Raw genomic sequence first — 57,671 nt, forward strand, 5'->3', positions numbered from 1 at the left:
AAGAGCAAGCTCTTCTGTGCTGCCGTTCGACTTGCATGTGTTAGGCCTGCCGCCAGCGTTCAATCTGAGCCATGATCAAACTCTTCAATTTAAGTTTGATTTGCTTAAACAAGTTAAGCGGTGCTCATCTGTAAAACGTCATAATGAATGTCATTATGTGTCCACTCGTGAGGCTTGATATTTTTTAAGCCCGAAGGCTTTGATATCTGCTCTCGAGTGCCCACACAGATTGTCTGATAAATTGTTAAAGAGCGGTGCAGTCAGCGGCGGAGCCTGCTGCTGCGAGGTGGCGTATATTACGCTACTCTCCTTCGGAGTCAACCCCTTTTTTCAGGGATTTTATCCGGCGACTCAGCGAACCGAATCTCCTGAACACCGCATTCCGTAAGCCGTTGTGCCGTGTCAGTGGAGGCGCATTATAGGGAGTTCTTCCGGGCTGACAAGCATTTCTTTGAAAATAATTGCCGGATGCCTTTTTTTTAATCGAACGGGTTAAAAGCAGACATTTCCGGGCGAAAAAGCGCACAGAAACAGCCTTTCGCCGTGGAAAATTGCCAACCAGCCCTTTTATGCCGATGCTATGCTGTCACTTCGGTTTCTTGCCAGCTACTGACACCTATATAGAAGGATTTTCGATGATACGATCCGCGCGCAGTATGGCCGGTCTGCCATGGATAGCCGCCATGGCGTTTTTTATGCAGGCTCTGGATGCCACCATTCTTAATACTGCGCTACCCGCTATCGCGACCAGCCTCGACCGCTCTCCTCTGGCCATGCAGTCCGCCGTTATCAGCTACACCCTTACCGTCGCCATGTTGATTCCTGTGAGCGGCTGGCTTGCCGACCGCTTCGGCACGCGCAAAGTCTTTATTATCGCAGTGTCGCTATTTACCTTTGGCTCGCTGGCCTGTGCTTTATCGCAATCGCTGACGATGCTGGTGATCTCGCGCATCGTTCAGGGCGTAGGCGGCGCGATGATGATGCCGGTGGCGCGCCTGGCGTTGCTGCGCGCCTATCCGCGTAGCGAACTCCTGCCGGTGCTGAACTTCGTCACCATGCCCGGCCTGGTAGGGCCGATACTGGGGCCACTGCTCGGCGGGTTACTGGTCACCTATGCCACCTGGCACTGGATATTCCTGATTAACATTCCCGTCGGCATCCTTGGCATTTTTTATGCGCGCAAATATATGCCGGACTTTACCTTGCCCAAGCGCCGCTTCGACTTTCTCGGCTTCCTGCTGTTTGGTGCCGGATTAGTCTTGCTGTCGATCGGCATCGAGCTGTTCGGCGAGCGTATCGTCTCCGCATGGCTGGCGTCTGGCGTACTGGCGGCAGGCGTAATATTGCTGCTTCTTTATATCCTTCATGCGCGCCGCCACCCAGCGCCGCTAATCAGCCTGCCGTTGTTCAAGACCCGCACCTTTTCGGTCGGCATTATCGGTAATATTGCGTCGCGCCTCGGCACCGGCTGCGTCCCTTTCCTGATGCCGTTAATGCTGCAGGTTGGTTTTGGTTTCTCGGCGGTGGTGGCGGGCTGTATGATGGCGCCGACGGCCATCGGCTCGATTCTGGCCAAATCCACGGTAACTCAGGTGCTGCGCCTGTTCGGCTATCGCCGTACGCTGATCGGCATTACCGTCGTCATCGGCATTCTGATCGCCAGCTTTGCGCTGCAGTCGCCGTCTGAAAGCATTATTCTGCTGCTGCTGCCGCTGTTTATTCTCGGCATGTCGATGTCAACGCAGTTCACCGCGATGAACACCATCACGCTGGCGGATTTGAATGATGATAACGCCAGCGGTGGTAATAGCGTGCTGGCGGTGACGCAGCAGCTGTCGATTAGCTTTGGCGTGGCGGTAAGCGCCGCGGTGCTGCGCTTTTATCAGGCGTTCGAAACCGGCACCGTCGAGCAGTTCCATGCGACCTTCCTGACGATGGGCATCGTCACGGTGATTTCGGCCTTTACCTTTGCGCTGCTGCGGCCGGGCGACGGCCGCCATCTGATCACCAATCGCGATAAAAAGAAGAAAAGCGCTTAAGTCGAGGCGCGCACCACCAGTTCCGGCGTCAGCACCAGCGTTTGCTGGCTGGCGTCGGGATCGTTCAGGCGATGGATTAAGGTATCGATCGCCAGCTGGCCCAGCTCATCTTTCGGCTGATGAATCGTGGTCAGCGGCGGCGTCAGATAGCGCGCCAGCTCGATATCGTCATATCCCATCACCGCTATATCCTGCGGAATACGCAATCCCGCCTCAAACAACGCGTGATAAACGCCGACCGCCATGGCGTCGTTGCTGGTGAAAACCGCCTGTGGCGGCGACGCCAGCGCCAGCAGTTCTTTCATGGCGCTGTAGCCGCCCTGAAATTCGAAGTCGCTGTTAATCACGTAGCCGGCCGGAATTGCCAGCCCGTTTTTCTCCATCGCATGGTAATAGCCCTGCAGACGCATCCGTCCCGGAGTTTTATCCAGCGGGCCGGAAATACAGGCGATGCGGGTATAGCCGCTATCAATCAGATGTTGCGTCGCCAGTTCGCCGCCCAGCAGCGCATTGTCCTGAATAATATCGCCTTGCCCTTCAAACGGCGCCCAGTCCATCATCACGGCAGGAATAGAAGGATAGCGATTAAGGATGGCTGCCGAGGGCAGATGACTTTCGGTGCACATGATCAGCAGGCCGTCGACGCGCTTTTGCAGCAGCGTTTCCAGGCTGCGGTTCATGCGCTCCTCGTCGCCCGCCGTATTGCAGAGGATCAGGCTGTAGCCGCGCTCGTAACAGCTGTCTTCGACGCCGCGTACCACTTCGGCGTAAAAAGGGTTGCTGCTGGTCGTCAGCAGCATGCCGATGGTGTGCGTCTGGTTAAGCTTGAGGCTGCGCGCCAGCGCTGAAGGCGCGTAGTTCAGCGTGCTGATCGCCCGATCGACCTTCTCGCGCACCGCTTCGCTAACAAAGCGGTTGTTGTTGATAACGTGCGAGACGGTGGAGGTGGAGACGCCCGCCATGCGGGCGACATCTTTCATGGTAGCCAAGGCTTAACCCTGCTGAAGTAGAAAATCGTCGATTTCCGCGCGCCAGGGCACGGAGGGCTGCGCGCCCGGACGCGTGACGGCGATTGCCGCCGCCGCATGGGCGAAGCGTACCGCCTCATGCAGGCTTTTGCCTTCCAGCCGCGCCGTAATAAATGCGCCGTTAAAGGTGTCACCTGCCGCAATGGTATCGACTGCCTTCACCGTAAAGCCGGCAATGCGCTCGCCTTTTTCGCCCTGCTCGCTCAGCCAGACGCCGCGACGTCCCAGAGTGATCAGCACGGTGCCGATGCCTTTAGCGTGCAGCGCCTCAGCGGCGCGCGCAGCGTCCTCGTCGCTGGAGACGGCGATGCCGGTCAGGCTTTCCGCTTCGGTTTCATTAGGCGTAATGATATCCACCAGCGCCAGCAGCTCATCGTCGAGCGGCGTCGCCGGCGCGGGATTGAGGATCACCTGCGTCTGATGAGCGCGCGCGATCTTCGCCGCAGCCAGCACGCTCTCCAGCGGCGACTCCAGCTGCATCAGCAACGCCGAGGCGTTGACGATGACCTGCTGATGACGCGCCACGCAGTCAGGCGTTAACGCCGCATTGGCACCCGCGCAGATGCCGATGCTGTTTTCCCCTTCGCCGTTGACGAAAATCATCGCCACGCCGGTGGGTTCGCCGCTCACGGTTTCAACCGCGGCGGTCTCGACGCTGTCCCGCGCCAGCTGCGCGCGAATACGCTCGCCGATGGCGTCATCGCCAAGGCAGGCGATAAAGGCGATATCTGCGCCAGCTCGCCCGGCGGCGACCGCCTGGTTCGCCCCTTTGCCGCCAAACGCAACGGTATACTGCTCCCCGATCACCGTTTCGCCGGGACGAGGAAAGTGCGTCAGGTTAAGAATGTGGTCAGCATTAATGCTGCCGAGAACGGCCAGTTTTGCGCTTTTGCTCATAGGGTGTGATCCAGAAAGAGTGCGCCACCGGATTAGGGTGGCGCATTGCCCTGCTTTTCTTTGAGTTATTTGGTGACCAGTTTCAGGTCAACGGGATTGATGGCCTGCACTTTTTCACCTTTCAGCACTTTATCGGCGGTATCGACGCCAATCATGCCGATCTTATCCGGCATCTGAGCGACCGTCGCCGCCAGTTTGCCGCCTTCGACCGCTTTCACGCCGTCGGCGGTGCCGTCAAAGCCGACTACCACGACATCAGATTTCCCGGCGGTTTGCAATGCGCGTAACGCGCCAAGCGCCATTTCATCATTTTGCGCAAATACCGCCTGCACGTCCGGGTGCGCCTGCAGCAGGTTCTGCATCACGTTCAGACCCTTAGTGCGATCGAAGTCCGCTGGCTGGCTCGCCAGCACCTGGAATTTATGCGCGTCCGAGGCCTGTTTAAAGCCTTCGCCGCGCTCACGCGCCGCAGAGGTGCCGGCAATACCCTGCAGTTCAATAATTTTGGCGCTGTCGCCCAGACGTTTAGCGATGTAGTCGCCCGCCATTTTACCGCCGAAACGGTTGTCGGAGGCGACATGGCTCACCACTTTGCCCTGTGCCGCGACGCGGTCCAGCGTGATCACCGGAATATTGGCCTGGTTGGCCATTTTTACTGCGTTGCCGACCGCATCGGAATCGGTTGGGTTGATCAGCAGCAGTTTGGCACCGCGCACGGTCAGATCCTGCACGTTTGCCAGTTCTTTCGCCGGGTTGTTCTGCGAATCCAGCACCACCAGGTTATAGCCCAGTTTGTCAGCCTCTTTCTGCGCGCCCTCTTTCAGCGAGACGAAGAAGGGGTTATTCAGCGTCGATACCACCAGCGCGATGGTATCTTTCGCCACTGCGCTGGCGCTTAATGTCGCGCCGAGGATCACAGCCAGTGCGGTCAACTTTTTCATCATTTCATCCTGTGTAAAGGTCAGAGTTATTTACTGCTTTTGTTATCCACCAGTACCGCCAGCAGGATTACCACCGCTTTTACGATCATCTGGTAGTAGGAAGAGACGCCCATCAGGTTCAGGCCGTTATTCAGGAAGCCCAGGATCAGCGCGCCAATCAGGGTGCCCATAATGCGCCCTTTACCGCCCGCCAGACTGGTGCCACCCAGCACCACCGCCGCGATAGCGTCCAGCTCGTAGCCGGTGCCCGCCGTCGGCTGCGCCGAAGAGAGGCGCGCGACTTCAATGGTGCCCGCCAGCGCGGCCAGCATGCCGCTCAGGGCGTAGACAATCACTTTTACGCGGTTAACGTTGATGCCGGAGAGACGAGTAGCCGCTTCATTGCCGCCCAGCGCGTAGATGTAACGGCCAAGGCGCGTATGGTGCAGCATGTACCAGGCGAGCAGGAAGACGACGGCCATCAGCCACACCGGCGTCGGAATCCCCAGCGGACGGCCGATGCCGAACCAGCCGAAGAGATCGGCGTTGTCGTTAAAGCCGGTATTAATCGGGCTGCCGTCGGTGTAGACCATGGTGACGCCGCGCAGCAGCAGCATCATCACCAGCGTGGCGATAAAGGCCTGCACTTTGCCGCGCGCCACGATAGTACCGGTTACGGCGCCGATCGCCGCCCCCAGCGCCAGCGCGCCCGCGACCGCCACCAGCGCGTTGACTTCCATGCCCACCAGCGAGGCGGCCACCGCACCCGTCAGCGCCAGCAGCGATCCCACCGAGAGATCGATGCCGGAGGTGAGGATCACCAGCGTCATGCCGACCGCCATAATGGCGTTGACCGAGGTCTGCTGCAGAATATTGAACAGGTTCGCTACGGTGAAAAAGTTAGGGCTCTGGCTCGCCACCACCGCGATCAGCACGATGAGCGCAATCAGCGATTTTTGCTCCATCAGCCAGGCTTTGCTGAACCAGCGACGGCTGGACGGTAAGGTTTGGGTGCTCATACAACTAAATCCTCGCTGTGTTGCTTGCCTACGGCTGCCGCCATTAAAGATTCCTGCGTCGCCTGCTCGCGGGTAAATTCGCCGCCGGAACGGCCTTCATGCATCACCAGAATGCGGTCGCTCATGCCAAGCACTTCCGGCATCTCTGATGAGACGAGAATGATGCTTAGCCCTTCGGCCTTGAACTGATTGATAAGCTGGTAAATCTCTTTCTTCGCCCCGACGTCGACGCCGCGCGTCGGTTCGTCCAGGATCAGCACGTTGGGACGCGTCATCAGCCCGCGCGCGATGGCCACTTTCTGCTGATTGCCGCCGGAGAGCAGGCCGATCGCCTGTTCCATTGACGGCGTTTTGATATTGAAAAGACGGATAAAATCGCCCACTGCCAGCTGCTCGGCGGCATGTTTCAGCGTGCCGCTGCCGTTGCTGAAATAGCGCAGCGCCGTCAGCGACATGTTCTCTTTTACCGACATGCCCAGCACCAGCCCGTCGCGCTTGCGATCCTCGGAGATATAGACGATGCCGTTGGCCAGGCCATCCTGGGGCGCGCGCGTCACTACTTCGCGGCCGTCGAGCCAGACGCGGCCTTTGCTGCGCGGCAGGGCGCCGTAAAGCAGCTTCATCAGCTCGGTGCGTCCGGCGCCCATCAGCCCGGAGACGCCAAGGATCTCGCCTTTGCGCAGCGTAAAGCTGACGTCATGCACGCCCGGTCCGCTAAGGTTTTCGACCTTGAGGCGAACGTCTCCCGGCGCCTGGTCGAGGCGCGGGTATTGATCTTCCAGCTTGCGCCCGACCATCATCTCGATCAGGCTCTCTTCGCTGAGCTCCTTCACCGGACGTTCGGCAATAAACTGGCCGTCGCGGAAAACCGTCACGTCGTCGCAAATCTCGAAGATCTCTTTCATACGGTGGGAGATATAGACAATGCCGCAGCCCTGCGCCTTCAGCTCGTTGATCACGCGAAACAGCGACAGCGTTTCGGTATCGGTTAGCGCGTCGGTCGGCTCATCCATAATGATCACCTGCGACTTAAAGCTCAGGACTTTGGCGATCTCCACCATCTGCTGATCGCCGATTGAAAGATCGCCCACCAGCTTGTGGCTGTTAAAACGCAGGTTAAGACGCTTCAGCAGCGCGTCCGCCTCGGCGTACATCCGTTTCCAGTCGATACGGCCGAAACGGTTAACGAACTCGCGCCCCAGAAAAATATTTTCCGCCACGGTCAGCTGCGGGATGAGGTTCAGTTCCTGATGAATAATGCCGATACCCGCTTCCTGCGACGCTTTCGGGCCGCTGAAGGTGGTCTCTTCGCCAAGCCAGCGCAGCGAACCCGCGTCGCGGCTGTAGATGCCGGTCAGCACCTTCATCATGGTGGATTTGCCGGCGCCGTTCTCGCCTACCAGCGCCATCACGCGTCCTGGATAGACCGCCAGCGACGCGCTCTTTAACGCCTTAACACCGGGAAAGGATTTCTCAATCCCCTGGAGCTGTAATAAGGGTTGCATAACGGCCTCAGAAGGTGACGCCAGCGCTCAGGATGACATTCGCAAACGGAGAGCACTCTCCGCTGCGAATGACCGCCTGACTGCGTTGAGTCTGTTGTTTGAACTGTTCATGACTGGTGTAACGCACTGCAATAGTGTTTCCCTGGTGCTGTTGCAAGGCTTCGAGCACGGCGAGAAGCTCGCTATGGAGCTGCGGATTGTGCTGCTTAATCTCTTCCGCAATCAGGGCGCTTTCCACCTGCATCTCCATCGTGACGGCTTTTACCACCTGCATAAAATCGGGCGTGCCCGGCGTCAGCGCCAGATCGATGCGCTGCGGTCCTGCCGGGATCGGCAAACCGGCATCGGCAATGGTCAGCATATCCGTATGGCCCAGACGGGCAATCACGTAAGAGAGTTCAGCGTTTAACAGGCGACCTTTTTTCATTTTCTGCTCCAGAGCGAAACGTTTCGCTAGCGGCAGTGTATGAAATGGCGGCAGTAACTCAACGGGGGAAATCGAGAAGTGTGATCGTTATCGAAACGTTTCGCTCGCGCGAAGGCGAATTTGACTTAGGCGATAAAAAGGGCCGCTGAAGCGGCCCGGCAGGGAAGGCGTTACGGCGCTTTGCGCACCTGCTTAACGTCAAGTTCGATGCTATTGAAATCTTTATCCAGCTCGCCCGTCAGCTCAACGCGATCTTTCGGCGTAATGGTCAAACCGTCCCAGCGCTTGTGGTCGATCTCAACTTTCATGGTGCCGGTGGCGTCGCGAAACAGATAATCCTCGTCGCCTGTTTGCTTCTCCAGCTGGCCGCGCACGGTGATCCAGCTGTCGTCTTTCATCTCTTCCGCCTGCTTAACGGTCACCACGCTGCTCTGGTCGTTTTGAAAACCTCCCTGTTTCGCCTGAACGGCAGGCGCATTCGCATCGACAAATCCGCCCTGAGTCGCGGCAAAGACCGGCGCAGTGGTCAGCGCCAGGATAGCTAAAAGTGCGGCATGCTTTTTCATATAGTCACCTCGTTTCCATGAATGTGTGTTTGGTACGCTTCCTATTAAAACAGCGACTTCTTAACAGGATCTTAAGAGGTAAAAATAAGCGAAAAGTGGCGATATCGCCTGTACAAGCGTCGTTCTCCTTCGTATAAAGCCTTTGCGAACAAAGGAGGGAAGATGCGCATTTTACTGATTGAGGATGACCGGCTGATTGGCGACGGCATCAAGGCGGGCCTGGGTAAATTAGGTTTCAGCGTCGACTGGTTTGTTTCCGGCGATGAGGGTTTCGCCGCGCTGCATGCGGCGCCCTGGGATGCGGTGATCCTCGATCTTTCGCTGCCGCAGCGCGACGGGCTGGAAATTTTGCGCGACTGGCGACAACAGGGCGCAGACGTGCCGGTGCTGATCCTGACCGCGCGCGATGCCCTCGATCAGCGCGTGGAGGGTTTGCAGCTGGGCGCGGACGATTATCTCTGCAAACCCTTCGCCCTGACAGAAGTCGCCGCGCGGCTACAGGCGCTCATCCGGCGTCGCCACGGCCAGCTGCAGCCGGAGCTGCGTCACGGTAACGTCATTATGCAGCCTGCTAGCCACAGCGTGACGCGCGATGGCGAGCTGGTTCCGCTTAAAAGCCGGGAGCTGGCGCTGCTGGAACTGTTTTTACGCCATCCAGGCCGCGTGCTGACGCGCGCGCAGCTGGAAGAGAAGCTCTACAGCTGGGATGCCGACGTCTCCAGCAACGCGGTAGAAGTGCATATTCATCACCTGCGTAAAAAGCTCGGCGCGACCTTTATCCGTACCGTGCACGGCGTCGGCTATATGCTGGGAGAGCCGCAATGAGCCTGTTTCTCCGGCTTGGCGTCGGCTTCGTGCTGCTGCTCGGCCTCTGCTGGGGCAGCGCCAGCCTGAGCGCCTGGCTACAAACCCGCGACACCATCAACGAGCTTTTCGACACCCAGCAGCTGCTGTTCGCCAAACGCCTGATGGCGCTTGACCTCGCCGCACCCGCTGACGCCACCCTGCCCGAAAACAAGGCGCTGCTGCGCCACCATCGCGGCGATCAGGATGACGACGCGCTCGCCTTTGCTATTTTCACCCGAGACGGCAGACCAGTGCTGAACGACGGCGAAAACGGCAGAATGCTACCGTTCGACGCCGAGGCGCAGGGATTTCACGACGGGCGGTTAATCGACGACGACGACGCCTGGCGGTTTGTCTGGCTGACGACGCCGGACGGCCAGCACCGCATCGTGGTGGGCCAGGAGTGGGAATACCGCGACGATATGGCGAAAGCGCTGGTGCAAAGCAGCATTCTGCCCTGGCTTATCGCGCTGCCGCTGATGCTGTTGCTGCTGCTCGGCCTGGTGTGGCGCGAGCTGCGCCCGCTCAAGCGCATCACGCAGCTGCTGGCGCTGCGCGCGGCGGACGACGACAGGCCGCTGGACGCCGGGCGCGTGCCGCTGGAAGTCAGACCGCTGACGGAAGCGTTGAACGGGCTGTTCAGCCGCATCAGCGCCATGGTGCAGCGCGAGCGCCGCTTTACCTCCGACGCCGCCCATGAGTTACGCAGTCCGCTGGCGGCGCTGCGCGTGCAGAGCGAAGTAGTGCAGCTTGCCGCTGACGACGAGGTGATGCGCCAGCACGCTTTGCGCCAGCTGGACGCCGGCATTCAGCGCGCCACGCGGCTGGTGGATCAGCTGCTGACGCTGTCGCGCGCCGAAGCTGAGGATGCACGCGGGGCGTTTCAGCCTGTCGACCTCCATAACCTGCTGCAGGAGGCGCTGGCCGAGCAGTTGCCGCACGCCGATCGCGCCGGCGTCGCGCTGCGTCTGGAAAGCCTTGCCGAGCCGGTTATTCAGGGTCATCCGCTGTTGCTGTCGCTGCTGGCGCGCAACCTGCTGGACAACGCCATCCGCTACACGCCGGAAGGCAGCAACGTCAGGGTAGTGCTGGAGAGCCGCGGGTTGCGCGTCGAGGATAATGGCGCGGGCCTGAGCGAGGCGGAGATGCAGCGTCTGGGCGAGCGCTTCTGGCGGCCGCCGGGACAGGAGAAGAACGGCAGCGGGCTGGGATTATCGATCGTGCGGAACGTCGCGCAGCTGCACGGTATGCAGCTGCGCTTCAGCCAGAGCGAGGGCGGCGGACTCTGCGTCGCCCTGCGCTGGTAACCATCAGATCTCGACCTGGGTACCAAGTTCGATTACCCGGTTCGGCGGGATCTCAAACTGGTCAGGCGCGCGCAGCGCATTACGCTGCAGCGCCAGGAAGAGCTTGCCGCGCAGGCGCAGATACCAGGGGCGTTTGCCCATAATCAGCGACTCGTGCGACATAAAGAATGAAGTTTCCATCATCCGGCAGTTAAGCCCTTCCAGCCCGCAGCGGTGGAAGATCTCCTCGACATTCGGCGTTTCGCGCCAGCCGTAGCTGGCCACCACGCGCCAGAAAGTCGGCGACAGCTGTTCGATGGCGACGCGGCGCACGTTATGCACGTAAGGCGCATCCTCGGTGCGCAGCGTCAAAAAGACCACGCGCTCGTGCAGCACCTTGTTGTGCTTGAGATTGTGCAGCAGCGCAAAGGGGATCACGTTTAGCGCACGCGACATATAGACGGCGGTGCCCGGCACGCGCACCGGCGGCGATTTCTCCAGCGAGGCGATCATCGCCTCCAGCGAGTTGCCGTGCTCGTGCATCCGGCGCAGCAGGCGAAAGCGTTCGCTCTTCCAGGTCGTCATAATCAGGAACATGATCAGACCCAGACAGATGGGCAGCCAGCCGCCGGAGAAGAGCTTAATCAGGTTGGCAGAGAAGAGCGGCACGTCGATGCAGAGAAACAGCGTCAGGATCAGGCCGACCGCCAGCCGGTTCCAGTGCCAGTTTTTCACTGCGACGGTACAGGAGAGAATCGAGGTCAGCACCATAGTGCCGGTGACCGCGATGCCGTAAGCCGCCGCCAGGTTGCTGGAGTGCTCAAAGCTGATAATCACGATCAGCACGGCGAAATAGAGCACCCAGTTGATCATCGGCACGTAGATCTGACCGGACTCCATCTCCGAGGTATGGATAATGCGCATGCCAGGCAGATAGCCCAGACGCACCGCCTGGCGCGTCAGCGAGAAGACGCCGGAGATCACCGCCTGCGAGGCGATCACCGTCGCCAGCGTCGCCAGAATCAGCAGCGGGATCAGCGCCCAGTCCGGCGCCAGCAGGAAGAAGGGATTTTTTATCGCTTTGGGATCGCTGAGCAGCAGCGCGCCCTGACCGAAATAGTTCAGCACCAGCGAGGGCAGCACTACGATAAACCAGGCGATGCGAATCGGCATTTTGCCGAAGTGGCCCATATCCGCATAGAGCGCTTCCACGCCGGTAATCGCCAGCACCACCGCGCCCAGCGCAAAGAACGAGATGGTTTTGTAGTGCACGAAGAAACTGACCGCCCAGGAGGGATTAAGCGCCTGCAGCACTTCCGGATTCTTCATGATGCCGGTAACACCCAGCACCGCCAGCGTGGCGAACCAGATCAGCATCACCGGGGCGAAGAGTTTGCCCACCATGCCGGTGCCGTGCTTCTGGATCATAAACAGCAGCGTCAGCACCGCGATAGAGAGCGGGACGATAAAGGGATCGAGCGAGGGCGCGGCGATCTCCAGCCCTTCAATCGCCGACATCACGGATATGGCGGGCGTAATCACCACCTCGCCATAAAAGAAGCTGCCGCCGATCAGGCCCATAATGACCAGCACCGCCGTGGCGCGCGCGCCGGTATTGCGGCCCGCCAGCGACATCAGGGTTAAAATGCCGCCCTCGCCGGCGTTGTCCGCGCGCATGACGTAGCTGATATATTTCAGCGACACCACCAGCAGCAGCAGCCAGAAAATCAGCGACAGAAAGCCGAAAACCGCTTCGCGCTCAACGCCGAAACCAAACTGACCGGAGAGGCATTCACGCAAGGTATAGAGCGGGCTGGTGCCGATATCGCCATACACTACGCCAATCGCGGCCAGCGTTAACGCACTAAGTGATTGCTTGTTATCCGAGCTCATAGAGTTATCTTTTGTTGGAGCAGAGAGGCGCAACACCCCATCGCTCTTGCTGTCAAAAAGCGCACAGTATGCACCTGTTTTCTAAAAAACCCATCCCGCACTTTCATCAATGCTATTAGCGCTGACGATTTTTCTGGCGGCATTATGCGATGATTGGATTTTGTGACACAAAAAAAGCGGACGGCAATCAACGCTTTCACGCATCATAATCAGTAGAGTAGTGCGCCTGACACAATAAGACGGCAGCAGTAACAGAAGGACAATGAAGTGATTATGGCTCAACCCCATCTTTTGGCAGAAAGAATTTCTCGTCTCAGCAATGCCCTCGAGAAGGGTCTGTATGAACGCCACGACGCTATTCGCCTCTGCCTGCTGGCGGCGCTGAGCGGTGAAAGCGTGTTTTTGCTTGGCCCGCCGGGCATCGCCAAGAGCCTGATCGCCCGCCGCCTGAAATACGCTTTTCAGCACGCCCGCGCGTTTGAATACCTGATGACGCGCTTCTCGACGCCGGAAGAGGTGTTCGGCCCGCTGTCGATTCAGGCGTTAAAAGATGAAGGCCGCTACCAGCGCCTGACGAAAGGCTATCTGCCTGACGCGGAGATCGTGTTTCTCGACGAAATCTGGAAGGCGGGACCCGCCATCCTCAATACCCTGCTGACCGCCATTAACGAGCGCCGCTTCCGCAATGGCGACAGCGAAGAAAAAATTCCGATGCGCCTGCTGGTCACCGCCTCGAACGAACTGCCGGAAGCGGACAGCGGGCTGGAAGCGCTCTACGACCGCATGCTAATCCGTCTCTGGCTCGACAACGTGCATGAGAAGCAAAACTTTCGCAGCATGCTGACCCACCAGCAGGATGAAAACGCCAATCCGGTCGCGGAATCGCTGCGCATCAGCGACGAGGAATATCATCAGTGGCAGCAGGGCATTAGCCAGGTCAGCCTGCCGGATAACGTCTTCGAGCTGATCTATCAGCTGCGCCAGCATCTGGAAACCCTCCCCGACGCGCCCTACATCTCCGATCGCCGCTGGAAAAAAGCGATTCACCTGCTGCAGGCGAGCGCCTTCTACAGCGGCCGCAGCGCCATCGCGCCAATCGACCTTATCCTGTTGAAAGATTGCCTGTGGCACGACGTCGCCTCTATGCAGGTGCTGGAGCGCGCCATTGACCAGCTGATGACGCAGCAGGCGTGGCAGCAGCAGACGCTGCTGCTCAGGCTGCAGCAGCTCAAGGCGCGACGCCTGGCGCTACAGCAGCAGCAAAGCGTGGCGCAGGCGATCACGCTGGAAAAACACAGCGGCATGTTCAGCCGCAAGCCGCACTACGAGCTGCCAGCCAGCCTGGCGGAGCCGCAGCTGACCCTGATGCTGCAGCAGCCGCTGACGCTGCACGATATGCAGGTTACCCATGTGGTGATCGCCCGCGAGGCGCTGGAGCAGTGGCTGCTGAAGGGCGGCGACGTGCGCGGCAAGCTGAACGGTATCGGTTTCGCCCAGACGCTCGATCTGCTGGTGGACGCGCAGCACTGTCTGGCGCTGCGCGACGTCAGCCTGCAAACGGCGCGCCTGACGCTGCCTGGCGCCGTTGCGCACAGCGAACTGCCGGCTGAAATCAGCGAGGCGCTGGACGAGCTGGATACCCAGCTGCGCGCGCAGCGCCATCAGTTCAGCCAGCATCAGCGCTGCCTGTTTATCAGCGATGACTGGCTGGCGCGCATCGAAACCAGCCTGCAGGACGTGGCCGATCAGCTGAAACAGGCGCGTAAATGATCTCGCTGGAGACGCTCAGCGCGCTGCTCTCCATCGGCGAAGCCGAACTGATTGAAGAGCTGATCCTCGCGCTGCTCGCCTCCCCGCAGCTGGCGATCTTCTTTGAAAAATTCCCCGGTCTGAAGCAGGCGATGTTGCGCGACGTGCCGCGCTGGAAAGCGGAGATCAACGCCGAGCTGAAAGCGACGCCGGTACCGGAAACGCTGGCCGACGAGTTTCAGCTGTTTCAACGCGCGCAGCTGCTCAGCCATCACGACTTCAGCCAGCAGCTGCCCGAGATACTCGAGGCGCTGACTCAGCTGCCTTCGCCCTTCCTGGAAGAAGCGCAGCGCCTGTTGCAGCATACCGACGCGCATCAGCTAAGCGGCGCGCAGCATACGCTGTTTCTGCAGCGCTGGCGTCTCAGCCTGACGCTGCAGACGCTGACGCTTAACGAACAGCTGCTAGAGCAGCAGCGCGAACGCCTGATGGCCGAGCTGCAGCAGCGTATGGCGCTGAGCGGCCAGCTGGCGCCCTTGCTGAGCGACAACGACGAGGCGGCGGCCGGCCGCTTATGGGATATGAGCAAAGCCCCGCTGCAGCACGGCGACTATCAGCTGATGCTGGAGTATGGTGACTTTCTGGCGCAGCAGCCGGAGCTGCTGGCGCTGGCGCAACAGCTGGGCCGCAGCCGCGAGGCGAAATCGGTGCCATCGCAGGATGCGCCGCTGGAGGCTTTCCATCAGCTGGTGCGCGAGCCGGACGCGGTGCCTGAAGAGGTGAGCGGCATTCACCAGAGCGACGACGTGCTGCGTTTGCTGCCGCCGGAGCTGGCGACCATCAGCATCAGCGAGCTGGAGCTGGAATTTTATCGTCGCCTGGTGGAAAAACGGCTGCTGACTTACAAACTGCAGGGCGATGCCTGGCATGAAAAAGTCACGCTGCGCCCGGTCAGCCACCAGCAGCACGAAGAGCAGCCGCGCGGCCCCTTTATCGTCTGCGTCGATACCTCCGGCTCGATGGGCGGCTTTAACGAGCGCTGCGCCAAAGCGTTCTGCCTGGCGCTGCTGAAGGTGGCGCTGGCCGATCGCCGCCGCTGCTACATTATGCTGTTTGCCCACGACGTTATCGGCTACGAGCTCACCGGCGACGACGGGCTGGAGCAGGCGATCCGTTTTCTCAGCCAGCGCTTTCGCGGCGGCACCGACCTCGCTGCCTGTCTGGCAGCCGTGGCAAAGCGTATGGAGGGCGCGCTGTGGCAGGACGCCGACGCCGTGGTGGTCTCCGATTTTATCGCCCAGCGCCTGCCCGACGAGATCGTCAGCCTGATTAAGCTGCGTCAGCTGCAACAGCAGCAGCGCTTTCACGCCGTGGCAATGTCGGCCCACGGCAAACCCGGCATTCTGTGCATCTTCGATCATATCTGGCGCTTCGATACCGGCATGAAAAGCCGCCTGCTGCGCCGCTGGCGGCGTTAGTCACGGGGCAGAAACCCCGATTTGCTATAGTGAATTACCCGCTGTGTTTATTCAGCTAACGGAGTTCACTGTGACAACCGCACAACAACATCAAAATCTACCGGCGCCGACCCGTACGGTACGCCTTTCCGGCAGCAGCGTTGCAGAGAAACGCGCCGAGCTGCTGGCTTACTACACGCAAACCTGGGAATTGTATGAAAGCCTGTTCGATTGCCTTGCCGACGAGCGCGCCTGGTTTACCAAAGCCATTACGCTGCGCCATCCTTTAATCTTCTATTTTGGCCACACCGCCTCTTTCTATATCAATAAGCTGATGGCGGGCCGCTATATCGATGCGCGCGTCGACGATCGCATCGAGGCGATGATGGCGATCGGCGTGGATGAGATGAGCTGGGACGATCTCGATGAGAGCCACTACGCCTGGCCCAGCGTGCAGGAGGTGCGGGACTACCGCGGCAAAGTGAAAAGCCTGGTGACGCGCTTTATCGAAACCATGCCGCTGACGTTGCCGATCGACTGGGAAAGTCCGGCCTGGGTGATCCTGATGGGTATCGAGCATGAGCGTATCCATCTGGAAACCTCCAGCGTGCTGATGCGCCAGCTGCCTGTCGAATGGGTTAAGCCGCAGCCGCAGTGGCCAGCCTGTCAGGAGGCGCGACGCGTACGCGACGCGGTGCCGGCCAACAGCCTGGTCGCCATGCCTGGCGGCGTCGTGACGCAGGGAAAAAGCGACGATACCTACGGCTGGGACAACGAATACGGCAGCCAGACGACAGAACTTCAGCCGTTCAAGGCCAGCAAAATGCTGGTCAGCAATGCCGAATTTTTCGAATTCGTCGCGGCGGGCGGTTACCAGCAGCGCCAGTACTGGGACGACGAAGGCTGGGGCTGGCGCAGCTTTGCCGAGGCGCAGATGCCGACCTTTTGGGTTGGCGATGTGCAACAGCCGGACGCGTTAAAGCTGCGTCTGATGACCGAAGAGGTTGCGATGCCCTGGGACTGGCCGGCGGAAGTCAATCAGCTGGAGGCCGCCGCGTTTTGCCGCTGGAAAGCAGAGCAGACCGGCGCCGCCGTGCAGCTGCCGTGCGAGGCGGAATGGATGCAGCTGCGCGAGCAGGTCGAGGGCGATCAGCCTGAGTGGCAGCAGGCGCCGGGCAACCTTAACCTGGCCTACTGGGCCTCATCCTGCGCCGTCGATCGTTTCGCCCAGGGCGACTTTTTCGACATCGTGGGCAACGTCTGGCAGTGGACCACTACGCCGATCAACGGCTTTGAAGGATTTCGCGTGCATCCGCTCTACGATGACTTCTCTACGCCGACCTTCGACGGCAAGCATTCGATCATCAAGGGCGGCAGCTGGATCTCCACCGGCAACGAGGCGCTGAAGTCGTCGCGCTACGCCTTTCGCCGCCACTTTTTCCAGCATGCGGGATTCCGCTACGTCGTCTCCTCCCATAAAGAATCGATGACGCTCAACCCCTACGAAACCGACGATATGGTGTCGCAGTATCTCGACTTCCAGTACGGCCCGCGCTATTTCGGCGTCGACAACTACGCTGAATCGCTGGTGGCGCTGGCGCTGCCCCACTGCGCGTCACGCGGCAGCGCGCTCGATATCGGCTGCGCCACCGGCCGCGCCAGCTTCGAACTGGCACGCCATTTCGAACGGGTGATCGGGATGGATTATTCGGCGCGTTTTATCGACGTGGCGCTGCAGCTCGCCTCGGGCGAGGATTTCCGCTACGTGGTGCCGGAAGAGGGCGATCTGGTGGACTATCGCCAGGTGCGCCTGAAAGATTTTGGTCTCGACGTCGAACAGGCGCGGCGTATTCAGTTCGTGCAGGGCGACGCCTGCAACCTGAAACCGCAGCCTGCTCAGTACGATCTGGTGCTGGCCGCTAACCTGATCGATCGCCTGCGTCAGCCGCAGCGCTTTCTACAGGATATCGCGCCGATGATACGCTCCGGCGGTCTGCTGCTGCTCGCCTCGCCTTATACCTGGCTGGAAGCCTTCACGCCGAAAGAGAACTGGCTGGGCGGCATCCGCGAAAACGGCGAGGCGCTCACTACCCTGCAGGCGCTGCAACGGCTGCTGGCAGCGGAGTTCGAGCCGATCGGCGCGCCGCAGGACCAGCCTTTCGTGATCCGCGAAACCGCGCGCAAGTATCAGCATTCGCTGGCTCAGGTCACGCTGTGGCGTAAGCGTTAATCCTGACGGCAGCGGCAAACGCCGCTGCCGGAGATTGCCTGACGCCGCTTTTTACTGCACATTCTCCTCTGTTCAAAGAAGAAGAGCTGACATGAGGATGATATGGCCGAATCACTGCAACTGGACAACCTGGATCGCGGGATCCTGAATGCGCTGCTGGACAATGCCCGCACCGCTTACGCCGAGCTGGCGAAACAGTTCAACGTCAGTCCGGGCACCATCCATGTTCGCGTGGAGAAAATGAAACAGGCCGGCATTATTCTCGGCACCCGCGTGGAGATCGATCCGCGTCAGCTGGGATTCGACGTCTGCTGCTTCATCGGCATCATTCTGAAGAGCGCGCGCGACTATCCTGCCGCGCTGAGCAAGCTGGAGGCGCTCGACGAAGTGGTCGAGGCCTGGTACACCACCGGACACTACAGCATCTTTATTAAGGTGATGTGCCGATCCATCGACGCGCTGCAGCAGGTGTTGATCAACAAGATCCAGACCATTGACGAAATCCAGTCCACCGAAACCCTGATCTCGCTGCAAAACCCGATCATGCGCACCATCAAACCCTGATCCTTTTTTTCTGTGCACAACCTTATCCCACGCGAACGCCGCCAGCGCCAACGGCTGCGTTCGCATCCTCATTTCTATTAACCCTGTTTTCCACAGGTGGATCACGGCTTGATCACAGCGTACAATGCTCGCCTTTATTCCAGGAGAGCATCATGGCCGACATTACTTTAATCAGTGGCAGCACGCTGGGCAGCGCCGAATATGTGGCCGAACATCTGGAAGAGAAACTGCAGGAAGCGGGTTTTTCCACGCAGCTGCTGCACGGCCCGGCGCTGGACGAGCTGCCGCAGCAGGGGATCTGGCTGGTGGTGAGCTCTACCCACGGCGCAGGCGAACTGCCGGATAATCTGCAGCCTTTATATAAGGCGATTGTTGACACCCAGCCCGACCTGTCGGCGTTGCGCTTCGGCGCGATTGGTCTCGGCAACCATGAATACGATCTCTTCTGCGGCGCCATTCGTTCGCTGGACGCGCTGTTGATCGCTCGCGGCGCGCAGCGCATCGGCGAGCGGCTGGAAATCGACGTGCTGGAGCATGAGATCCCTGAAGATCCGGCCGAGGCCTGGCTAAGCGGCTGGATGACCCATCTCTGAGCGGATCCTTTGCCACAGGGGATCGGGTATTTCGCAGGATCCCCAGTTAAAACGTCTGTTTTTATTCGATCGCTTTCGCTTTTTTTGTGGATAACTAAGCTTGATTGCTGCGTAAAACCGGTAGTTATCCCAAGAACAACCGCTGGTACTTTTGTGAGCTGTGCATAACTCGCTATATTGATCCCAGCTTATACGGATCAGGATCACCGGTCATTCACAGCAAAGGATCCTTGCTACCTGCCTGATAGTTTTCAGCTTTTGACGCTTATCCACAGGCAGTCGCGGTCCTAATAAAAAGATCTAACAGAAAGATCATATACAGAATAAAGATCCTTTCTTTTAAACCCGCAGATCCCGCCGCTTTCACCCTCGGCGGAATTTCAGTAGAATCCACCGCCCAGGGCAACGATCCCTGCCAGTTCATCAACGAGGTACCACTTCATGTTTTATCCAGATCCTTTTGACGTCATCGTAATCGGTGGTGGTCATGCGGGCACAGAAGCCGCGATGGCCGCTGCCCGAATGGGTCAGCAAACTCTGTTACTCACCCATAACATTGATACGCTTGGACAAATGTCCTGTAACCCGGCGATTGGTGGCATTGGAAAAGGACATCTGGTTAAGGAAGTGGATGCCTTAGGCGGCCTGATGGCCACAGCGATCGACAAGGCGGGCATTCAGTTTAGGATACTAAACAGCAGCAAAGGCCCGGCGGTGCGCGCTACCCGCGCGCAGGCGGATCGCGTGCTGTATCGCCAGGCGGTACGCACCGCGCTAGAGAACCAGCCCAACCTGATGATCTTCCAGCAGGCGGTAGACGATCTTATCGTCGAAAACGATCGCGTCGTGGGCGCCGTCACGCAGATGGGGCTGAAGTTCCGCGCCAAAGCCGTGGTGCTCACCGTTGGAACCTTCCTCGACGGTAAAATTCATATCGGGCTGGATAACTACAGCGGCGGTCGCGCAGGCGATCCGCCGTCGATTCCGCTGGCGAAGCGCCTGCGCGCGCTGCCGCTGCGCGTCAGCCGTCTGAAAACCGGTACGCCGCCGCGCATCGACGCGCGCACTATCGATTTTTCCGTGCTCAGCCCACAGCATGGCGACAACCCGATGCCGGTCTTCTCGTTCATGGGCGATGCCTCGCAGCATCCGCAGCAGGTTCCCTGCTGGATCACCTATACCAACGAGCAGACCCACGAGGTGATCCGCAATAACCTCGATCGGAGCCCAATGTATGCCGGGATTATCGAGGGGATTGGCCCGCGTTACTGCCCGTCGATTGAAGACAAAGTGATGCGTTTTGCCGATCGCAACGCGCATCAGATCTTCCTGGAGCCAGAAGGGCTGACCAGCAACGAAATTTACCCGAACGGCATCTCTACCAGCCTGCCGTTCGACGTGCAGATGCAGATTGTGCGCTCGATGAAGGGTCTGGAGAATGCGAAAATCGTTCGCCCGGGTTATGCGATCGAGTATGACTTTTTCGATCCGCGCGATCTCAAGCCGACGCTGGAGAGCAAATATATTCACGGGCTGTTCTTCGCCGGCCAGATCAACGGCACTACCGGCTATGAAGAAGCCGCGGCGCAGGGGCTGCTGGCGGGACTCAACGCCGGACGTCATTCCGCCGACAAAGAGGGCTGGGCGCCGCGTCGCGATCAAGCCTACCTCGGCGTACTGGTGGACGATCTCTGTACGCTCGGCACCAAAGAGCCGTACCGCATGTTCACCTCGCGCGCCGAGTATCGTCTGATGCTGCGCGAAGATAACGCCGATCTTCGTCTGACCGAAACCGGCCGTGAGCTGGGTCTGGTGGACGACGCCCGCTGGGCGCGCTTCAACCAGAAGCTGGAGGCGATTGAGCAGGAGCGTCAGCGTCTGCGCGATATCTGGGTTCATCCGAAATCGGAAAATGTCGCGGAAGTGAACACGCTGCTCAATAGCGCGCTCACCAAAGAGGCGAGTGGAGAAGATCTGCTGCGTCGTCCGGAGCTCACCTACGCTCAGCTTACTGCGCTGCCGAGCTTCGGCCCGTCGCTGCCTGACGCGCAGGCGGCCGAGCAGGTTGAGATTCAGGTGAAGTACGAAGGCTACATCGCGCGCCAGCAGGAAGAGATCGATCGACAACTGCGCAATGAAAATACGCTGCTGCCGGCCGAGCTGGATTATCGTCAGGTCAACGGCCTGTCGAACGAAGTCATTGCCAAGCTCAACGATCATAAGCCTTCATCGATCGGCCAGGCGTCGCGCATCTCCGGCATCACGCCGGCGGCGATTTCGATTTTGTTGATTTACCTGAAAAAACAAGGGCTGCTGCGCAAAAGCGCCTGACCTGAAACGGGGCGAGGCCGCTCGCCCCCGCTGACTGGATTTATGCTGTGATCACAAAACTCGCTTCGCTGCTTAAGGCAGCCGGTATTTCCCTCTCCGATCAACAAAAAGAGCAGCTGGTCGCCTACGTCGGCCTGCTGGATAAGTGGAATAAAGCCTACAACCTGACGTCGGTGCGCGATCCACAGCAGATGCTGGTGCGCCATATTCTCGACAGCATCGTGGTGGCGCCTCATCTGAAGGGCGAACGCTTTATCGACGTGGGCACCGGACCTGGCCTGCCGGGCATTCCGCTCGCCATCGTGCTGCCGCAGGCGCACTTTACGCTGCTCGACAGCCTGGGCAAACGCGTGCGTTTTCTGCGCCAGGTTCAGCATGAGCTGGGTTTACCCAACATCACGCCGGTGCAGAGCAGGGTAGAGACGTTTCCCTCTGAGCCGCCATTCGACGGCGTTATCAGCCGCGCGTTCGCCTCGCTGCAGGATATGGTGAACTGGTGTCATCATCTGCCTTCCGCGCAGGGACAATTTTATGCGCTGAAAGGGGTACGTCCCGACGATGAAATCGCCAGCCTGCCAGCCGGTTTTCGTCTGATTTCAGTCGAGGCGCTACAGGTTCCTGAGCTGGACGGCGAGCGTCACCTGGTGATCATCGGACGCGAATAGCCCTAAACAGCGCAGGGATTAAGGCGTTCAACGTCATTTGCCTTACTCAATGCGCTGGTCATAAAACCGGCAGTTGATTTCCCAGTACGCTGCGATTTTAAACGTGACGGCAGTAAAATAACGTTAACAGACTTGCCGGAAATTATCCGAAAAGCTCTGTTACATTTAACGATTAATTCACATTTATTTATCAGGAAGATCACTTCCACCGCTTCTGCAGGGCGGGCAGATAATCACGCTGGAAAATATATCAGGGTAATAACTCCGCGTGCGTAATATCAATTTAACGTTCTTGCCACACTCTGTGATGTCAATCAGCTGTTTTTATCGAAAATAAGGTCAGCTTGAGGTGGCGAAAATATTATCCCACTGTTTTTAAAGGCGTTAACGGCGAATTAATAGACGCCACTATTGCTCGTCAGCAAATTTGAATAGTGGGGCAGTGTTTAGAATGTGATCTAAAGCACGCTTTAAACGCAAGCCGGAAGCCAAATTAGCGCGGGGCAGGTCCATAATTTCGCCTGGCAATCTTTGGAAAAATAGCCGTTCGGAAAGAAATTTAAATAATTGTTCACCTTTTGGCTACTTACGGATTGAAATCGCAGGTGCGGCCCGTATAATTTGCACGGCTTTTGCTGCTTGACTCGAGTGAGTAAAGGCAGTCTTATACGACACGCGACATACCCCTTATGGGGCAGGGGAGTAACAGCGCCATGTCAGTGTCTCTTTACAGTGTAAAATTCGCCCGAACCGTGCTGGTTATCCAGCTGGTGACTGTTGTCATCATCGGCGCTCTCTTTGCCCTGAAAGATGTCACCTGGGGCGTCTCTGCGCTGGCTGGCGGAGCGGCAGCCTGGCTGCCGAACGTGTTGTTCATGTTTTTAGCCTGGCGCCTGCAAGGGCAATCCCCGGCTTCCGGACGGGTTGCGTGGAGTTTCGCTCTCGGCGAAATCGGCAAGGTCATCGCAACCATTGTGTTGCTCATTGTGGCGTTGGGTGTTTTCAGGGTGGTTTTCTGGCCGCTCGGGATAACCTGGTTATCGGTGCTGGTGGTTCAGATGTTGGCACCGGCGGTAATTAACAACAAAGGGTAAAAGGCATCATGGCTGCAGGAGAAACTCAAACTCCTCAAGAGTACATCGGTCACCATCTGACGCACCTTCAGTTGGACCTGCGTACCTTCGAGTTAGTGAATGCTCACGACGCTCCCGCGACGTTTTGGGTATTAAATATCGACTCTATGTTTTTCTCTCTGGTGCTGGGATTCATCTTCCTGGTGTTGTTCCGCAAAGTGGCGAAAAGCGTCACCAGCGGCGTGCCAGGGAAAATGCAGGCTGCTATCGAACTGGTTATCGGCTTCGTTGACAGCAACGTGCGCGACATGTACCACGGTAAAAGCAAACTTATCGCCCCGCTGGCTCTGACGATTTTCGTCTGGGTCTTCCTGATGAACTTCATGGATCTGCTGCCTATCGACCTGCTGCCGTACATCGGCGAGCACTGGTTGGGCCTGCCGGCGCTGCGCGTCGTGCCGTCCGCAGACGTGAACATCACGCTGTCTATGGCGTTGGGCGTATTTATTTTGATTCTGTTCTACAGCATCAAAATGAAAGGTGTAGGCGGCTTCGCGAAAGAGCTGACGCTGCAGCCTTTTAATCACCCGATCTTCATCCCCATCAACCTGATCCTTGAAGGTGTTAGCCTGCTGTCCAAACCGGTTTCACTCGGTCTGCGACTGTTCGGCAACATGTATGCGGGTGAGCTGATCTTTATCCTTATTGCCGGTCTGTTGCCGTGGTGGTCGCAGTGGGTGCTGAATGTGCCGTGGGCCATTTTCCACATCCTGATCATCTCGTTGCAGGCTTTCATTTTCATGGTCCTCACGATTGTCTATCTGTCGATGGCATCTGAAGAACATTGATTTTTTTCTCAACACTAAGCGTTTAACTGAAACAAACTGGAGACTGTCATGGAAAACCTGAATATGGATCTGCTGTACATGGCTGCCGCTGTGATGATGGGCCTGGCGGCAATCGGTGCTGCGATCGGTATCGGCATCCTCGGAGGTAAATTCCTGGAAGGCGCCGCGCGCCAGCCGGATCTGATTCCTCTGCTGCGTACGCAGTTCTTTGTTGTAATGGGTCTGGTGGATGCAATCCCGATGATCGCTGTTGGTCTGGGTCTCTATGTGATGTTTGCTGTCGCCTAAAGCCTGTCGCTCCTGGTTCATCATGGCACCGGGTGCGATGATGAACGGTTCTGCCGCTTATCGTTAAGATATCGGCAGAAAAGTTAACAACTTAATTAGAGGCATTGTGCTGTGAACATTAACGCAACAATCCTCGGCCAGGCCATCGCGTTTATCCTGTTCGTCGCGTTCTGCATGAAGTACGTATGGCCGCCGATTATGGCTGCCATCGAAAAGCGCCAGAAAGAAATTGCTGAAGGCCTTGCTTCTGCTGAGCGCGCGAAGAAAGATTTGGATCTCGCGCAGGCCAATGTGACCGACCAGCTGAAAAAAGCTAAAGAAGAAGCTCAGGTCATTATCGAGCAGGCGAACAAACGCCGTACTCAGATTCTGGACGAAGCGAAAACTGAAGCCGAGAACGAACGTAACCGCATCGTGGCGCAGGCGCAGGCTGAAATCGACGCCGAGCGTAAACGTGCTCGCGAAGAGCTGCGTAAGCAAGTCGCGTTGCTGGCAATGGCTGGCGCCGAGAAGATCATCGAACGTTCCGTGGATGAAGCTGCTAACAGCGACATCGTTGATAAACTGGTCGCTGAACTGTAAGGAGGGAGGGGCTGATGTCTGAACTGATTACTGTAGCTCGCCCCTACGCCAAAGCAGCTTTTGACTTTGCTGTTGAGCATCAAAGCATCGAGCGCTGGCAAAATATGCTGGCGTTTGCCGCGACCGTAGCACGCAATGAGCAAATGGCCGATCTTCTCTCTGGCGCGCTGGCGCCGGAAGCGTTATCGGCTTCTTTCATTGCCGTCTGCGGCGATCAATTAGATGAACACGGCCAGAACCTGATTAAGGTTATGGCAGAGAACGGACGTTTGACCGCGCTTCCAGCTGTACTCGAGCAGTTCATTCACCTGCGCGACGCCTATGAGGCGACTGCGGAGGTGGAGGTGATTTCTGCCGGTACGCTGAGTGACAGCCAGCTGACTAAAATCAGCGCCGCGATGGAAAAACGTCTGTCACGCAAAGTTAAGCTGAATTGCAAAATTGATAAGTCTGTCATGGCAGGCGTGATCATCCGTGCGGGTGATCTGGTGATTGATGGCAGCGTGCGCGGCCGTCTCGAGCGTCTGGCAGACGCCTTGCAGTCTTAAGGGGACTGGAGCATATGCAACTGAATTCCACCGAAATCAGCGAACTGATCAAGCAGCGCATTGCTCAGTTCAATGTCGTGAGCGAAGCTCACAACGAAGGTACAATCGTTTCTGTAAGCGACGGTATCATCCGCGTACACGGCCTGGCCGATGTGATGCAGGGTGAGATGATCGCCCTGCCGGGCAACCGTTACGCTATCGCCCTGAACCTCGAGCGCGACTCTGTCGGCGCCGTGGTCATGGGCCCGTACGCTGACCTCGCCGAAGGCATGAAGGTTAAGTGTACCGGTCGTATTCTGGAAGTGCCGGTCGGTCGCGGCCTGCTGGGCCGCGTGGTGAACACCCTGGGTGCGCCAATCGACGGCAAAGGCGCGATCGACAACGACGGCTTCTCGCCGGTTGAAGTGATCGCACCGGGCGTTATCGACCGTCAGTCAGTCGACGAGCCGGTTCAGACCGGTTACAAATCTGTCGATGCGATGATTCCAATCGGTCGTGGCCAGCGTGAGCTGATCATCGGCGACCGTCAGACCGGTAAAACCGCGCTGGCGATCGACGCGATCATCAACCAGCGCGACTCCGGCATTAAGTGCGTGTACGTCGCGATCGGTCAGAAAGCTTCTACCATCGCTAATGTGGTGCGCAAGCTGGAAGAACACAACGCGCTGTCGAACACCATCGTGGTGGTTGCGTCCGCGTCTGAATCCGCTGCACTGCAGTACCTGGCGCCCTACTCCGGCTGTGCCATGGGCGAATACTTCCGCGACCGCGGCGAAGATGCGCTGATCGTATACGATGACCTGTCCAAGCAGGCTGTCGCTTACCGTCAGATTTCTCTGCTGCTGCGCCGTCCGCCGGGCCGTGAAGCGTTCCCGGGCGACGTGTTCTATCTCCACTCTCGTCTGCTGGAGCGTGCGTCACGCGTTAGCGCTGACTACGTTGAGCGTTTCACCAACGGCGAAGTTAAAGGTAAAACCGGTTCACTGACCGCGCTGCCGATCATCGAAACCCAGGCGGGCGACGTTTCTGCGTTCGTTCCGACCAACGTAATCTCGATTACCGATGGTCAGATCTTCCTGGAATCGAACCTGTTCAACTCCGGTATTCGTCCGGCAGTTAACCCAGGTATCTCCGTATCGCGTGTTGGTGGTGCTGCTCAGACCAAGATCATCAAGAAACTGTCCGGCGGCATCCGTACCGCGCTGGCACAGTATCGTGAGCTGGCGGCGTTCTCGCAGTTCGCTTCCGATCTGGATGACGCGACCCGCAAACAGCTGAGCCACGGTCAGAAAGTGACCGAGCTGCTGAAACAGAAACAGTATGCGCCGATGTCCGTCGCGCAACAGGGTCTGGTGCTGTTTGCTGCCGAGCGCGGCTATCTGAACGACGTTGAACTGGCGAAAATCCTTAGCTTCGAAGCTGCACTGCTGGCGTTCGCAGACCGCGACCACGCCGAGCTGATGCAGGAAATCAACCAAACTGGTAACTACAACAACGACATCGAAGCGAAGCTGAAAAGCCTGCTCGACACGTTTAAAGCAACCCAGTCCTGGTAATGTCTGGCGGCTTGTCTGAAAAGACAGGCCGCAAGGCTTTGAGGAGAAGCTAATGGCCGGCGCAAAAGAGATACGTAACAAGATTGGAAGCGTGAAAAACACGCAGAAGATCACCAAAGCGATGGAAATGGTCGCCGCCTCCAAAATGCGTAAAACGCAGGAACGCATGGCGGCCAGCCGTCCGTATGCAGACACCATGCGCAAAGTGATTGGTCACCTTGCGTTAGGGAATCTGGAATACAAGCACCCTTACCTGGAAGAGCGCGACGTTAAGCGCGTCGGCTACCTGGTCGTTTCGACTGACCGCGGGCTTTGTGGTGGTTTGAACATTAACCTGTTCAAAAAATTGCTGGCGGATATGAAAGCCTGGTCCGATAAAGGCGTGCAGAGCGATCTGTCGATCATCGGTTCCAAAGGTCTGGCGTTCTTCGGCTCCGTAGGCGGCAACATCGTGGCGCAGGTCACCGGCATGGGCGATAAACCTGCCCTGTCCGATCTGATCGGCCCGGTAAAAGTGATGCTGCAGGCTTACGACGAAGGTCGCATCGACAAGCTGTATGTCGTCAGCAACAAGTTCAATAACACCATGTCTCAGACTCCGACCATTACCCAACTGCTGCCGTTACCGCCAGCGGAAGGTGAAGAAGAGATGAAGGCGAAGACCTGGGATTACCTGTACGAGCCCGATCCGAAAGCGCTGCTGGATACCCTGCTGCGTCGTTATGTCGAATCGCAGGTTTATCAGGGTGTGGTGGAAAACCTGGCCAGCGAACAGGCCGCGCGTATGGTGGCGATGAAAGCCGCAACCGATAACGGCGGAAATCTGATCAAAGAGCTGCAGTTGGTTTACAACAAAGCTCGTCAGGCCAGCATCACCCAGGAACTCACCGAGATCGTCTCGGGAGCCTCCGCGGTTTAACCAGGTAAGAATTAGGTAGAGGATTCAAGATGGCAGCTGGAAAGATTGTCCAGATTATCGGCGCCGTAGTTGACGTCGAATTCCCTCAGGACGCGGTACCGCAAGTGTACAACGCCCTTGAGGTTCAGAATGGTGATGCTCGTCTGGTGCTGGAAGTTCAGCAGCAGCTGGGCGGCGGCGTGGTTCGTACCATCGCCATGGGTTCTTCTGACGGCCTGAAGCGCGGTCTGGAAGTTGCTGACCTGAAAAAACCGATCCAGGTTCCGGTGGGTAAAGCCACCCTCGGCCGTATCATGAACGTGCTGGGCGAGCCGATCGACATGAAAGGCGACATCAAAGAAGAAGACGGCAGTGCAGTAGAGATCTCCTCTATTCACCGCGCGGCGCCTTCTTATGAAGACCAGTCCAACTCGCAGGAACTGCTGGAAACCGGCATCAAGGTTATCGACCTGATGTGTCCGTTCGCCAAAGGCGGTAAAGTCGGCCTGTTCGGCGGCGCGGGCGTAGGTAAAACCGTAAACATGATGGAGCTGATCCGTAACATCGCGGCTGAGCACTCAGGTTACTCGGTATTTGCCGGCGTGGGCGAGCGTACTCGTGAGGGTAACGACTTCTATCACGAAATGACCGACTCCAACGTAATCGACAAAGTTGCGCTGGTGTATGGCCAGATGAACGAGCCGCCGGGCAACCGTCTGCGCGTGGCACTGACCGGTCTGACCATGGCGGAAAAATTCCGTGATGAAGGCCGCGACGTTCTGCTGTTCATCGACAACATCTATCGTTACACCCTGGCCGGTACGGAAGTTTCCGCACTGCTGGGTCGTATGCCGTCAGCAGTAGGCTACCAGCCGACCCTGGCTGAAGAGATGGGCGTGCTGCAGGAGCGTATTACCTCCACCAAGACCGGTTCAATCACCTCCGTTCAGGCCGTTTACGTTCCTGCGGATGACTTGACTGACCCGTCTCCGGCGACCACCTTCGCCCACCTGGACTCAACTGTTACCCTGAGCCGTCAGATCGCATCTCTGGGTATCTACCCGGCCGTTGACCCGCTGGATTCCACCAGCCGTCAGCTGGATCCGCTGGTGGTTGGCCAGGAGCACTACGACGTTGCGCGCGGCGTGCAGTCTCTGCTGCAGCGTTACCAGGAACTGAAAGACATCATCGCCATCCTCGGTATGGACGAGCTGTCTGAAGACGACAAACTGCTGGTGGCTCGCGCACGTAAGATTCAGCGCTTCCTGTCTCAGCCGTTCTTCGTAGCGGAAGTCTTCACCGGTGCGCCAGGTAAATACGTTACGCTGAAAGACACTATCCGTGGCTTTAAAGGCATTATGGACGGCGAGTTCGACCATCTGCCGGAGCAGGCTTTCTACATGGTCGGCGCTATCGAAGAAGCCGTGGAAAAAGCGAAGAAACTGTAATAACGGTTTCCCGGGAGGACAGATATGGCTATGACTTATCACCTGGACGTCGTCAGCGCAGAGAAACAGCTGTTCTCTGGCCTGGTGCAGAAAATTCAGGTGTCAGGTAGCGAAGGCGAACTGGGTATTTTCCCAGGCCACGCGCCGCTGCTGACTGCCATCAAGCCTGGAATGATCCGTATCGTGAAGCAGCACGGCGAAGAGGAGTTTATCTACCTCTCTGGCGGCGTGCTGGAAGTGCAGCCGGGCAGCACTACCGTTCTGGCCGATACCGCTATCCGCGGTACCGACCTGGACGAAGCGCGTGCGCTGGAAGCGAAACGCAAAGCAGAAGAGCACATGAACAGTAGCCACGGCGACGTGGACTATGCTCAGGCCTCTGCAGAGCTGGCGAAAGCCATTGCTAAACTGCGCGTGATCGAGCTGACCAAAAAAGCGATGTAATCAGGCTTTATGCGTCACGAAATGCCAGCCCTTCGGGCTGGCATTTTTTTTTCCTGCGCTTCAACCTGCGCGCGCCTAATTTCGACCTGAGAAAAATGTAGTAATCTCAGGGGTAAACCGTTTAACTTTCGCATGTCAAAAACTCTGTCAGGATGGTTATGTCTAACAGCGCAATGAGCGTGGTGATCCTTGCTGCCGGCAAGGGAACCCGTATGTATTCCGATCTGCCCAAAGTTCTGCATACCCTTGCAGGCAAACCCATGGTTCAGCACGTGATCGACGCCGCAACCGGCCTCGGCGCGCGCCATATTCACCTGGTGTATGGTCACGGCGGCGACCGGCTGAAGGCCACGCTGACCGAGCCGTCGCTCAACTGGGTGCTGCAGGCGGAACAGCTCGGCACCGGCCACGCAATGCAGCAGGCCGCTCCCGCATTCGCTGACGACGAAGATATCCTGATGCTTTACGGCGATGTGCCGCTGATCTCTCAGGAGACGCTGCAGCGTCTGCGCGACGCCAAACCTGAAGGTGGCATCGGCCTGCTGACGGTGGTGCTGGACAACCCAGGCGGCTACGGGCGCATCGTGCGCGAAAACAGCGCCATCGTCGGCATTGTCGAGCAGAAAGACGCTACGCCCGAACAGCTGAAGATCACCGAAATCAATACCGGCATCCTGATCGCCAACGGCGGCGATCTGAAGCGCTGGCTGGCCCAGCTCACCAATAACAATGCGCAGGGCGAATACTACATCACCGATATCATTGCGCTGGCGCACCAGGAAGGGCGACAGATCAACGCGGTGCACCCGGCGCGCGTCAGCGAAACCGACGGCGTTAACAACCGTCTGCAGCTGGCGACGCTGGAGCGGGTTTATCAGAGCGAACAGGCGGAAAAACTGCTGCTGGCGGGCGTGATGCTGCGCGATCCGGCGCGCTTCGATCTGCGCGGCGTTTTGCGCCACGGTCGCGACGTCGAGATCGACGTCAATGTCATTATCGAAGGCGAGGTCAGCCTTGGCGACCGCGTGAAAATCGGCGCGGGCTGCATCATTAAAAACAGCGTCATTGGCGACGACTGCGAAATCAGCCCCTATTCGGTGATCGAGGATGCGAATCTCGCCGCCGACTGCACCGTCGGGCCTTTCGCCCGTCTGCGTCCAGGCAGCGAGCTGGCGCAGGCCGCTCACGTCGGGAACTTTGTCGAAATGAAGAAGGCGACGCTGGGCAAAGGCTCGAAGGCGGGACATCTGAGCTATCTCGGCGACGCGGAGATAGGCGCCAACGTCAACATCGGCGCGGGCACTATCACCTGCAACTACGATGGCGCGAACAAATCCAAAACCCTTATCGGCGACAACGTCTTCGTCGGCTCCGATACGCAGCTGGTAGCGCCGGTCAACGTGGCGGCGGGCGCAACAATCGCGGCGGGCACCACGGTAATGAAAGACGTTACCGAGGCGTCGCTGGTCTACAACCGCAAAGAGCAGAACAGCAAAGCGGACTGGCAGCGTCCGGCGAAGAAAAAGTAATTTTTAGCGGCCAGCCGCGTGCTGGCCGCCGCAGTAACACAATAATAATCCCCACTCTCTACAAGGCTCGGGGAGCCCGGCAAAGCCGGTTATCAGGTCGTATGACAACGAAAGATGGTCGAAAGCCATCAGGTCAGGAATAACATTTATGTGTGGAATTGTAGGTGCAGTAGCGCAGCGCGATATCGCAGAGATTCTGCTGGAAGGCCTGCGTCGCCTGGAGTATCGCGGTTATGATTCGGCCGGTCTGGCCGTGGTTGATCGTCAGGGCCACGTGACGCGACTGCGTCGCGTCGGCAAAGTGCAGATGCTGGCGGAGGCTGCCGAGCAGCAGCCGCTGATCGGCGGCACCGGCATCGCTCATACGCGCTGGGCAACCCACGGCGAACCGTCGGAGGCCAACGCGCATCCGCACGTCTCAGAGCAAATCATCGTGGTGCATAACGGCATTATCGAAAACCATGAGCCGCTGCGTGAAGCGCTGATCGCGCGCGGTTATCGCTTCGCATCCGAAACCGACACCGAAGTGGTGGCGCATCTGGTGCACTGGGAGCAGAAACAGGGCGGCACGCTGCGCGACGTCGTGCTGCGCGTCATTCCTCAGCTGCGCGGCGCCTATGGCATGGTGATCATGGACAGCCGCGATCCGTCGCTGCTGGTGGCCGCACGTTCGGGCAGCCCGCTGGTGATTGGCCGCGGCGTCGGCGAGAACTTTATCGCCTCCGATCAGCTGGCGCTGCTGCTGGTGACGCGCCGCTTCATCTATCTGGAAGAGGGCGACATTGCCGAGATTAGCCGACGCGACGTCACTATCGTCGATCGTGCGGGCAACGCGGTGCAGCGCGCCGAGATCGAATCGAGCGTGCAGTACGACGCGGGCGATAAGGGCATTTATCGCCACTATATGCAGAAAGAGATTTACGAGCAGCCAATGGCGATTAAAAACACCTTAACCGGTCGTTTCAGCCATGGCGAAGTCGATCTCAGCGAGCTGGGTCCGCACGCCGAAGCGCTGCTGAGCCAGGTCGAGCATATACAGATCATCGCCTGCGGCACCTCCTATAACTCCGGTATGGTGGCGCGTTACTGGTTCGAGTCGCTGGCGAATATTCCCTGCGACGTCGAGATCGCCTCTGAATTCCGCTACCGCAAATCGGCGGTGCGCAAAAACAGTCTGCTGATTACCCTGTCGCAGTCCGGCGAAACCGCCGATACGCTGGCGGCGCTGCGTCTGACCAAAGAGCTGGGCTACCTCGGTTCGCTGGCGATCTGCAACGTCGCGGGCTCTTCGCTGGTGCGCGAGTCGGATCTGGCGCTGATGACCAAAGCGGGCACTGAAATCGGCGTTGCCTCGACCAAAGCTTTTACTACACAGCTTACCGTGCTGCTGATGCTGGTGGCGAAAGTGGGCCGCCTGCGCGGCATGTCGGCGGAAACCGAGCACGAGATCGTGCACGGCCTGCAGGCGCTGCCGAGCCGCATCGAACAGATGCTGGCGCAGGACAAGCGTATCGAACTGCTGGCGGAAGATTTCTCCGACAAGCATCACGCGCTGTTCCTCGGCCGCGGCGATCAGTATCCGATCGCTATGGAAGGGGCGCTCAAGCTGAAAGAAATCTCCTATATCCATGCCGAAGCCTACGCCGCTGGCGAGCTGAAGCACGGTCCGCTGGCGCTGATCGACGCCGATATGCCGGTGATCGTGGTGGCGCCGAACAACGAGCTGCTGGAAAAGCTGAAGTCCAATATTGAAGAGGTGCGCGCGCGCGGCGGTCTGCTGTACGTGTTTGCCGATCAGGACGCCGGCTTCAGCGACAGCGACGGCATGAAGATTATTTCTCTGCCGCACGTGGAAGAGGTGATCGCGCCTATTTTCTACACCGTGCCGCTGCAGCTGCTCTCTTATCACGTCGCGCTGATTAAAGGCACCGACGTGGATCAGCCGCGTAACCTGGCGAAGTCAGTGACGGTAGAGTAAACAAGCGGGCCCGGAAACGGGCCCTTTTACTTTTTGTTCGCTGTCATATAACTGTCACATTTCCTACATTTCACTGTCATCAAACTGTCCTATTTTCCCTCCTGCAGCAATCACTGACTCCAACTACAACGGCTCCGAGCCTGAGATTAACTCCCCTGGAGGGAACATGACACTGATGCGTAGCACCGTAGCCCGAATCCTTACCGCCACTCTCGCCGTAAGCGCGGTTTCTGCCTTTGCAGCCACCGATCTGACAGGCGCGGGCGGTACTTTCCCGGCGCCGGTTTATGCCAAGTGGGCAGCAGAATATCAGCAAGCCACCGGTAGCAAAATCAACTACCAGGGCATTGGTTCATCCGGCGGCGTTAAGCAGATTATCGCGAAAACCGTGGATTTTGGCGCGTCAGATGCGCCGATGAAAGATGAAGACCTGCAGAAAAACGGCCTGTTTCAGTTCCCGACCGTCATTGGCGGCGTCGTGCTGGCCGTCAACATCCCGGGCGTGAAATCAGGCGAACTGACGCTCGACGGCAAAACCGTCGGCGATATCTATCTGGGCAAAATCAAAAAGTGGAACGACGCGGCGATCGCTAAGCTGAACCCGGGCGTGAAACTGCCAGATACCAACATCAACGTGGTGCGCCGCGCAGATGGTTCCGGTACCTCATTCGTCTTCACCAGCTATCTGGCGAAGGTCAACGAGGAGTGGAACAGCAAAATCGGCAAAGGCAACACCGTTAACTGGCCGGCCGGTCTGGGCGGCAAAGGCAACGACGGCGTCGCGGCGTTTGTACAGCGTCTGCCGGGTTCAATCGGCTATGTCGAATACGCCTATGCCAAACAGAACAACCTGACCTACACCAAACTGGTCGATGCAGACGGCAAGCCGGTCGCGCCAAGCGAAACCAGCTTCTCTAACGCGGCGAAAGGCGCAGACTGGAGCAAATCCTTTGCGCAGGACCTGACCTTCCAGAAAGGTAACGATGCGTGGCCGATCACTTCCACCACCTTCATCCTCGTCTATAAAGATCAGGCGAATGCCGAGAAGGGCAGCGAAGTGCTGAAGTTCTTCGACTGGGCATACAAAAACGGCGACAAAACCGCAACCAGCCTGGACTACGCCACTCTGCCGGATAGCGTAACCCAGCAGATCCGCGACGCCTGGAAAGCCAATATCAAAGACAGCTCTGGCAAAGCGCTCTACCAGTAAGCGAACAACTCCGGCCGGACGCGCGTCCGGCCAGATCGAAAAGGGCGGCCTCACGCCGCCCTGACAACCTCTGAAGAATGAGACTTCTATGGCTGCAACGAAGCCGGCATTCAAAGCCCCCGGTAAGCAAGGTGACATGATTTTCGGCGCGCTGGTTAAACTGGCTGCGCTGATTGTCCTGTTGCTGTTGGGCGGCATTATCGTCTCCCTGATTTTCTCCTCCTGGCCAAGCATCCAGAAATTTGGGTTTTCCTTCCTGTGGAACAAAACCTGGGATGCGCCGAACGAAGAATTTGGCGCGCTGGTGCCGATCTACGGCACCCTCGTGACCTCGCTGATTGCGCTGATTATCGCCGTGCCGGTGAGCTTCGGCATCGCGCTGTTTCTGACGGAGCTTTCGCCTGGCTGGCTGCGCCGTCCGCTCGGCACCGCCATTGAGCTGCTGGCGGCGATCCCCAGCATCGTTTACGGCATGTGGGGCCTGTTTATCTTCGCGCCGCTGTTCGCCGAATATTTCCAGACGCCGGTCGGCGAAATTATGTCGAACATCCCCTTTGTCGGCGCGCTCTTTTCCGGTCCAGCCTTCGGCATCGGCATCCTGGCGGCGGGCGTCATTCTGGCGATCATGATCATTCCTTACATCGCCTCGGTGATGCGCGACGTGTTCGAGCAGACGCCGGTGATGATGAAAGAGTCTGCCTACGGTATCGGCTGCACCACCTGGGAAGTGATCTGGCGCATCGTGCTGCCGTTCACCAAAAACGGCGTGATTGGCGGCGTGATGCTCGGCCTGGGACGGGCGCTGGGCGAAACCATGGCGGTCACCTTTATCATCGGCAACACCTACCAGCTCGACAGCCCTTCGCTGTTTATGCCGGGCAACAGCATTACTTCCGCGCTGGCGAACGAGTTCGCCGAAGCCGAGTCGGGCGTGCATGTCGCCGCGCTGATGGAGCTGGGACTGATCCTGTTCGTGATCACCTTTATCGTGCTGGCCATTTCCAAATTAATGATCCTGCGCCTGGCGAAAAGTGAAGGAGCGCGCTCATGACGACGATTGAACTGCAGGCTCGCGCCGAACTGGACGCGTCGCGCCGTAAAATGCAGGCCTGGCGCAGCACCAAGAATAAGATCGCGCTGGCGCTGTCGCTGCTGACCATGGCCTTCGGCCTGTTCTGGCTGGTGTGGATTCTGTTTACCACCGTGACGCGCGGCGTAGACGGGCTCAGCTGGTCGCTGTTTACCGAATCGACGCCGCCGCCCAATACCGCCGGCGGCGGTCTGGCCAACGCCCTGGCGGGCAGCGGCCTGCTGATTTTGTGGTCGACGGTGATCGGCACGCCGCTGGGCATCCTTGCGGGCGTCTATCTGGCGGAATATGGCCGCAAGTCGGCGCTGGCGGAAGTGATCCGTTTTATCAACGATATTCTGCTTTCGGCGCCGTCGATCGTGGTGGGCCTGTTCGTTTACACCATCGTAGTGGCGCAGATGCATCACTTCTCCGGCTGGGCGGGCGTGATCGCGTTGGCGCTGCTGCAGATCCCTATCGTTATCCGCACCACCGAAAATATGCTGCGGTTGGTGCCGGACAGCATGCGCGAAGCGGCCTACGCGCTCGGCACGCCGAAATGGAAGATGATCTCGGCGATTACGCTGAAGGCGTCGGTATCGGGCATTCTGACCGGCGTGCTGCTGGCAATCGCTCGTATCGCGGGCGAAACCGCGCCGCTGCTGTTTACCGCGCTGTCGAACCAGTTCTGGTCCACCGACATGATGCAGCCGCTGGCGAACCTGCCGGTCACCATCTTTAAGTTCGCGATGAGCCCCTTTGCCGAGTGGCAGAGCCTGGCCTGGGCGGGCGTGCTGATTATCACGCTCTGCGTGCTGCTGCTGAATATTCTGGCGCGCGTAATCTTCACCAAGAGCAAACACGGTTAACCTTCGGCGCTGCCTGGCGCGGCACTGTTTAAGAGAGACGAGCAATGAGTATCGCGACTTCCAACAGCGGTAAAATTCAGGTGCGTAACCTGAACTTCTATTACGGCAAATTTCACGCGCTGAAAAACATCAACCTGGACATCGCGAAGAACCAGGTCACCGCGTTTATCGGTCCGTCAGGCTGCGGCAAATCCACCCTGCTGCGCACCTTTAACAAAATGTACTCGCTCTATCCCGATCAGCGCGCCGAAGGCGACATTTTGCTGGATGGCGACAACATTCTGGCCTCCAGCCAGGATATCGCTCTGCTGCGCGCGCGCGTCGGCATGGTGTTCCAGAAACCGACCCCTTTCCCGATGTCGATCTACGACAATATCGCCTTTGGCGTGCGTCTGTTCGAAAAACTGTCGCGTGCCGATATGGACGAGCGCGTGCAGTGGGCGCTGAGCAAAGCGGCGCTGTGGAATGAAACCAAAGACAAGCTGCATCAGAGCGGATACAGTCTCTCTGGCGGCCAGCAACAGCGTCTGTGCATCGCGCGCGGCATCGCCATTCGCCCGGAAGTGCTGCTGCTGGACGAGCCCTGCTCGGCGCTGGACCCGATCTCGACCGGCCGTATTGAAGAGCTGATCACCGAGCTGAAGCAGGACTACACCGTGGTGATCGTGACGCATAATATGCAGCAGGCGGCGCGCTGTTCCGACCATACCGCCTTTATGTATTTGGGCGAGTTAATTGAGTTCAGCGATACCGACCGGCTGTTCACCAAACCGGCGCAGAAACAGACCGAAGATTACATTACCGGCCGCTACGGCTGATTTTCAGGAGATAAACATGGATAACCTCAATCTGAACAAGCATATCTCCGGTCAGTTCAATGCGGAGCTGGAACACATTCGCACCCAGGTGATGATTATGGGCGGCATGGTAGAGCAGCAGCTCACCGACGCTATCACCGCGATGCACAATCTTGACGGCGAGCTGGCGCAGCGCGTGATCGACGGCGACCAGAAGGTCAACATGATGGAAGTGGAGATCGATGAAGCCTGCGTGCGCATCATCGCCAAACGCCAGCCCACCGCCAGCGACCTGCGTCTGGTCATGGCGATTATCAAAACCATCTCCGAGCTGGAGCGTATCGGCGACGTAGCGGAAAAAATCAGCCGCACCGCGCTGGAGAAATTCGGTCAGCAGCATATGCCGCTGCTGGTGAGTCTGGAGTCGCTGGGCCGTCATACCGTAGAGATGCTGCACGACGTGCTGGACGCCTTCGCGCGTATGGATCTGACCGAAGCGATCCAGATCTACCGCGAAGACAAAAAGGTCGACAAAGAGTACGAAGGCATCGTGCGTCAGCTGATGACCTACATGATGGAAGATCCGCGCACCATCCCGAGCGTGCTGACTGCGCTGTTCTGCGCCCGCGCTATTGAGCGCATCGGCGATCGTTGTCAGAACATCTGCGAAATCATCTTCTACTTCGTAAAAGGTCAGGATTTCCGCCACGTCGGCGGCGATAAGCTGGATGAGCTGCTCTCCGGCGACGACGGCTCCAATAAACCCTCCTGATGATTCTCCGCCGTGCGCTGGCTGGCGCACGGCTTGCCGCTTTTTCTGTCCCACGCAACCGTTTCCTTTATATACTTGGCGCACTTTTTCTTTATCAAGGTGCTGATTCATGTCTCTTTCCCGCAGTAAGCAGAGCGTAACGCCTGCAAAGGCGATGCTGGCCGCGGTCAGCGGTTACGCGATGGATGGATTCGATCTGCTGATCCTGGGATTTATGCTGCCGGCGATTAGCCTGTCGCTGGCGCTGGATCCGTCGCAGGCGGGCTCGCTGGTTACCTGGACGCTGATTGGCGCGGTGGTGGGCGGTATTCTGTTCGGCCATCTCAGCGATCGTTTTGGCCGCATTCGCATCCTCACCGTCACCATTCTGATGTTCTCGATTTTCACCGGACTGTGCGCGGTGGCACAGGGCTACTGGGATCTGCTGGCATACCGCACACTGGCGGGCATGGGGCTGGGCGGCGAGTTCGGCATCGGCATGGCGCTGATTGCCGAAGCCTGGCCGGCGGAAAAGCGCAACCGCGCCTCGGCATGGGTCGGCATCGGCTGGCAGCTTGGCGTGCTGCTGGCGGCCTTTATCACGCCGCCGCTGCTGGGCGTCATCGGCTGGCGCGGCATGTTTCTGGTCGGTCTGCTGCCCGCGCTGTTCTCGTTTGTGCTGCGCCGCAGCATGGGCGAGCCGGAGGCCTTTACCCGACAGGCGAAGCTGACGCCGTCGCTGTCGTTCGCCGCGCGCCTGAAAATGCTGGTGCAGGATCGCGCTACCGCGAAAGCGAGCCTCGGCATCTTTATCCTGACGTCGGTGCAGAACTTCGGCTATTACGGGCTGATGATCTGGATGCCGAGCTATCTCTCCGCTAACTTCGGCTTCAGCCTGACCAAATCGGGATTATGGACCGCCGTCACCGTGGTCGGCATGACTTTCGGCATCTGGCTGTTCGGCGTGCTGGCGGACCGCTTTGCGCGCTGGAAAATTTTCCTGCTTTATCAGTTCGGCGCCGTGGCGATGGTGGTGATCTACGCGCAGCTGCGCGATCCCACCGTGATGCTGTTTACCGGCGCCCTGATGGGGATGTTCGTCAACGGCATGATTGGCGGCTATGGCGCGCTGATCTCCGACACTTTCCCGCCGCAGGCGCGCGCCACGGCGCAGAACGTCTTGTTCAATCTCGGGCGCGGCGTCGGCGGTTTCGGCCCGCTGGTGATTGGCCTGCTGGCGGCGAAAATTTCGTTTGCCGCGGCGATTACCCTGCTGGCGCTGATCTACCTGCTGGATATCGTCGCCACGCTCTTTTTGCTGCCGAAAAAGCAGGGTAACGACGATTCGCTGGGCGCGATTGGTTAAATCGCGGGGGATGAGTCGGCGACCAGCCGCCAGCCGCGCGCGCGCCACAGCGCAGGCAGCTCGGCCATATCGGTAAAGCGCGTCACCAGCGGGTGATCGATTTCAGGGTTGTGCGCGTCCGCGCAGTAGTAAAATACCGGGATGCCCGCCGCGATGCCGGCGCGGGCGCCCGCTTCGGAATCGTCCACCAGAATGCAGCGCTCGACAGGCACCTGCATCTGTTCGGCGGCGTAATGCATCAGCGCGGGATCGGGCTTCCAGCGCGAGATGTCGTAGCCGCTGTAGAGGCGATCGCGAAACCAGGGCAGCATGCCGGTCAGCCCCAGCGAGTGCTGCATCTTCTTTACCGTGCCGTTGGAGACCACGCACATCGGCACGGTTATTTTCTCTACCAGCGCTTTCGCGCCGGGAATTTCCGTCAGCGACGCGTCGAACAGGCGCGCCACCTCGGCGCGGTAGTCGGCCTCAAACGTCGCCTGCGGCAGCGTGGCGTGATGCGTTTCTCCGACGTCGCGAATAATGTCGTAGAGCTGGACGCCTTTGTACTTTTCGAACATCTCCTGTAACGAGCAGCTAATTCCGTAGCGGGCGAAGGTGTTGACGTACGCCTGGGTGCAGAGCAATTCGCTATCTACCAGGGTGCCGTCGCAGTCAAAAAACACGCACTCTACTGCCATCTGTCGCTATCCTTCTGTTTTCGAGAGAGCACACACTTTAACCTAATCGGCGCAGATTGCGATCCCGGAAACGGTTGCGAAAAATCATTGTATTGCCGCTGTAAAGCGGTCAGGATACGCGCCGAGTTCTTTTCATCAGGATCGTTGGCATGAGTAAACAAGGCCTTTTGCAGCGCGTTTTTAAGCTGCAGGAACATGGCACTACGGTGCGCACCGAAGTTATCGCCGGTGTCACCACTTTCCTGACGATGGTCTACATCGTCTTTGTTAACCCGCAGATTCTTGGCGTGGCAGGCATGGATACCCAGGCGGTATTCGTCACAACCTGTCTTATCGCTGCATTCGGCAGTATTTTGATGGGCCTGTTCGCCAATCTGCCGGTGGCGCTGGCGCCGGCGATGGGGCTCAACGCCTTTTTCGCCTTCGTGGTGGTCGGCGCGATGGGCTACTCGTGGCAGGTGGGCATGGGCGCCATTTTCTGGGGCGCGCTGGGGCTGCTGATCCTGACGCTGCTGCGCGTGCGCTACTGGATGATCGCCAATATCCCGCTGAGCCTGCGCGTGGGCATCACTGCCGGTATCGGTTTGTTTATCGCCATGATGGGGCTGAAGAACGCCGGCATCATCGTTGCGAATCCCGATACCATCGCCGCTGTCGGCAACCTGACCTCGCACAGCGTACTGCTCGGCGCGCTCGGCTTCTTTATCATCGCCATTCTGGCGTCGCGCAATATCCACGCGGCAGTGCTGATCTCGATGGTGATCACCACGGCTATCGGCTGGGCGCTGGGCGATGTGAAATTTGTCGGCCTTTTCTCCGCGCCGCCTGCGATCGGCAGCGTGGTCGGGCAGGTGGATATCAAAGGCGCGTTCAATATCGGCATGGCGGGCGTTATCTTCTCCTTTATGCTGGTTAACCTGTTCGACTCTTCCGGCACCCTGATCGGCGTCACCGACAAAGCGGGCCTGACCGATGAGACAGGCACGTTTCCGCGCATGAAGCAGGCGCTGTTTGTCGATAGCTTCAGCTCAGTAACCGGCGCGCTGGCAGGTACCTCGTCAGTGACCGCTTACATCGAGAGCTCGTCCGGCGTAGCGATCGGCGGCCGCACCGGCCTGATGGCGGTGGTGACCGGCGTGCTTTTTCTGCTGGTAATGTTCCTGTCGCCGCTGGCGGCGATGGTGCCGGGCTATGCGGCTGCGGGCGCGCTGATCTACGTCGGCGTGCTGATGACCGCCAGCCTGTCGCGCGTGCGCTGGGACGATCTCACCGAAGCGGTGCCGGCTTTCGTGACCGCGGCGATGATGCCGTTCAGCTTCTCGATTACCGAAGGTATCGCACTGGGCTTTATCGCCTACTGCGTGATGAAGCTGGGCACCGGCCGCTGGCGCGAGATCAGCCCCTGCGTGGTGGTCGTGGCGCTGCTGTTCGTGTTGAAAATCGCCTTTATCGACGCGCATTAAGAAGACGGCTCGGGCTCTATCGCAAACCGCAGAGTCGTCTGCAAGCGGGTGAGATGAACCGAAGAGCAAAGCGTCACGCGCCATGGATGGCGCGGGCCGAGCTGGCAGGTATGCCGTTTTTTGCGTCTTTGCGATCGGTTCATCTCGCCCGCGTTGGCACCATTGCCCCGTAAAAAAAGCCGCTTAAGCGGCTTTTTTTATACCTCTGGATGGAGCCTGCGCTCCCGCGGCGAGCTCGCCAGACGCAGCGTGCGCGGTCCGATATTGGGCTTGCTCATCTCTACGTCGCGCAGCGCATGCCACTCGCGCGAGGCATCAATTTCCCACAGGTGCAAACGTTGAGTTGCGGGCGACAGAGCGCATGACCACACCAGCGTCGGCTCGGCGTCGCACACCGCCTGAATATCGGGGTAGCTCGTCGAGCGCAGACGGCCGGCCGCGGGCTGCAGCCGCAGCGAGGCCATATTATCGTTACCTTCGCCGGTCAGCTTGAGAATGCTCTGGCGCAGCGTCCAGATTTGCGTCACCGCTTCCATAAAATCTTGTTGCGCATTGATCCAGGCGCGCTCGCCCGACGTAAGCGACTGCATCAGCTGCTCCTGCGTCTGGCGGCTATGGGCGCGCACGATCTCCATATCCAGCCCGGCGCGTCCGCCCTCTTCGGCCAGCAGCACGCCGACCATATTGCCGGCATAGGCGATGCTGAAATCGGGCAAATCGCGATCGGCAAAGGCGGGGCGGCCGTTGCTGTGGGTAACGAGAGCAGGAAGGGTGCTGATACCGTAAACGCGCAGCATCAGCTGCGCCAGCATCAGGCGAGCAAGCAAAAAACGGCCGCGGTATTTGTCAGGCAGCTGTCGCGCCTGATCGATGACATCCTGCGGCATGCGCATGGCGTCGGCGACAATGCCGCGATCGCCCATCCAACGTACAAAATGACCCGCCATCTGTCGCTCCGTGAAAATGGTCACTTAATCATCAGGGCGCATTGTAAGAATTTTCTGAGCATATTGCATCTGACATGCAACAGAATGACGCATATTCAGAATCGGCTGATAAAAAGCGGCGGGAAAAGAGAGGCCGCTACGCGCTTGCGCAGCGGCGGATTACCGTCAGGCCAGTTTGCACGCCTGGTCAAAACGCAGACGCGGCAGACGCGGATGCAGCTTCTCGCGATCGCCATAGCCGAGGTTGATTAACATATTCACCTGCCAGTTGCTGCCGGCGAAGAATGCCTCGTTGACTTTTGAAGGATCGAAACCTGACATCGGGCCGGCATCCAGCCCGAGCGCGCGCGCGGCCAGGATCAGATAGCCCGCCTGCAGGCTGCTGTTGCGAAAGGCGGTCTCTTTCACCAGTTCCGGGCTGCCGGTAAACCAGCTGCGCGCATCGGCGTGCGGAAACAGCTGCGGCAGCCGATCGTAAAACGCCATATCGTGGGCGACGATGACCGTCACCGGCGCGGTCATGGTCTTTTCCACATTGCCGGATGAGAGCGCCGGCTTCAGCTTCTCTTTGCCTTCCTGCGAGGTGACAAATACAAAGCGGCCTGGCGAGCAGTTGGCCGAGGTCGGACCAAGCGCAGTCAGCGCGTAGAGCTGCTCCAGAATGCCGTCTTCAAGGGGCTTGTCCTGCCAGTAGCTATGAGTGCGGGCTTCGTTAAATAATTGGTCGAGCGCGGTGTTGTCGAGCGGTGTATGCATTCTACTCTCCTTGGTCAGGCGGAAGCAGCCGCCTGAGACATGCCATTGTGAAGGCGTATCCGGGAAAACCGGTGCTTATCGTTTATACCCCAATAGCGATTCGTCGCCAAATAGCAAAGGTGCAAACAGGCGGCGTTTGGCTGAGGAGAGGGGCGAAAGTGCACAAATTGACGCTGTTTCCGATCATTTCCCAATACAGAAGCTGGAAAATATCCGTCCCAGCAAATCATCGGAGGTAAACTCGCCGGTGATCTCGCTTAGCGCCTGCTGCGCCAGCCGCAGCTCTTCCGCCAGCAGTTCGCCTGCCCACGCGCCCAAAAGCTGCGCCTTGCCCTGCTGTAAGTGAGTAGCTGCTAACTCCAGCGCCTGAAGATGACGCCGACGCGCCAGGAAGCCGCCTTCCATATTGCCGGAAAAGCCCATCGACTGTTTCAGATGGTCGCGCAGCGCATCCACGCCCGCGCCGGTGCGCGCCGAAAGACGAATAAGTGAGTGATGATTTACTTCTGTCAGACCCAGCGTTTCGCCAGTGACGTCCGCCTTATTGCGCACGACGGTAATCGGCAACGCAGCAGGCAGGCGCGAAACGAAGTCGGGCCAGATCTGCGCCGCTTCCGTGGCGTCGGTGGTGGTGCCGTCTACCATGAACAGCACGCGATCCGCCTGCTCGATCTCCTGCCAGGCGCGCTCGATGCCGATACGTTCGACTTCGTCGCTGGCCTCGCGCAGCCCGGCGGTATCGATGATATGCAGCGGCATGCCGTCGATATGAATATGTTCGCGCAGCACGTCGCGCGTGGTGCCGGCGATATCGGTAACGATTGCCGCTTCGCGTCCCGCCAGCGCATTCAGCAGGCTCGATTTACCCGCATTTGGCCGACCTGCGATCACCACTTTCATGCCTTCGCGCAGCAGGCTGCCCTGACGCGCTTCGGCGCGTACGGCGTCGAGATCGACGATTACCTCATCCAGCTGCGCTTCGATTTTACCGTCGGAAAGAAAATCGATCTCTTCATCGGGGAAGTCGATAGCCGCTTCGACGTAGATGCGCAGGTGGGTCAGCGCCTCTACCAGCTGGTTGATGCGAATCGAAAAGGCGCCCTGCAGCGAATTGACCGCAGAACGCGCCGCCTGTTCGGAGCTGGCGTCAATCAGATCGGCGATCGCCTCGGCCTGCGCCAGGTCGAGCTTGTCGTTGAGAAAGGCGCGCTCGGAAAACTCGCCCGGCTGGGCGATGCGCACGCCAGGCAGCGCCACGATGCGCTTCAGCAGCAGATCGAGGATCACCGGGCCGCCGTGGCCCTGCAGCTCCAGCACATCTTCGCCGGTAAAGGAGTTCGGGCCGGGAAACCACAGCGCAATGCCCTGATCCAGCACGCTGCCGTCAGCGTCTTTAAACGGCAGATAATCAGCGTAGCGCGCCTTCGGCAGCTTGCCGAGCACCTGCTGCGCCACCTCGGCAGCGCGCGCGCCGGAGATACGCAAAATACCGACGCCGCCGCGTCCGGGAGGCGTCGCCTGGGCGACGATAGTATCGCTGTGGCTCATGGAATTTTCTCTCGCTAAAAAATAAGGCGGTCTTATTGACCGCCTCAGGGTAAACCAGATTGTCAGACGAGCGTAAGCGCGTTACGCCTTCTTCTTGTCGCGGCTGTGCAGACCGCGTTTTTCCAGCCCGCGATAAATCAGCTGCTGCTGGAGAATGGTCACCAGGTTGCTGACGATGTAGTACAGCACCAGACCTGACGGGAACCACAGGAAGAACACGGTAAAGATAACCGGCATATAGGTCATGATCTTCTGCTGCATCGGATCGGTCACGGTGGTCGGTGACATCTTCTGAATGAAGAACATGGTGATGCCCATCAGAATCGGCAGGATGTAGTAGGGGTCCTGCGCCGACAGGTCATGGATCCAGAGGATAAACGGCGCGTGGCGCAGCTCCACCGAACCAGACAGCATGTAATAAAGCGCAAGGAAGATCGGCATCTGAATCACCAGCGGCAGACAGCCGCCCAGCGGGTTGACCTTCTCCGCTTTATAGAGCGCCATCATCTCCTGGCTCTGCTTCTGCTTGTCGTCGCCCAGGCGCTCACGCATCGCCTGAATCTTCGGCTGCAGCATGCGCATTTTCGCCATCGAGGTGTACTGCGCCTTCGTCAGCGGGTACATGATACCGCGCACGATAAAGGTGATGACGATGATGGAGAAGCCCCAGTTGCCGATAAAGCTATGGATAAACTTCAGCAGCTTAAACAGCGGCTGAGAGATAAACCACAGCCAGCCGTAGTCGACGGTCAGGTCGAGATGCGGCGCGACGGCAGCCATCTTGTCCTGAATTTCCGGTCCGACCCACAGCGTTGCGCCCAGATCCTGCTGCTGACCCGCAGCCACGGTGACCGGCGCGGATTTGTAGCCGATCGCCGCAATGCCGTTGCCCAGGTTGCTGGTATAGAGCGAATTATTGCCAGCGGTACGCGGCACCCATGCGGTAGCGAAGTACTGCTGCAGCATCGCAACCCAGCCGTTGCTGGTGGTGGCGTTGAGGTTTTCGTTATCCGCGATGGTATCGAATTTGTACTTTTCGTACTTCTCTTCGCTGGTGGAGTAGGCCGCGCCGCGGAAGGTGTGCAACGCAAAGTTGTTGCTGCCGGTATCGCGGTGCTTAGGCAGGTCGATGGTCTGCTTCAGCTGGCCGAACAGCGACACTTCCAGCGGCTGCTGTGTGGTGTTGTTGACGTTATAGTTCACGTCCACCGCGAATTCGCCGCGTTTGAAAACGAAGGTTTTGGTGTAAACCACGCCGTTTTCCGCGGTGTAGGTCATCGGCACGCGCAGTTCGGTCTGGCCGTCGGCCATTTCGAAGTGATCCTGTGCGGCGGTGAACAGCGGACGCGCGCCGTTGTTCGGGTTATCCGGTCCGTTGCGGCCAGTGAGCCCGCTCTGTGCCTGATAAACGAAGGATGGCGTGGTCTCCAGCAGCTGGAACGGCTGGTCGGAACCCAGTTTGTCCGGGTAGGTCAGCAGCTGAGCTTGCTCGACATCGCCACCGCGGGTGTTGATATTCAATGACAGGACATCAGTCTTAACGGTGATCGTTTTGCCCTGGCCGCTGGCCGGTACGCCCTGGCTGGCGGCATCACCTGCTGCGCTGTTGGTGTTTTGCGTGGTCTGGGTCTGCTGCGGCTGCGGAGCGTGGTCCGTCTGCCAGGCTTGCCAGATCATGAAAGACACGAACAGAAAAGCGATGAGAAAAAGATTGCGTTGCGAATCCATCGTTAATGTTCTCTGGTATCAAAGGTTTTTTGGCGGCACAGGATCGTCACCACCCGGGTTCAAAGGGTGGCATTTTAATACGCGTTTGAATGTCAACCAACTGCCTTTTATCAGGCCAAACCTGCGTAACGCCTCAATTCCATAATGAGAGCAGGTTGGCTGAAACCGACAGTGTGGTCCCAGCAAGGGGCTGATGCCGCGCTGATAGACGCGGATCAGGACGATCAGGAGCCGCGCGCCAGGCGACAGTGACGACGCCATAACTTCTCCAACGCTTCCGCCAACATACGGTTGTCGAGATCGGCAATCCCCTTTTTCGCCACAACGACGAAATCCATCGCCGGCAGTTCATGCTGAAGCAGACGAAAGCTTTCGCGGGTCAAACGTTTGATCCGGTTGCGTTCGTGCGCGCGCTTGACGTGCTTTTTAGCGACGGTAAGACCGATGCGGGGATGCCCCAGCGAATTAAGGCGGCCGAGGATGGTGATTTGCGGCGTGCCAGCCCGTTGTGGCTGCTGGAAGACGAAAGTGAAATGAGTGGGAGTTAACAAACGTAACTCCCTGGGAAATGCGAGCTTAACCACGAGGGTTAGCTTTTATTACTTAGAAACGGTCAGACGAGAACGGCCTTTAGCACGACGACGTGCCAGAACCTGACGACCATTTTTGGTTGCCATACGAGCACGGAAGCCGTGAGAACGGTTGCGCTTCAGTACGGACGGTTGAAAAGTGCGTTTCATGGCGATTTCTACCTAAACTTGAAAAATTTCACTGGGTGACGCGTTTTTGGGCCAGTAAAACGACCGACGCCTCAATGTGTCTTTAATAAAGAGGCGGGATTGTAATAATTGTACAGTCCGGAGTCAATTTACTTCGCTGGTCGCGGTACCTGGAAGCCCGGATACAGCCCGCTGAGTCCGGGCATTGGGCATAACGCGACAACGCCGGGGGAAGAATTATACGGTCTCCGCTTTAAAGCGCAAGGATCCCGCGGGATCTTCTTACGATCGGGCCGATGAAAATTACCGCAAAAACGAGAGGCCGCCTGAAAAACCGTCTCTTTTCCGACGATCCCCGCAGCTTTTTTCGCCAGCAGGCGTAAACTGTTTTACCTGTCCACGGCCTGTGGATAAAAAGGATCAAAACTGTGTAGAAAGTGAAGATCTCTGCCTCGCTTTGCGCTATGATCCGCCCTTCCGCTGACGATCCGGTCGCGATCCCAGGGACGGAAACCGCTGATAGCGGTCGCAGGCGCTTTCTACCGTCTGTGTCAAAAATGAACGTTTCTTTATTAGCGCCTACTATTTCTTATCGATTTTGTACAAGTGGAGTCCGCCGTGTCACTTACGCTCTGGCAACAGTGTCTTGCCCGTTTGCAGGATGAGCTTCCTGCCACCGAATTCAGCATGTGGATTCGACCGCTGCAGGCGGAGTTAAACGACAATACGCTGGCCTTGTATGCACCAAATCGGTTTGTGCTCGACTGGGTACGAGATAAATACATCAATAACATCAACGGGCTGCTGAACGAATTCTGCGGCGTAGACGTGCCTTTGCTGCGTTTCGAAGTCGGGACGCGTTCCGTGCAGCAGCAGCCTGCGGCGATGAGTCAGCCGGCGATGGCGAGCGTCAGCGCGCCCGCCCCGGTCGAGAGCCGTCCCGCGCCTGCGCAGATCCTGCGCCCAAGCTGGGACAACGTCCCGGCGCCGGCCGATGTGACCTACCGCTCCAATGTGAATAACCGCCACAACTTCGATAACTTCGTAGAGGGTAAATCCAACCAGCTGGCACGCGCGGCGGCGCGTCAGGTGGCGGACAATCCCGGCGGCGCCTATAACCCGCTCTTCCTTTATGGCGGCACCGGCCTGGGCAAAACCCACCTGCTGCACGCGGTCGGCAACGGCATCATCGCGCGCAAGCCGAATGCCAAAGTGGTCTATATGCACTCCGAGCGCTTTGTGCAGGATATGGTGAAGGCGCTGCAAAACAACGCCATTGAAGAGTTCAAGCGCTACTACCGCTCCGTCGACGCGCTGCTTATCGATGACATTCAGTTCTTCGCCAATAAAGAGCGCTCACAGGAGGAGTTTTTCCACACCTTCAACGCGCTGCTGGAAGGCAATCAGCAGATCATTTTGACCTCAGACCGTTATCCTAAAGAGATCAACGGCGTGGAAGATCGGTTGAAGTCGCGCTTCGGCTGGGGCCTGACGGTCGCCATCGAGCCGCCGGAGCTGGAAACGCGCGTGGCGATTCTGATGAAAAAAGCGGATGAGAACGATATTCGTCTGCCGGGCGAGGTCGCCTTTTTTATCGCCAAACGCCTGCGCTCCAACGTGCGTGAGCTGGAAGGGGCGTTGAACCGCGTGATCGCCAACGCTAACTTTACCGGCCGCGCCATCACTATCGATTTTGTGCGCGAAGCGCTGCGCGATCTGCTGGCGCTGCAGGAAAAGCTGGTCACCATCGACAATATTCAGAAGACGGTGGCCGAGTATTACAAAATTAAGGTCGCGGATCTGCTGTCCAAGCGCCGTTCGCGCTCGGTCGCGCGCCCACGCCAGATGGCGATGGCGATGGCGAAAGAGTTAACGAACCACAGTCTGCCGGAGATCGGCGACGCGTTCGGCGGCCGCGACCATACCACGGTGCTTCACGCCTGCCGTAAAATCGAGCAGCTGCGCGAAGAGAGCCACGACATAAAAGAAGATTTCTCTAATCTCATCCGAACTTTATCCTCCTGACGCTATGAAATTTATTGTTGAACGTGAGCAGTTGCTAAAGCCGCTGCAGCAAGTCAGCGGCCCATTAGGCGGGCGCCCGACGCTGCCGATCCTGGGAAATCTGCTGATGCAGGTCAACGACGGCACGCTGTTGCTGACCGGCACCGATCTGGAAATGGAGATGGTGGCGCGCGTAGCGCTGACCCAGCCGCACGAGCCGGGCGCCACCACCGTCCCGGCGCGTAAATTCCTCGACATCTGTCGCGGACTGCCCGAGGGCGCGGAGATTAACGTCACGCTGGAAGGCGAACGCATGCTGGTTCGCTCCGGGCGCAGCCGCTTTTCGCTCTCGACCCTGCCGGCCAGCGACTTTCCTAATCTGGACGACTGGCAGAGCGAAGTGGAGTTTACGCTGCCGCAGGCGACGCTGAAGCGTCTGATCGAGGCGACGCAGTTCTCCATGGCGCATCAGGACGTGCGCTACTACCTCAACGGCATGCTGTTTGAGACCGAAGGCGAAGAGCTGCGCACCGTCGCCACCGACGGCCACCGTCTGGCGGTCTGCTCGATGCCGATTGGCCAGGCGCTGCCGAATCATTCGGTGATCGTGCCGCGTAAAGGGGTCATTGAGCTGGTGCGTCTGCTGGATGGCGGCGAAACGCCCTTACAGCTGCAGATCGGCAGCAGCAATATCCGCGCGCACGTCGGCGACTTTATCTTTACGTCGAAGCTGGTGGATGGCCGCTTCCCCGACTATCGCCGCGTCCTGCCGAAAAATCCGGACAAATCGCTGGAAGCGGGCTGCGATATCCTCAAGCAGGCCTTCGCGCGCGCCGCTATTCTCTCGAATGAGAAATTCCGCGGCGTTCGCCTCTATATCACCGAGAATCAGCTGAAAATCACCGCTAACAACCCTGAACAGGAAGAGGCGGAAGAGATGCTGGACGTGACCTATGGCGGCAGCGAGCTGGAGATCGGCTTTAACGTTAGCTACGTGCTGGACGTGCTGAACGCGCTGAAGTGCGAGAATGTGCGTCTGCTGCTGACCGATTCGGTGTCGAGCGTGCAGATAGAAGATCTCGCCAGCCCGGCAGCCGCCTATGTCGTGATGCCCATGCGGTTATAGAATATATCGGCCTGGCTTACTTGCTACTTTACGTCCGGGCAGTGCTCGTCCCTGGTCACATACTTTAGTATGCTCCCAGGGCCTGCGCGCTGGCCGGACGCAAATTAGCGGCGACGCCGACGGCCTGGTGATGGTGAGGCTGTCGGCGTCGCCGTTTACGGTCTGGATCGCCTAATAGCGACACTTCTTAAATGCCTTCACGCTGGACTGATTCATGGCTTTAACCCGCCTCCTTATCAAAGACTTTCGTAATATCGAGCAGGCCGATCTGGCGCTGGCGCCGGGGTTTAATTTCCTGGTCGGCGCGAACGGCAGCGGCAAAACCAGCGTGCTGGAGGCGATCTACACGCTTGGTCATGGCCGCGCGTTTCGCAGCCTGCAGGCGGGGCGCGTGATCCGCCACGACGAAGCCGCCTTTGTGCTGCACGGCCGCATTGAGGGCAGCGAGCGGGAGATTTCGATCGGTCTGACCAAAAACCGCGCGGGCGACAGCAAGGTGCGTATCGACGGCAGCGACGGCCATAAAGTCGCAGAGCTGGCGCAGCTGCTGCCGATGCAGTTAATTACCCCCGAGGGGTTTACTTTGCTCAACGGCGGCCCCAAATACCGTAGAGCCTATGTCGACTGGGGCTGTTTTCACAACACGCCCGGTTTCTTCAACGCCTGGAGCAATTTGCGGCGCCTGCTGAAGCAGCGCAACGCCGCGCTGCGCCAGGTCACGCGCTACAGCCAAATCCGCGCCTGGGATCAGGAGCTGGTGCCGCTGGCGGAACAGATCAGCCAGTGGCGCGCGGAATACAGCGAAGCCATTTCGGCGGAGATCGTCGCCACCTGCGGGCAGTTTTTGCCGGAGTTCGCGCTGAATTTCTCTTTCCAGCGCGGCTGGGATAAAGAGAGCGCCTACGGCGATCTGCTGGAGCGCAATTTCGAGCGCGACCGCGCGCTGACCTACACCGCCAGCGGCCCGCATAAAGCGGATTTCCGCATTCGCGCCGACGGCACGCCGGTCGAAGATCTGCTGTCGCGCGGCCAGTTAAAACTATTGATGTGTGCATTGCGTCTGGCGCAGGGCGAGTTCCTGACGCGCCAGAGCGGACGCCGCTGTCTTTACCTGATTGATGACTTCGCCTCCGAGCTGGACGACAGCCGTCGGCGCCTGCTGGCGCAACGACTGAAAGCCACGCAGGCTCAGGTGTTTGTCAGCGCTATCGCCACCGATCATGTCATCGATATGAGTGACGAAAAGGGCAAGATGTTCCGCGTGGAACAGGGTAAAATAGCGGTTCAACCTGAAGATTAAATGAGCGAGAAACGTTGATGTCGAATTCTTATGACTCCTCAAGTATCAAAGTTCTGAAAGGGCTGGATGCGGTACGCAAACGTCCGGGTATGTATATCGGCGATACGGATGACGGCACCGGTCTGCACCACATGGTATTCGAGGTCGTGGATAACGCAATCGACGAAGCGCTCGCCGGTCACTGTAGTGATATCGTCGTGACCATTCATGCCGATAATTCCGTTTCCGTTCAGGATGATGGCCGTGGCATTCCCACCGGCATTCACGAAGAAGAGGGCGTTTCCGCTGCCGAAGTGATCATGACCGTGCTGCATGCAGGCGGTAAGTTCGACGACAACTCCTATAAAGTGTCGGGCGGTCTGCACGGCGTGGGCGTCTCGGTCGTGAACGCCCTGTCGCAGAAGCTGGAGCTGACCATTCGTCGCGAAGGCAAAGTGCACCAGCAAACTTACGTGCACGGCGTGCCTGAGGCACCGCTGAACGTCACCGGCGAAACCGATCTGACCGGCACCCGCGTGCGTTTCTGGCCGAGCCACGAAACCTTCACCAACGTTGTCGAGTTCGAATACGACATTCTGGCGAAGCGCCTGCGCGAACTCTCGTTCCTGAACTCCGGCGTATCAATTCGTCTGGAAGACAAGCGTGACGGCAAAGCCGATCACTTCCACTACGAAGGCGGCATTAAGGCGTTTGTCGAATACCTGAATAAGAACAAAACCCCTATCCATCCGAATGTGTTCTATTTCTCCACCGAGAAAGACGGCATTGGCGTGGAAGTGGCGCTGCAGTGGAATGACGGCTTCCAGGAGAACATCTACTGCTTCACCAACAACATTCCGCAGCGCGACGGCGGTACGCACCTCGCGGGCTTCCGCGCGGCGATGACGCGTACCCTGAACGCCTATATGGACAAAGAGGGCTACAGCAAGAAAGCGAAAGTCAGCGCCACCGGCGACGACGCCCGCGAAGGCCTGGTCGCGGTTGTATCGGTTAAAGTGCCGGATCCGAAGTTCTCTTCGCAGACCAAAGACAAGCTGGTCTCGTCCGAGGTGAAATCGGCGGTGGAACAGCAGATGAACGAACTGCTGAGCGAGTACCTGCTGGAAAACCCGAGCGACGCCAAAATTGTCGTCGGCAAGATCATTGACGCCGCCCGCGCCCGTGAAGCGGCCCGTCGCGCTCGCGAAATGACGCGTCGTAAGGGCGCGCTCGACCTGGCGGGTCTGCCGGGCAAGCTGGCGGATTGCCAGGAACGCGATCCGGCGCTCTCTGAAATCTACCTGGTGGAGGGTGACTCCGCAGGCGGTTCGGCCAAACAGGGTCGTAACCGTAAGAACCAGGCGATTCTGCCGCTGAAGGGTAAAATCCTTAACGTAGAGAAAGCGCGTTTCGACAAGATGCTCTCTTCGCAGGAAGTGGCGACGCTGATCACCGCGCTGGGCTGCGGCATCGGCCGTGACGAATACAACCCGGACAAGCTGCGCTATCACAGCATCATCATCATGACCGATGCGGACGTCGACGGCTCGCACATCCGTACGCTGCTGTTGACCTTCTTCTATCGTCAGATGCCGGAAATCATCGAGCGCGGCCACGTCTATATCGCGCAGCCGCCGCTCTACAAGGTGAAGAAAGGCAAGCAGGAGCAGTACATCAAAGACGATGAAGCGATGGATCAGTATCAGATCGCCATCGCCCTGGACGGCGCGACGCTGCACACCAACGCCAGCGCGCCGGCGCTGGGCGGCGAGCCGCTGGAAAATCTGGTCGCGGAGTTCAACAGCACGCAGAAGATGATCAAGCGTATGGAACGCCGCTATCCGGTTGCGCTGCTGCGCGCGCTGGTTTATCACCCAACGCTGAGCGATCTGAGCAACGAGGCTGAGGTTCAGGCCTGGCTGGACGCGCTGGTGGCTTTCCTGGCCGAGCGCGAAACGCACGGTAGCAGCTATGTCGCTCAGGTACGCGAAAACCGCGAGCAGAACATCTTCGAACCGGTTCTGCGCGTGCGCACGCACGGCGTCGACACCGATTATACGCTGGACGCCGAGTTCGTTCAGGGACCGGAGTACCGTAAAATCAACGCGCTGGGCGAGAAGCTGCGCGGCCTGATTGAGGAAGACGCCTACATCGAGCGCGGCGAGCGCCGTCAGCCGGTCGACAGCTTTGAGCAGGCCATCGAATGGCTGGTGAAAGAGTCGCGTCGCGGTCTGTCGGTACAGCGTTACAAAGGTCTGGGCGAGATGAACGCCGAGCAGCTGTGGGAAACCACGATGGATCCGGACAGCCGTCGCATGCTGCGCGTCACCATCAAGGACGCTATCGCCGCCGATCAGCTCTTCACCACGCTGATGGGCGATGCGGTTGAGCCGCGCCGCGCCTTTATCGAAGAGAACGCCCTGAAAGCGGCGAATATCGATATTTAAGCCAACAGACGACGACTAAAGCTAAAGCGTGGGTGACTGGAACCGAAGAGCAAAGCGTCCTGCGACAAGGACAAAAACGCCGGGAGCGTTTTTGAACAACGCAGCGCGTTGGCCCGTTTACGGGCGCGCCTCAGGAAGAGGCGCGTATTTGCGCGGGCCGAGCGGTCAGGGATGACGAACAGCGACTTTGCGATCGGTTCCAGTCACCCACGCCGGCCCCAGCTTGCAAACCCTTCCCATCCGGAAGGGTTTTTTTATGCCTGAAATGCCGCGAAACTGGTCATAGTGAGCTGAATCGCGCTAGCATTTAAGCCAAACCCTGACTCAACGAGGAAGCTATGGCGATTAAACTGGTTGCAATTGATATGGACGGCACGCTGCTTAACCCGCAGCACGAGATCACCGCTGGCGTTAAATCGGCTATCGATCGCGCGCATAAAAAAGGCGTTGCCGTGGTGCTGGCGACCGGTCGTCCATACGTAGGGATCCAGCGCTACCTGATGGAGCTCGGCCTGGTCGACGACGGTCAGTACTGCATCAGCTACAACGGCGCGCTGGTGCAGCAGGCGAAAGATGGCGAGTGCGTGGCGGAAATCACGCTGGGTTTTGACGACTATCTCTACATTGAACAACTGTCGCGCGAGCTGGGCGTCCATTTCCAGGCGTTCGACAAATCCTCGCTCTATACGCCGAACAAAGATCTCAGCGAATACACCATTCATGAGGCGAGCCTGACCGGCATTCCAGTGCGCTATCGCGCCGTGGAAGAGATGGACCGCGCCACGCGTTTTCCCAAGCTGATGATGATCGACAAACCCGATCTGCTGGATAGTGCGATTCAGCGTCTGCCCGCCAAAGCGCAGCAGAACTACACCATTCTCAAGAGCGCGCCTTATTACCTGGAGATCCTCGATCGCCGCGTCAACAAAGGGCAGGGCGTTAAAATGCTGGCGGAGAAGCTGGGTCTGGCGCGCGACGAGGTGATGGCGATTGGCGATCAGGAGAACGACCTGGCGATGATCGAGTACGCCGGCACGGGCGTCGCGATGGGCAACGCTATCGACTCCGTTAAGCAGATAGCGCAGTTCGTCACCAAAACCAATATGGAAGATGGTGTCGCGCACGCTATCGAAGAGCTGGTGCTTTAACTCCCTTCTGGATGGCATTCCGCCGTCCAGCCTCACACTTTTTACTTTCAAGGCGGGCCAGCTGGCTCGCATTGTCTGTTTTGTGATCTCCATTGTAGTACAAATTTATTTATGAGTACTACAATCAGCCTCACTCTTATCAGCTGAAATCAATTCGCTAGTAAAGGTCGGTCGCGCAGCGTCGCAGCGCTGATGATCGAACGCAGCTGTACAGGCGATGCCCTGTCGCCACAGGCTGCGGCATAACAATTTAACACTTTAGAATCAAACGGTTAATTGCTGCTACGCTATCCGAACTGAGGATCTTGCGATGAACAACTCTCTTCACCTCAGCACCATTAAGAAAATGAACCTGCGCATCATGCCTTTTATCATGGTGCTTTATCTCATTGCCTATATCGACCGCGCCAATATCTCGGTCGCCGCGCTGCAAATGAACGCCGATCTGGCGATGACCGCCGAAATGTACGGCATTGCCGCCGGTATTTTCTATGTCACCTACATCATCTTCGAAGTGCCGAGCAACGTGCTGTTGACGCGCGTCGGCGCGCGGCGCTGGATCGCGCGCATCATGGTGAGCTGGGGCATTATCGCCGCGGGCATGAGCCTGGTGCAGACGCCGACGCAGCTCTACGTAATGCGCTTTTTGCTCGGCGCGGCGGAGGCGGGCTTTACGCCCGGCATTATTTTCTACCTGAGCTGCTGGTATCCGCGCAGCGACCGCGCGCGCGCCATGTCGCTGTTTTATATCGGCGCGGCGCTGGCGTCGGTGATCGGCCTGCCGCTCTCCGGCAGCCTGCTGAATCTGCACGGCATGCTGGGCGTCGAAGGCTGGCGCTGGCTCTTCCTGCTGGAAGGCATTCCGGCATTCGCGCTGGGCATCGTCACCTGGTTCTATCTCGACGACGCGCCAGCTAATGCGCGCTGGCTAACGGCGGAACAGCGCAGCTACCTGCAACAGACGCTGGCGCGCGACGAGCAGCACTCGGCGATACGCGATCATAACTGGCGCGTGGCGCTAAAAAGCCGGCGCGTCTGGATGCTCAGCCTGCTGTGGCTGTTGCAGGCTTTCGGTACCATCGGCATTACGCTGTTTCTGCCGATGATCGTTAAAGCGGTTGCGGCGGAGCGCAGCAACCTGACGGTTAGCCTGCTGTCGGCGGTGCCTTTTCTCTTCGCCTGCATTTTTATGTACCTTAACGGCCGCCATTCCGATCGCACCGGCGAACGAGCGCGCCATCTCGGCTTGCCGCTGATGGCAGCGGGCCTGCTGCTGCTGGCGGCGCTGGCGGCGCCGCAACAGTGGATGGCTTATCTGCTGCTGGTGCTGATGGTCGGCCTGAACTGGGCCATCACGCCGGTATTCTGGGCGGTGACCACCGAAACGGTCTCCGGCGTAGCGGGCGCCGCGTCGGTGGCGCTGATTAATGCGGTGGCGAATATCGCCGGGCTGGCTTTTCCGCCGGTCATGGGGCGCATCAAAGACGCGACCAACAGCTATAACGACGGCCTGCTGATCGTGGCAGGCGCGCTCATCCTTGGCGGCGCGCTCGGGCTGTTAGTTGGGCGTAAACGGGCGATCGAGGGCGTTGCCGCGCCGCAGCCGAAATCGAAGCTGCATCTTTAACGCTTTTGGCGTAGCGTGTGGGGCAACATTTTTAGTCAGGTTGCCCTATGCGCGAAAAACAGATCACCTTTAACCCGCGGCATCACCAGCTGACCAACAGCAACGTCTGGACCGCCGACAGCCAGTGGCTGGCCTTCGACGTGCGTCCGTCGGGCGCCTCTTTTACCAGTGACACCATTGAGCGCGTCAATGTGCAGACCGGCGAGGTCGAGGTGCTCTATCGCGCGACCGACGGCGCGCATGTGGGCGTCGTAACCGTCAGTCCGAATTTGCCGCCGCGCTATCTCTGCATTCACGGCCCGGAACATCCTGACGAGAGCTGGCACTACGATTTTCATCACCGGCGCGGCGTCATCGTGCAAAACGGCCGTGCGCAAAACCTCGACGCCTGCGACATCACGCCGCCCTTTACGCCCGGCGCGCTGCGCGGCGGCTCGCATGTGCATCTCTACAGTCCGGACGGCACGCGCGTCAGCTTCACCTATAACGATCATGTGATGCACGAGAGGGACCCGAAAGAGGATCTGCGCAACGTCGGCATCGCGCTGCCGCTGCGCGCGGTCGCGCCGATCCAACAGCATCCGCGCGAATACAGCGGCAGCCACTTTTGCGTGTTGGTCAGTCGCACCATCGCAGCGCCGCGTCCGGGCAGCGACGAGATTAACCGCGCCTATGAAGAGGGCTGGATCGGCGCGCGCGGCTACCAGAAGCCGGACGGCAGCTGGCAGCGCTGGGCTATCGCCTTTATCGGCGACACGATCTCCGCCGCTGGCGAAAAGCAGCCGGAAGTTTTTGTTGTCGATCTGCCGGAGGCGCTGGAGGCGTACGCCATGCCGGGCGACGAACCGCTGGAGGGGACGGAGAGCAGCCTGCCTGCGCCGCCTGCCGGCGTGCGACAGCGCCGGCTGACCTTTACGACGCGCGGGCTTGCCC

General features: G+C 58.6%; 50 protein-coding genes, 1 rRNA gene and 1 pseudogene (1 of these 52 running past the window's edge). 35 read left to right on the plus strand and 17 right to left on the minus strand.

Annotation, left to right across the window (positions count from 1 at the left end; all coding sequences use genetic code 11):
• Window positions 1–91: ribosomal RNA gene (locus JS46_RS20630) — 16S ribosomal RNA — on the minus strand; the annotation flags it as partial.
• Between the two features lie 544 nt (window positions 92–635).
• Here JS46_RS20630 and mdtD point away from each other — a divergent pair.
• The gene (mdtD, locus tag JS46_RS20635) at window positions 636–2,039 is read left to right on the plus strand and encodes a multidrug transporter subunit MdtD (protein WP_033755340.1); all 1,404 of its coding nucleotides are present in this window, start codon (window positions 636–638) and stop codon (window positions 2,037–2,039) included.
• On the opposite strand, the gene rbsR is transcribed toward mdtD, so the two are convergent.
• The 7 genes from rbsR to JS46_RS20670 all read right to left on the minus strand — a co-directional run bounded on the left by rbsR (window position 2,036) and on the right by JS46_RS20670 (window position 8,401).
• Window positions 2,036–3,028: a ribose operon transcriptional repressor RbsR gene (gene rbsR, locus JS46_RS20640; protein WP_369799193.1), complete on the minus strand. Its 993-nt coding sequence runs from the start codon at window positions 3,026–3,028 to the stop codon at window positions 2,036–2,038. The two genes, mdtD and rbsR, sit on opposite strands and share 4 nt — an antisense overlap.
• 3 nt (window positions 3,029–3,031) lie before the next feature.
• Window positions 3,032–3,964: a ribokinase gene (gene rbsK / locus JS46_RS20645; protein WP_033755345.1), complete on the minus strand. Its 933-nt coding sequence runs from the start codon at window positions 3,962–3,964 to the stop codon at window positions 3,032–3,034.
• A 65-nt stretch (window positions 3,965–4,029) separates the two neighbouring features.
• Window positions 4,030–4,905, minus strand: coding sequence for a ribose ABC transporter substrate-binding protein RbsB (rbsB, locus tag JS46_RS20650; RefSeq protein WP_033755347.1), 876 nt, complete (start codon window positions 4,903–4,905; stop codon window positions 4,030–4,032).
• A gap of 26 nt (window positions 4,906–4,931) precedes the next feature.
• On the minus strand, window positions 4,932–5,903 hold the full coding sequence (gene rbsC, locus JS46_RS20655; RefSeq protein WP_033755349.1) for a ribose ABC transporter permease: 972 nt from the start codon (window positions 5,901–5,903) through the stop codon (window positions 4,932–4,934).
• On the minus strand, window positions 5,900–7,408 hold the full coding sequence (gene rbsA, locus JS46_RS20660) for a ribose ABC transporter ATP-binding protein RbsA (RefSeq protein ID WP_033755352.1): 1,509 nt from the start codon (window positions 7,406–7,408) through the stop codon (window positions 5,900–5,902). The genes rbsC and rbsA overlap by 4 nt, the downstream gene beginning before the upstream one ends.
• 7 nt (window positions 7,409–7,415) lie before the next feature.
• The gene (gene rbsD / locus JS46_RS20665; RefSeq protein WP_033755355.1) at window positions 7,416–7,835 is read right to left on the minus strand and encodes a D-ribose pyranase; all 420 of its coding nucleotides are present in this window, start codon (window positions 7,833–7,835) and stop codon (window positions 7,416–7,418) included.
• 170 nt (window positions 7,836–8,005) lie between these two features.
• The gene (locus tag JS46_RS20670) at window positions 8,006–8,401 is read right to left on the minus strand and encodes a YgiW/YdeI family stress tolerance OB fold protein (RefSeq protein WP_033755357.1); all 396 of its coding nucleotides are present in this window, start codon (window positions 8,399–8,401) and stop codon (window positions 8,006–8,008) included.
• Between the two features lie 162 nt (window positions 8,402–8,563).
• Here JS46_RS20670 and qseB point away from each other — a divergent pair, with 162 nt between their 5' ends.
• Both qseB and qseC read left to right on the plus strand, forming a co-directional pair.
• A complete protein-coding gene (gene qseB, locus JS46_RS20675) occupies window positions 8,564–9,226 on the plus strand; it encodes a quorum sensing response regulator transcription factor QseB (RefSeq protein ID WP_033755360.1) in 663 nt (220 codons plus the stop codon).
• On the plus strand, window positions 9,223–10,554 hold the full coding sequence (qseC, locus tag JS46_RS20680; protein WP_033755363.1) for a quorum sensing histidine kinase QseC: 1,332 nt from the start codon (window positions 9,223–9,225) through the stop codon (window positions 10,552–10,554). The genes qseB and qseC overlap by 4 nt, the downstream gene beginning before the upstream one ends.
• 3 nt (window positions 10,555–10,557) lie before the next feature.
• On the opposite strand, the gene kup is transcribed toward qseC, so the two are convergent.
• Window positions 10,558–12,426, minus strand: coding sequence for a low affinity potassium transporter Kup (kup, locus tag JS46_RS20685; protein ID WP_033755365.1), 1,869 nt, complete (start codon window positions 12,424–12,426; stop codon window positions 10,558–10,560).
• Window positions 12,427–12,699: 273 nt separating this feature from the next.
• Here kup and ravA point away from each other — a divergent pair, with 273 nt between their 5' ends.
• The 24 genes from ravA to JS46_RS20805 all read left to right on the plus strand — a co-directional run bounded on the left by ravA (window position 12,700) and on the right by JS46_RS20805 (window position 39,269).
• On the plus strand, window positions 12,700–14,196 hold the full coding sequence (ravA, locus tag JS46_RS20690; protein ID WP_033755367.1) for an ATPase RavA: 1,497 nt from the start codon (window positions 12,700–12,702) through the stop codon (window positions 14,194–14,196).
• Window positions 14,193–15,653, plus strand: a complete 1,461-nt coding sequence (gene viaA / locus JS46_RS20695) for an ATPase RavA stimulator ViaA (RefSeq protein ID WP_033755370.1) — start codon at window positions 14,193–14,195, stop codon at window positions 15,651–15,653. Before ravA ends, viaA begins: the two co-directional genes overlap by 4 nt.
• 70 nt (window positions 15,654–15,723) lie before the next feature.
• Window positions 15,724–17,862 (plus strand): 5-histidylcysteine sulfoxide synthase, encoded by a 2,139-nt coding sequence (gene ovoA / locus JS46_RS20700; protein WP_033755373.1) that lies wholly within the window; start codon window positions 15,724–15,726, stop codon window positions 17,860–17,862.
• 102 nt (window positions 17,863–17,964) lie between these two features.
• Window positions 17,965–18,426, plus strand: a complete 462-nt coding sequence (asnC, locus tag JS46_RS20705; protein ID WP_033755376.1) for a transcriptional regulator AsnC — start codon at window positions 17,965–17,967, stop codon at window positions 18,424–18,426.
• 152 nt (window positions 18,427–18,578) lie between these two features.
• Window positions 18,579–19,019 carry an FMN-binding protein MioC gene (gene mioC, locus JS46_RS20710; RefSeq protein WP_033755379.1) on the plus strand — a complete coding sequence of 147 codons (441 nt, stop codon included), beginning with the start codon at window positions 18,579–18,581 and terminating at the stop codon, window positions 19,017–19,019.
• Window positions 19,020–19,460: 441 nt separating this feature from the next.
• Window positions 19,461–21,350 (plus strand): tRNA uridine-5-carboxymethylaminomethyl(34) synthesis enzyme MnmG, encoded by a 1,890-nt coding sequence (gene mnmG / locus JS46_RS20715; protein ID WP_033755380.1) that lies wholly within the window; start codon window positions 19,461–19,463, stop codon window positions 21,348–21,350.
• Between the two features lie 47 nt (window positions 21,351–21,397).
• Window positions 21,398–22,015, plus strand: coding sequence for a 16S rRNA (guanine(527)-N(7))-methyltransferase RsmG (gene rsmG, locus JS46_RS20720; protein WP_033755382.1), 618 nt, complete (start codon window positions 21,398–21,400; stop codon window positions 22,013–22,015).
• Between the two features lie 713 nt (window positions 22,016–22,728).
• Complete coding sequence (gene atpI, locus JS46_RS20725; protein WP_033755584.1) at window positions 22,729–23,109, plus strand: F0F1 ATP synthase subunit I; 381 nt, start codon at window positions 22,729–22,731, stop codon at window positions 23,107–23,109.
• Window positions 23,110–23,117: 8 nt separating this feature from the next.
• Window positions 23,118–23,936, plus strand: coding sequence for a F0F1 ATP synthase subunit A (gene atpB / locus JS46_RS20730; RefSeq protein WP_033755384.1), 819 nt, complete (start codon window positions 23,118–23,120; stop codon window positions 23,934–23,936).
• A gap of 48 nt (window positions 23,937–23,984) precedes the next feature.
• Window positions 23,985–24,224: a F0F1 ATP synthase subunit C gene (atpE, locus tag JS46_RS20735; protein WP_003849523.1), complete on the plus strand. Its 240-nt coding sequence runs from the start codon at window positions 23,985–23,987 to the stop codon at window positions 24,222–24,224.
• Window positions 24,225–24,335: 111 nt separating this feature from the next.
• Complete coding sequence (gene atpF, locus JS46_RS20740; protein ID WP_033755393.1) at window positions 24,336–24,806, plus strand: F0F1 ATP synthase subunit B; 471 nt, start codon at window positions 24,336–24,338, stop codon at window positions 24,804–24,806.
• Window positions 24,807–24,820: 14 nt separating this feature from the next.
• The gene (gene atpH, locus JS46_RS20745) at window positions 24,821–25,354 is read left to right on the plus strand and encodes a F0F1 ATP synthase subunit delta (RefSeq protein WP_033755396.1); all 534 of its coding nucleotides are present in this window, start codon (window positions 24,821–24,823) and stop codon (window positions 25,352–25,354) included.
• Between the two features lie 14 nt (window positions 25,355–25,368).
• The gene (gene atpA / locus JS46_RS20750) at window positions 25,369–26,910 is read left to right on the plus strand and encodes a F0F1 ATP synthase subunit alpha (protein ID WP_033755399.1); all 1,542 of its coding nucleotides are present in this window, start codon (window positions 25,369–25,371) and stop codon (window positions 26,908–26,910) included.
• 52 nt (window positions 26,911–26,962) lie between these two features.
• Window positions 26,963–27,829 carry a F0F1 ATP synthase subunit gamma gene (atpG, locus tag JS46_RS20755; protein ID WP_033755402.1) on the plus strand — a complete coding sequence of 289 codons (867 nt, stop codon included), beginning with the start codon at window positions 26,963–26,965 and terminating at the stop codon, window positions 27,827–27,829.
• A gap of 29 nt (window positions 27,830–27,858) precedes the next feature.
• Window positions 27,859–29,256 carry a F0F1 ATP synthase subunit beta gene (gene atpD, locus JS46_RS20760; protein WP_033755405.1) on the plus strand — a complete coding sequence of 466 codons (1,398 nt, stop codon included), beginning with the start codon at window positions 27,859–27,861 and terminating at the stop codon, window positions 29,254–29,256.
• A 24-nt stretch (window positions 29,257–29,280) separates the two neighbouring features.
• Window positions 29,281–29,700 carry a F0F1 ATP synthase subunit epsilon gene (locus JS46_RS20765; RefSeq protein ID WP_033755408.1) on the plus strand — a complete coding sequence of 140 codons (420 nt, stop codon included), beginning with the start codon at window positions 29,281–29,283 and terminating at the stop codon, window positions 29,698–29,700.
• Between the two features lie 158 nt (window positions 29,701–29,858).
• Complete coding sequence (glmU, locus tag JS46_RS20770) at window positions 29,859–31,229, plus strand: bifunctional UDP-N-acetylglucosamine diphosphorylase/glucosamine-1-phosphate N-acetyltransferase GlmU (RefSeq protein WP_033755410.1); 1,371 nt, start codon at window positions 29,859–29,861, stop codon at window positions 31,227–31,229.
• 148 nt (window positions 31,230–31,377) lie between these two features.
• Entirely contained in the window at window positions 31,378–33,207 is a 1,830-nt protein-coding gene (gene glmS, locus JS46_RS20775; protein WP_033755412.1) for a glutamine--fructose-6-phosphate transaminase (isomerizing), read from the plus strand.
• 166 nt (window positions 33,208–33,373) lie between these two features.
• Window positions 33,374–34,417, plus strand: a complete 1,044-nt coding sequence (pstS, locus tag JS46_RS20780; protein ID WP_033755414.1) for a phosphate ABC transporter substrate-binding protein PstS — start codon at window positions 33,374–33,376, stop codon at window positions 34,415–34,417.
• A gap of 88 nt (window positions 34,418–34,505) precedes the next feature.
• Window positions 34,506–35,468, plus strand: a complete 963-nt coding sequence (gene pstC, locus JS46_RS20785) for a phosphate ABC transporter permease PstC (RefSeq protein WP_033755417.1) — start codon at window positions 34,506–34,508, stop codon at window positions 35,466–35,468.
• A complete protein-coding gene (pstA, locus tag JS46_RS20790; protein WP_033755419.1) occupies window positions 35,465–36,355 on the plus strand; it encodes a phosphate ABC transporter permease PstA in 891 nt (296 codons plus the stop codon). Before pstC ends, pstA begins: the two co-directional genes overlap by 4 nt.
• A gap of 44 nt (window positions 36,356–36,399) precedes the next feature.
• Window positions 36,400–37,173 (plus strand): phosphate ABC transporter ATP-binding protein PstB, encoded by a 774-nt coding sequence (pstB, locus tag JS46_RS20795; RefSeq protein ID WP_033755421.1) that lies wholly within the window; start codon window positions 36,400–36,402, stop codon window positions 37,171–37,173.
• A 16-nt stretch (window positions 37,174–37,189) separates the two neighbouring features.
• On the plus strand, window positions 37,190–37,924 hold the full coding sequence (gene phoU / locus JS46_RS20800; protein WP_033755423.1) for a phosphate signaling complex protein PhoU: 735 nt from the start codon (window positions 37,190–37,192) through the stop codon (window positions 37,922–37,924).
• Window positions 37,925–38,033: 109 nt separating this feature from the next.
• Window positions 38,034–39,269, plus strand: a complete 1,236-nt coding sequence (locus tag JS46_RS20805; protein WP_033755424.1) for an MFS transporter — start codon at window positions 38,034–38,036, stop codon at window positions 39,267–39,269.
• Here JS46_RS20805 and yieH read toward each other — a convergent pair.
• Window positions 39,266–39,946 (minus strand): 6-phosphogluconate phosphatase, encoded by a 681-nt coding sequence (yieH, locus tag JS46_RS20810; protein WP_033755427.1) that lies wholly within the window; start codon window positions 39,944–39,946, stop codon window positions 39,266–39,268. The genes JS46_RS20805 and yieH overlap by 4 nt on opposite strands.
• A gap of 149 nt (window positions 39,947–40,095) precedes the next feature.
• Between yieH and JS46_RS20815 the strand changes: the two genes are divergently transcribed.
• The gene (locus JS46_RS20815; RefSeq protein ID WP_033755429.1) at window positions 40,096–41,409 is read left to right on the plus strand and encodes an NCS2 family permease; all 1,314 of its coding nucleotides are present in this window, start codon (window positions 40,096–40,098) and stop codon (window positions 41,407–41,409) included.
• Between the two features lie 197 nt (window positions 41,410–41,606).
• Here the strand turns inward: JS46_RS20815 and JS46_RS20820 are convergent, their stop codons facing one another.
• From JS46_RS20820 to rpmH, 7 genes and pseudogenes are all read right to left on the minus strand, one after another.
• Complete coding sequence (locus JS46_RS20820) at window positions 41,607–42,356, minus strand: 4'-phosphopantetheinyl transferase superfamily protein (RefSeq protein ID WP_033755431.1); 750 nt, start codon at window positions 42,354–42,356, stop codon at window positions 41,607–41,609.
• A gap of 165 nt (window positions 42,357–42,521) precedes the next feature.
• Window positions 42,522–43,112 (minus strand): malonic semialdehyde reductase, encoded by a 591-nt coding sequence (locus tag JS46_RS20825; RefSeq protein WP_033755434.1) that lies wholly within the window; start codon window positions 43,110–43,112, stop codon window positions 42,522–42,524.
• 183 nt (window positions 43,113–43,295) lie between these two features.
• On the minus strand, window positions 43,296–44,660 hold the full coding sequence (gene mnmE, locus JS46_RS20830; protein WP_033755437.1) for a tRNA uridine-5-carboxymethylaminomethyl(34) synthesis GTPase MnmE: 1,365 nt from the start codon (window positions 44,658–44,660) through the stop codon (window positions 43,296–43,298).
• A gap of 81 nt (window positions 44,661–44,741) precedes the next feature.
• Window positions 44,742–46,388 (minus strand): membrane protein insertase YidC, encoded by a 1,647-nt coding sequence (yidC, locus tag JS46_RS20835; RefSeq protein WP_033755440.1) that lies wholly within the window; start codon window positions 46,386–46,388, stop codon window positions 44,742–44,744.
• A gap of 2 nt (window positions 46,389–46,390) precedes the next feature.
• A pseudogene (gene yidD, locus JS46_RS23650) lies at window positions 46,391–46,649 on the minus strand (membrane protein insertion efficiency factor YidD).
• Window positions 46,613–46,972 carry a ribonuclease P protein component gene (rnpA, locus tag JS46_RS20840; protein WP_033755442.1) on the minus strand — a complete coding sequence of 120 codons (360 nt, stop codon included), beginning with the start codon at window positions 46,970–46,972 and terminating at the stop codon, window positions 46,613–46,615. The pseudogene yidD and the gene rnpA overlap by 37 nt, the downstream one beginning before the upstream one ends.
• A 15-nt stretch (window positions 46,973–46,987) precedes the next feature.
• Complete coding sequence (gene rpmH, locus JS46_RS23655) at window positions 46,988–47,128, minus strand: 50S ribosomal protein L34 (protein WP_003849659.1); 141 nt, start codon at window positions 47,126–47,128, stop codon at window positions 46,988–46,990.
• Between the two features lie 597 nt (window positions 47,129–47,725).
• Here rpmH and dnaA point away from each other — a divergent pair.
• From dnaA to JS46_RS20875, 7 genes are all read left to right on the plus strand, one after another.
• Window positions 47,726–49,132, plus strand: a complete 1,407-nt coding sequence (dnaA, locus tag JS46_RS20845) for a chromosomal replication initiator protein DnaA (RefSeq protein ID WP_033755444.1) — start codon at window positions 47,726–47,728, stop codon at window positions 49,130–49,132.
• A gap of 4 nt (window positions 49,133–49,136) precedes the next feature.
• Complete coding sequence (gene dnaN / locus JS46_RS20850; RefSeq protein WP_033755447.1) at window positions 49,137–50,237, plus strand: DNA polymerase III subunit beta; 1,101 nt, start codon at window positions 49,137–49,139, stop codon at window positions 50,235–50,237.
• Window positions 50,238–50,451: 214 nt separating this feature from the next.
• On the plus strand, window positions 50,452–51,537 hold the full coding sequence (gene recF / locus JS46_RS20855; RefSeq protein ID WP_033755450.1) for a DNA replication/repair protein RecF: 1,086 nt from the start codon (window positions 50,452–50,454) through the stop codon (window positions 51,535–51,537).
• A gap of 17 nt (window positions 51,538–51,554) precedes the next feature.
• The gene (gene gyrB / locus JS46_RS20860; protein ID WP_033755452.1) at window positions 51,555–53,963 is read left to right on the plus strand and encodes a DNA topoisomerase (ATP-hydrolyzing) subunit B; all 2,409 of its coding nucleotides are present in this window, start codon (window positions 51,555–51,557) and stop codon (window positions 53,961–53,963) included.
• 338 nt (window positions 53,964–54,301) lie between these two features.
• The gene (gene yidA / locus JS46_RS20865) at window positions 54,302–55,111 is read left to right on the plus strand and encodes a sugar-phosphatase (RefSeq protein WP_033755453.1); all 810 of its coding nucleotides are present in this window, start codon (window positions 54,302–54,304) and stop codon (window positions 55,109–55,111) included.
• Window positions 55,112–55,421: 310 nt separating this feature from the next.
• The gene (locus tag JS46_RS20870) at window positions 55,422–56,738 is read left to right on the plus strand and encodes an MFS transporter (RefSeq protein ID WP_033755454.1); all 1,317 of its coding nucleotides are present in this window, start codon (window positions 55,422–55,424) and stop codon (window positions 56,736–56,738) included.
• 47 nt (window positions 56,739–56,785) lie between these two features.
• Window positions 56,786–57,671 carry the 5' portion of a DUF3748 domain-containing protein gene (locus tag JS46_RS20875; RefSeq protein WP_033755456.1) on the plus strand. Its footprint extends 368 nt past the window's final position, so the window shows 886 of its 1,254 coding nt (coding positions 1–886); it begins with the start codon at window positions 56,786–56,788; its stop codon lies beyond the right edge, outside the window.

Origin of the sequence: Pantoea sp. NGS-ED-1003, from assembly GCF_000738765.1 — a bacterium.
In the GTDB taxonomy this organism is placed as follows: domain Bacteria; phylum Pseudomonadota; class Gammaproteobacteria; order Enterobacterales; family Enterobacteriaceae; genus Pantoea; species Pantoea septica.

Coding starts and splice junctions, on each gene's coding strand:
- viaA (WP_033755370.1), top strand. CDS start 14,193: ATGATCTCGCTGGAGACGCTCAGCGCGCTGCTCTCCATCGGCGAAGCC.
- ravA (WP_033755367.1), top strand. CDS start 12,700: ATGGCTCAACCCCATCTTTTGGCAGAAAGAATTTCTCGTCTCAGCAAT.
- rpmH (WP_003849659.1), bottom strand. CDS start 47,128: ATGAAACGCACTTTTCAACCGTCCGTACTGAAGCGCAACCGTTCTCAC.
- JS46_RS20765 (WP_033755408.1), top strand. CDS start 29,281: ATGGCTATGACTTATCACCTGGACGTCGTCAGCGCAGAGAAACAGCTG.
- rbsD (WP_033755355.1), bottom strand. CDS start 7,835: ATGAAAAAAGGTCGCCTGTTAAACGCTGAACTCTCTTACGTGATTGCC.
- atpG (WP_033755402.1), top strand. CDS start 26,963: ATGGCCGGCGCAAAAGAGATACGTAACAAGATTGGAAGCGTGAAAAAC.
- pstA (WP_033755419.1), top strand. CDS start 35,465: ATGACGACGATTGAACTGCAGGCTCGCGCCGAACTGGACGCGTCGCGC.
- rbsB (WP_033755347.1), bottom strand. CDS start 4,905: ATGAAAAAGTTGACCGCACTGGCTGTGATCCTCGGCGCGACATTAAGC.
- atpH (WP_033755396.1), top strand. CDS start 24,821: ATGTCTGAACTGATTACTGTAGCTCGCCCCTACGCCAAAGCAGCTTTT.
- mioC (WP_033755379.1), top strand. CDS start 18,579: ATGGCCGACATTACTTTAATCAGTGGCAGCACGCTGGGCAGCGCCGAA.
- JS46_RS20815 (WP_033755429.1), top strand. CDS start 40,096: ATGAGTAAACAAGGCCTTTTGCAGCGCGTTTTTAAGCTGCAGGAACAT.
- pstC (WP_033755417.1), top strand. CDS start 34,506: ATGGCTGCAACGAAGCCGGCATTCAAAGCCCCCGGTAAGCAAGGTGAC.
- pstB (WP_033755421.1), top strand. CDS start 36,400: ATGAGTATCGCGACTTCCAACAGCGGTAAAATTCAGGTGCGTAACCTG.
- qseB (WP_033755360.1), top strand. CDS start 8,564: ATGCGCATTTTACTGATTGAGGATGACCGGCTGATTGGCGACGGCATC.
- asnC (WP_033755376.1), top strand. CDS start 17,965: ATGGCCGAATCACTGCAACTGGACAACCTGGATCGCGGGATCCTGAAT.
- mnmE (WP_033755437.1), bottom strand. CDS start 44,660: ATGAGCCACAGCGATACTATCGTCGCCCAGGCGACGCCTCCCGGACGC.
- mnmG (WP_033755380.1), top strand. CDS start 19,461: ATGTTTTATCCAGATCCTTTTGACGTCATCGTAATCGGTGGTGGTCAT.
- rbsA (WP_033755352.1), bottom strand. CDS start 7,408: ATGCAACCCTTATTACAGCTCCAGGGGATTGAGAAATCCTTTCCCGGT.
- atpI (WP_033755584.1), top strand. CDS start 22,729: ATGTCAGTGTCTCTTTACAGTGTAAAATTCGCCCGAACCGTGCTGGTT.
- atpA (WP_033755399.1), top strand. CDS start 25,369: ATGCAACTGAATTCCACCGAAATCAGCGAACTGATCAAGCAGCGCATT.
- JS46_RS20825 (WP_033755434.1), bottom strand. CDS start 43,112: ATGCATACACCGCTCGACAACACCGCGCTCGACCAATTATTTAACGAA.
- kup (WP_033755365.1), bottom strand. CDS start 12,426: ATGAGCTCGGATAACAAGCAATCACTTAGTGCGTTAACGCTGGCCGCG.
- yidC (WP_033755440.1), bottom strand. CDS start 46,388: ATGGATTCGCAACGCAATCTTTTTCTCATCGCTTTTCTGTTCGTGTCT.
- yieH (WP_033755427.1), bottom strand. CDS start 39,946: ATGGCAGTAGAGTGCGTGTTTTTTGACTGCGACGGCACCCTGGTAGAT.
- JS46_RS20870 (WP_033755454.1), top strand. CDS start 55,422: ATGAACAACTCTCTTCACCTCAGCACCATTAAGAAAATGAACCTGCGC.
- gyrB (WP_033755452.1), top strand. CDS start 51,555: ATGTCGAATTCTTATGACTCCTCAAGTATCAAAGTTCTGAAAGGGCTG.
- glmS (WP_033755412.1), top strand. CDS start 31,378: ATGTGTGGAATTGTAGGTGCAGTAGCGCAGCGCGATATCGCAGAGATT.
- rbsC (WP_033755349.1), bottom strand. CDS start 5,903: ATGAGCACCCAAACCTTACCGTCCAGCCGTCGCTGGTTCAGCAAAGCC.
- yidA (WP_033755453.1), top strand. CDS start 54,302: ATGGCGATTAAACTGGTTGCAATTGATATGGACGGCACGCTGCTTAAC.
- pstS (WP_033755414.1), top strand. CDS start 33,374: ATGACACTGATGCGTAGCACCGTAGCCCGAATCCTTACCGCCACTCTC.
- dnaN (WP_033755447.1), top strand. CDS start 49,137: ATGAAATTTATTGTTGAACGTGAGCAGTTGCTAAAGCCGCTGCAGCAA.
- mdtD (WP_033755340.1), top strand. CDS start 636: ATGATACGATCCGCGCGCAGTATGGCCGGTCTGCCATGGATAGCCGCC.
- JS46_RS20670 (WP_033755357.1), bottom strand. CDS start 8,401: ATGAAAAAGCATGCCGCACTTTTAGCTATCCTGGCGCTGACCACTGCG.
- rbsK (WP_033755345.1), bottom strand. CDS start 3,964: ATGAGCAAAAGCGCAAAACTGGCCGTTCTCGGCAGCATTAATGCTGAC.
- glmU (WP_033755410.1), top strand. CDS start 29,859: ATGTCTAACAGCGCAATGAGCGTGGTGATCCTTGCTGCCGGCAAGGGA.
- phoU (WP_033755423.1), top strand. CDS start 37,190: ATGGATAACCTCAATCTGAACAAGCATATCTCCGGTCAGTTCAATGCG.
- atpB (WP_033755384.1), top strand. CDS start 23,118: ATGGCTGCAGGAGAAACTCAAACTCCTCAAGAGTACATCGGTCACCAT.
- atpD (WP_033755405.1), top strand. CDS start 27,859: ATGGCAGCTGGAAAGATTGTCCAGATTATCGGCGCCGTAGTTGACGTC.
- qseC (WP_033755363.1), top strand. CDS start 9,223: ATGAGCCTGTTTCTCCGGCTTGGCGTCGGCTTCGTGCTGCTGCTCGGC.
- recF (WP_033755450.1), top strand. CDS start 50,452: ATGGCTTTAACCCGCCTCCTTATCAAAGACTTTCGTAATATCGAGCAG.
- JS46_RS20805 (WP_033755424.1), top strand. CDS start 38,034: ATGTCTCTTTCCCGCAGTAAGCAGAGCGTAACGCCTGCAAAGGCGATG.
- atpE (WP_003849523.1), top strand. CDS start 23,985: ATGGAAAACCTGAATATGGATCTGCTGTACATGGCTGCCGCTGTGATG.
- JS46_RS20820 (WP_033755431.1), bottom strand. CDS start 42,356: ATGGCGGGTCATTTTGTACGTTGGATGGGCGATCGCGGCATTGTCGCC.